A 42,696-nucleotide genomic window follows, 5' to 3' on the forward strand; every position below is an offset into this window, starting at 1 on the left:
TCGATGGAGCCGAGCGACATCGAAGCCTGGAAACGCCGGGTCAGGCTTGACGACATTCTGGTTGCCGAGGATGTCTCAGATCCTCGGCACCCATTCCTGGTCGGTACCTCTCTCTACTACAAGCTGCGGCTCACCGTGCCAGGCGGTGCCAGTCTCGATGCCGCGTGGTTGGCGATGATTGCCGTTGCGGCCACACATCAAGGAAGGAAAATTTGGCAGCGGATCAGTGTCGAGGGTTTCGGAATACTCCAGGACCGGGGCTATCCGATCCTTTGTGGTGTTCCGACCCAGCCGGCGGTCTATGAGATCTTGGGCGCAGGAGTGGCCAGCTATTCGCGGAAATACAATATCGAGCCGCGTTTTACGGACCTGCGGGTCAAACCGAGCCGGAATCGGGCGCGAGAGGTCGGTGCTTCCGAGGCAGCCCCCCACTTGCCGCCAATTTATGATCGATGGTGTGCCAAAACGCATGGGGCGCTCAGCCGGGACAGCGCGTGGTGGGCCGACTACTTGGAAGACAGGCCGACGCAACGGGATAACGGCTCGGCGCTCAATTTCATAATTCATCCAGATGGGTTTCTGGCATACCGAGTAATCGGGGCATCACCACACGCCTTTCGGCGGCCGTTTGGCACCGTGGTCGTCGAAGACTTCTGCCCCGTCACAGACGAAGCGCACACTGAACTGCTTGCGACGCTCATCGGTATGAAGATGTTCGACAACATAGTGATCGAGGTCCCGGTCGACGACCCGCTTCTGCTCAAACTCAGGGATCAGCTTGCCGCCCCAACGACGGGCGTGTGCGATTTTCTCTGGATGCGAATCATGGATGTACCGGAAGTGCTTGGCGCGCGGGAGTACTCCGCCGATGCCGATGTCGTTCTGGAAGTCAGTGATCCGCTCAGCGTCGCGGGAGGACGATTCTTGCTCCAGATTCGTGATGGCGTCGGGAAGTGCACGCCGCATGACGGGCCCCCGGACATCAAAATCGGCCTAAATGAGCTGGGAACGATCTACATGGGTGCGCATCGAGCGTCGGAGCTTCACCGAGCCAACCGCATCACCGAACTGCATGACGGTGCGCTACGCAATCTGGATGCCGCCTTCAGCACCGCGCGGGCGCCCTACTGCGGCACGCTATTTTGATGTGACCCGAGTCGGATCCTTATAGATCACACCGTCTTTCATGACGAAGTTCACGCGGCCGGTGACCTCGATGTCAGTGAACGGATCGCCGGGCATCGCGACCAGATCCGCGATCTTGCCCTCGGCGATCACCCCCAGATCGTCAAGCCGCAGCAGCTCGGCGGCAATGCTGGTGGCGGCCTGCAGTGCCCGCAGCGGGGTGATGCCGGTGGACACCATCGTCGGAAATTCCTGCCAGTTCTCGTGATGCGGGAACATCCCAGCGTCGGTTCCGAAGGCGATCCGCACATTACTGGCGGCCAGCCGCTCGGCGGCGTCCAGTAACGGGCCGCGGTACTTCTGCGCTTTGCGACGCGCGTACTCCGGCATGACCGCCCACATCGGGTCGTCCTCGCCGCGCCGCGCGCCGGACACAATGGCGTACTGGGTGGGCACCATGAACACGCCGGCGTCCTCCATCATTCGCAGCGTTTCGGCCAAGGCGAGGTTGCCGTGCTCGATGCTGCGCACCCCGGCGCGAAGGGCGCGCTGGATGCCTTCGTCACCGTAACTGTGTGGAGTGACCGGGATATCGAGGTCCGCGGCCGTCGCGACCAGCACGTCCATCTCCTCTTGGCTATAGGTGGCCTGGCCCGGATCGTCCGACGGTGAGGCGAAGCCGCCGGTCGCGGCGAACTTGATCCAGTCGGCGCCGGCGCGGATCTCCTGCCTGACCCTGGTGCGGATCTCGTCGCGACCATCGGCGGCTGCCAGTTCCAGCGCCCGCGAACACCCTTGATATTCGTCGGCGACCATTCCGCTGAAGTCGCCGTGGCCCCCGCGCGCGGAGATCATGTGGGGCGCCACCACCATCCGCGGACCCTCGACGATGCCGGCTGCCACCGCGTTGCGCAGGTCGACCGTCGGGTAGTCGAGGTCCCCGCAGCCGAGGTCGCGGATGGTGGTAAAACCATTGTGCAGCAACGCCTTCAGCACCGGCAGCGCCTTGAGCGTCTTTGCGACGCTGGAGTCGAGGGCCACCGCCGGACCAAGCGGGGGCGCAATCGTGACATGGACATGGCAGTCCATGAAGCCGGGGGTCAGGGTGTGCCCGGACAGGTCCACCACCTGCGCGTCGGTCGGCGCCTCGATGCGTTCACCGAGCCGCTGGATGCGCCCGCCGACGACCAAGACCTGGCGCGGCGCCGCCCGATCCGAAATTCCGTCCCACACGTTGGCGCCGGTGATCAGGGTCGCTGCCATCCGTGACCTCTTTTGAACTCGTAGCGCAGGATGCGGGCTTTGCGGGCCGACGCCGCAAAGCGCCCGGAGATCTTGGTCGCCAGCCGAATCCAGCCAGGAAACAGCTCGACCTCGGGGGCATGCGCCAGGCTGGCCTCCTCCACCAGCCGCAGCCGCGGATTCCAGCTCTCGGGCTCGTGGGCGTCCTTGAAACCTCGGTATCCCCACTGGCTTCCGACTGCGCCGAACATTTTCTGCGGGGCCAGTTTCACGGCGAGGCTGCTGAACCAGCCGATGCGGCCGTAATCGTTGAAAGCCAGCTGGCCAGAACCGAACCGGTCGGTGATGCCGGCGAATACGCCGACAATCACCGGCTCTGACAGAAACGCGAACAGACCGTCGGCGATCACCATCGTGGGCCGGTCGCCGGGAATCGTGTCGGCCCAGTTCGGGTCTGCCACCGACGCGGCAACCGAGTGGGCCTGCTTGCGGGCGGGCATCACCTCGTCGCGCACCGCGATGACGTTCGGCAGATCGACGCTGTACCAGTCCACGCCGGCGGGCGGGTCGACGCGGATCGCCCCGGTGTCCAACCCGGCACCGAGGTCAACCACGACGGCATCGGGATGCTCGGAAACGAAAGCCCGCATTCGGTCGTCGAGCATCTTGGCCCGCAGCGCCGACTGGCACACCACACTGGTTGGCACGCCCAGTGCGGCGAAGTCGTAGTCGATCCTGGCGACGATCTCGTCGGCGAGCGTGTCGCCCAGGATCGGACGTGGCCACCGGCTGTCCAACGCCCTTGCGTACTGGGTCAAAAGCGCGGTTTGCTCCACCGCGCTGAAACTGCCGACGTCGATTCCCATCAATGACGAACCTACCGTCCGCACCCCGCGCTGCCTCGGTGCCACGAGAAACTGCAAAGGTTTGTGCACAATCCGGCCGGATCGGTGCGCAGCGTGGCTAGCTGGTCCGCGATCAGCGCCATACGGTCGCAGCAGGTTTCAGGTCACCGTGGCTACGACATAGGCTCGTGGGTGTTGGAGTGCTGCGCCCGCACGAACACCAGGAGGACCGAGATGATCACGTCCGAGCGGCCGACCACCCTGTGTGAGGCATTTCAGCGCACGGCAGCGATCCAGCCGGACTCTGTTGCGCTTCGCACCCCCGGCGACACACAGACACTCAGCTGGCGGGATTACGGCGCACAAGTGCGTCGAGTGGCGGCCGGCCTGGCCGGACTCGGGGTTCGCCGCGGCGACACGGTTTCGCTGATGATGGCCAACCGGATCGAGTTCTACCCGCTGGACACCGGCGCGCAACATGTCGGCGCCACGTCGTTCTCGCTATACAACACGCTGCCGGCCGAGGAAATCACGTATCTGCTCGGCAACGCAGGCACCAAGGTCGTGATCTGCGAGGAACAATACGTCGACCGGATCCGCGCCAGCGGCGCGGCCATCGAGCACCTTGTCTGCGTCGACGGATCACCCGACGGCACGCTCACGCTCGACGAACTCTATGCCGCCGGTAGTGATGACTTCGATTTCGAATCGACCTGGCGGGCAGTGCAACCCGACGACGTCGCGACCCTCATCTACACCTCCGGCACCACCGGCAAGCCCAAGGGTGTGGAGACGACGCACAAGAATCTGTTGTTCGAAGCGTTCACCGTCGAGGCGGTGCTGGGAATCGAGTTCGGCGACCGGATCACGTCGTTCCTGCCTTCGGCGCACATCGCCGACCGGATGACCGGTCTCTACACCCAGGAAGTGTTCGGAACCCAGGTTACGGTGGTTTCCGACGGGCGCAACATCGCGGCGGCGCTGCCCGATACACGGCCCACCATTTGGGGCGCGGTGCCCCGGGTATGGGAAAAGCTCAAGGCTGCAATCGAATTCGCTGTCACGCATGAACGCGACGAGACCAAGCGCCAAGCATTGCAGTGGGGCATGTCGGTCGCCGCCAAGCGCGCCGCCGCGCTGGTCGCCGGTGAACCGGAGTCGGATGAGGTAGCGGCCGAGTGGGCCAAAGCCGATGAGCTGGTGTTGTCGAAGCTGCGAGAGCGGCTCGGCTTCGGTGAGCTGCGGTGGGCGGTCTCGGGTGCGGCCCCGATCCCGAAGGAGACACTGGCATTCTTCCTAGGAATCGGCATCCCGATCGCCGAACTTTGGGGTATGTCCGAACTGAGTTGCATCGCCACGCTGAGCCATCCCCGCGATGCGCGGCTCGGGACCGTCGGCAAGTTGTTGCCGGGGCTGGAATGCAAGATCGCGGACGACGGCGAGTTTTTGGTGCGCGGGCCGCTGGTGATGAAGGGCTACCGCAAGGAGCCGGAGAAGACCGCCGAGGCGATCGACGCCGACGGGTGGCTGCACACCGGCGACATCCTCGAGATCGACTCAGACGGCTATTTGCGGGTGGTCGACCGGAAGAAGGAGTTGATCATCAACGCGGCCGGCAAGAACATGTCGCCGGCCAACATCGAGAACGCAATCCTGGCCGCCTGTCCCATGGTGGGCGCGATGGTCACGATCGGCGACGGGCGACCCTACAACACCGCGCTGATGGTCTTCGACGCCGACTCGGTCGGGCCCTATGCGGCCAGGCACGGACTGGCCGACGCCTCTCCCGCGGCGCTGGCCGCCGATCCGGAGGTGATCGCGCGCATCGCCGCCGGCGTGGCCGAGGGCAACAAGAAACTGTCCCGGGTGGAGCAGATCAAGCGCTTCCGGGTGCTGCCCACGCTGTGGGAGCCCGGCGGTGACGAGGTGACGTTGACGATGAAGCTCAAGCGCCGACCGATCGCCGAGAAGTACGCCGCCGAGATCGAAGAGCTCTACGCGAGCGAGCCGGGCCCGGACGTCCACGAGCCGATGAGCACACCGACCGCGCAGCCGGCGTGACCGGGTCATAAGGTGGGCGCATGCCACTTTCAGGGGAATACGCGCCTGGCGCGCTGGACTGGTCTCGTGAGCAGGCGGAGAAGTACATGGCCTCCGGTGGAAACGAGGGCACCGAATTACAGGGAAAGCCGGTCATCCTGCTGACCACCGTCGGCGCCAAGACCGGAAAGCTTCGCAAGACCCCGCTGATGCGGGTCGAGCACGACGGCGAGTACGCGATCGTGGCGTCGCTGGGCGGCGCACCGAAGCACCCGGTCTGGTACCACAACATCAAGAAGAACCCGCGCGTCGAGCTGCAGGACGGGACTGTCACCGGTGACTACGAGGCCCGCGAGGTCTTCGGCGACGAGAAGGCGATCTGGTGGGAACGTGCCGTCGAGGTCTGGCCGGACTACGCCGAGTACCAGACCAAGACCGACCGGCAGATTCCGGTGTTTGTGCTGACCCCTGTGCGCTGAACTCGCTGCTAATGGCACCATTGACCGGTGTCCGCTGAACTGAGCCAAAGCGAAGGTTTCGGGCCGCAGTGCGCGGCCGACATCGACGCGGCGGCGAAGCGAATCGCCGGGGTGGTCGCCCCGACACCGCTGCAGCCGTGTGACCGGTTGTCCGCGGCGACCGGTGCCACGGTCTATCTCAAGCGCGAAGATCTACAGACGGTGCGCTCCTACAAGCTGCGCGGCGCCTACAACCTGCTGGTGCAGCTCTCCGATGAGGAGATCGCCGCCGGCGTGGTGTGCTCGTCTGCCGGCAACCACGCGCAGGGCTTCGCCTACGCCTGCCGGGTGCTGGGGATTCGCGGGCGCGTCTACGTGCCGGCCAAGACGCCCAAGCAGAAGCGTGACCGCATCCGCTACCACGGCGGTGAATTCATCGACCTGATAGTGGGCGGGTCGACCTACGATCTGGCGGCTCAAGCCGCCCTCGATGACGTGGCGCGTACCGGCGCCACGCTGGTGCCGCCGTTCGACGATCCGCGGACCATCGCCGGACAGGGCACCATCGCTGTCGAACTGCTCGACCAGCTCGACGACGAGCCGGATCTGGTGGTGGTCCCCGTCGGTGGCGGCGGGTGCATCGCCGGAATCACCACCTACCTGGCCGAGCGGACCGTCAACACCTCCGTGCTGGGCGTCGAACCGGCCGGGGCGGCGGCGATGATGGCTGCGCTGTCGGCCGGCGGGCCGGTGACCCTGGAACATGTCGACCAATTCGTCGACGGTGCGGCGGTGAACCGGGCGGGAACGCTGACCTACGCTGCGCTGGCCGCAGCCGGCGACATGGTCTCGATCACCACGGTCGACGAAGGCGCGGTGTGCACCGCGATGCTCGACCTGTATCAACACGAGGGGATCATCGCCGAGCCGGCCGGAGCCTTGGCGGTCGCGGGCGTGCTGGAGGCCGACGTCGAGCCGGGGTCCACCGTGGTCTGCCTGGTGTCCGGCGGCAACAACGACGTCTCGCGCTATGGCGAAGTGCTGGAGCGCTCGCTGGTGCACCTCGGGCTCAAGCACTATTTCCTGGTCGACTTCCCGCAGGAGCCCGGTGCGTTGCGGCGGTTCCTCGACTCGGTCCTCGGGTCCCAGGACGACATCACCCTGTTCGAATACGTCAAACGCAACAACCGGGAAACCGGTGAGGCCCTGGTCGGCATCGAGCTGGGCTCGGCCGCCAATCTGGACGGTCTGTTGGACCGGATGCGAGCCACCGGGATTCACTTCGAAGCCCTCGAGCCGGGCTCGCCGGCCTACCGCTATTTGCTGTAGCCGTTGGATTTTCGATCATGACAGAGTACGGATCCGGCACGCCGGGATTCGGCCTGGTCAGCGTCGGCCTGGTGATGTTTCTGGTGCTGCTGGCCGTGGTGGCAGTCTGGCTCGCTTGGCAAGGGTATGTGGCATTCCGGCTCTGGGCGCGGGTGCGCGAGGTTGCCGTGGTCCGCTGGGTAGAGACATGGGCGCGTGAGCAGATCGAAACCAGGGAATGGCCACTGGTTGGCCGGTTGTCGCCGTCCAAAGTTGCGGGTCTCGCCCTGCTCGTCGGCTTGTCTGTGGTCGTCGCGCTGGCGGTCGGCTTTACCGAGGTGCTCGAGGACGTGCTCGAAGGTGACGGCGTCGCCGGAATCGACCAGCCGGCCACCCGGTGGCTGGCAACTCACCGTGACTTGTGGTTGACCACGACAATTCGAGTGGTCTGTGGGCCACCAGGTGTCACCGTGCTGGCTGCAGTGGCCGTCCTGACCATCGCCGCCGCCGCGCGGCGGTCTCGATCGTGGGCACCCGTGGTGTTCGGCTTGGTCGGTGGCTTCGGGATGACGCTGGTTCTCTTCACGGCCAAGGCCCTGGTGGTCCGCGACCGTCCACCCATACCTTTCGCGGTGATCAATGCGAAGGGATTTTCCTTCCCCTCCGGCCACGCCGCCGGCATCGCCGTGGGGGTGTGCCTGACGGCGTGGATGCTGACCCGTTGGCTGATCCGTTGGTGGACCGGGCGGGTGGTGGTGTGGACCGTGGCGATCGGCGTGGCCGCGGTAATGGGGTTCTCGCGCGTCTATCTGGGGGTGCATTACGTCAGCGACGTGCTCGCCGGCTGGTTGCTGGGCGCGACCTGGGCCGGCGCTGTCATGGTGGTCGGATCGTGGTGGCTTCAGGTGACCCGGCGGCGTGATCGGGTGCGCACCACGGCAAACGAATAACCTTCCAGCACAATGCTGTCGGCGGCGAGCATCGGCTCACCCCAGGCGAGCACCACCTCGCCGTGCACTGGCAGGGTCACCGGCTCGGTGCCCAGATTGCAGGCGACGGTAAGCCGGCCGCGGCGCATCACGATCCAGCCCCGGTCTTCGTCATAGTCGATCGCCAGATGGTCCAGCCACGGATCGGCAAGATCAGGTTCGTTGCGCCGCAATGCGATCAGGTCCTGGTAGGCGCGGCGCAGCCGCGCGTGCTCGCCGGCGTCGGCCTCGTCCCAATCCAGCTTGGAGCGGTAAAAGGTCTGCGGGTCCTGCGGGTCGGGAATGTCGTCGGCGTCCCATCCGTGCTCGGCGAACTCCTGCTTGCGGCCCTCGGCGGTGGCCCGGGCAAGCTCCGGCTCGGGATGCGAGCTGAAAAACTGAAACGGCCTGGACGCACCCCACTCTTCGCCCATGAAAAGCATTGCCGTGTAAGGGGACCCGAATACCAGGGCGGCCTTGACCGCGAGCTGGCCATAGCTCAGGTTCTGCGACGGGCGGTCTCCGACCGCGCGGTTGCCGACCTGGTCATGCGTGCAGGTGTAGGCCAGCAGCCGGGTCGCCGGAATCCTCGAGGCGTCCAGCGGGCGGCCATGGCGCCGACGCCGAAACGACGAATAGGTTCCCGCGTGAAAGAAGCCGTTGCGCAACGTCGTTGCCAATGTCGCGAGCGACCCAAAGTCGGCATAGTAGCCCTGGCGCTCGCCGGACACCGCGGCGTGGATGGCGTGATGGATGTCGTCATCCCACTGGGCGGTCAGCCCGTATCCGCAGTCGCTGCGCGGGGTGATCAGCCGCGGGTCGTTGAGGTCGCTTTCGGCAACCAGCGACAGGCGCCGGCCGAGTTGCTCTGCCAGCGCGTCCGTTTCGGCAGCCAACTCTTCCAGGATGTGAATCGCCGTGGTGTCGACCAGCGCGTGCACGGCGTCGAGCCGCAGCCCATCGGCATGAAAGTCGCGCATCCAGCGCAGCGCACAGTCGATGATGTAGCGGCGCACCTCGTCGGACTCGGCGTCGGCGATGTTGATGCCCTCGCCCCAGGGATTGCTCGCCGACGACAGGTACGGGCCAAACCGTGGCAGGTAGTTGCCCGACGGCCCGAGGTGGTTGAACACCGCGTCGATCAACACCCCGAGACCCCGGCGATGGCAGGCGTCGACGAAGCTCACCAGCCCGTCGGGGCCGCCGTAGGGCTCGTGCACCGCGTACCACAGCACGCCGTCGTATCCCCAGCCGTGCGTGCCCGAAAACGCGTTGACCGGCATCAGCTCCACGAAGTCGACCCCGAGATCCACCAGGTTGTCGAGCTTTTCGATGGCCGAGTCGAAAGTGCCGCCCGGCGTGAACGTTCCGAGATGCAGCTCGTAGATCACCGCGCCTTCGACCGACCGGCCGGTCCAGTCCGCGTCGGTCCAAACCGCCGCCCCTGAAGCGTCTGGCGGGTCCCACAGTTGGGAGCGCTCGTGCACGCCGTCGGGCTGACGTGCCGAGCGCGGGTCCGGCAGCACGGTGGGATCGTCGTCGAGCAGGTAGCCGTAGCGGGCGTCGGGCGCGGTGTCGACGGTAAGACGCCACCACCCGTCGCTGTAGGGCGTCATCGGGTACACCGCGCCGTCGACGTCGAGGCGCACCAGTTTTGGCTTCGGCGCCCACACCGCGAATTCAGGCATCGGCACGTTCCAGCAACACGACGGGCAGCTGGGCGAACAAGTCTGCGGCGGCGGTCTTTCCGCTGTGCACCGTCCCGGTCAACGCGTCGGTCCACGCGCCGGCGGGCAGCGGCAACGTGGTGTCGCTCCAGCCGCTGTCGGTCAGGTGCACCGTCCAGCGGGTGACCGCGACCACGATGTCGTCGCCGCGCAGGAACGCCACCACATGGTCGGCAGCGTCCCCGGCGGCGAGTACCGGACGGTAACCGCCGTGCAGAAAGGTGTCCGGGTGCGCACGTCGGAGCCGCAGCGCCGCCGCGACTACCCGGATCTTGGGGTGGCGCAACGACTTCAAGTGCTGCTTAAGCGCGGTGTAGTCGACCGGCCGTCGGTTGTCCGGGTCGACCAGGCTGTCGTTCCACAGCTCGGTGCCCTGATAGATGTCCGGGATGCCGGGGACGGTCAATGCGAGCAGCTTCTGGCCCAGTGCGTCGTTCTCGGCGTGCGAATTGAGCTGGGCCACCAGGCTGGTCAGCTCGCGGGCCGCCGGCCCGTCCAGCACACCGTCGAGCCAGGCATGCACCGCCTCCTCGAAGTCGGTGTCGGGGTCATGCCAGGAGGTGTGCGAGGCCGCTTCCCGGATCGCCTTCTCAGCGTAGGCATGCAGGCGGGCGCGCAGCTCATCGGTCACTTCGCCGTCGGTCGGCCATATCCCGAAGATGTTCTGCCACAGAAACAATCCGGTCGCCGGGTCGGGGGAGGGGGCGGTGGTTTCCCAACGGGCGACGAACTCGGTCCACAGCGACGGCACCTGTGAGAGCACGCCGATGCGCGCGCGGACGTCCTCGCCGCGTTTGGTGTCATGGGTGGAGAGCGTCGCCATGCTCTGCGGCCAGCGCCGGGACCGGGCCGCCGCGCTGTGGTGGAACTCCGCGGCGCCCACGCCGAATCGCTGCGGGTCGCCGCCGACCTCGTTCAGCGACACCAGTCGGGCGTCGCGGTAGAACAGGCAGTCCTCGATGGCCTTGGCGGTCACCGCACCGGATAGCTGCTGCAACCGCACCGCGGCTTCGGTCGCGTCACCGATGGCGGCGGCGATCAGCTGCAGCGGCGGACCTAATTCCGGTGCGGCGGATTCGGTTTCAGCCAGCGCGGTGGACAGCGCCGCGGCCAGGCCGGGGTAATCGCTGCGATACACGTCGACGTGGCCGAGCAGTGCCGCCACCGCCCGGGGTAGCAGCGGGTGGTCCGCACCGGTCGCCGCCACGATGCACCGGCGCAGCCTGGCCAGCTCGCTGGCCAAGGTGTCGGTGGCCGCGACAGCTTTCAGTTCACGCACCAGCTCCGGCATGGCCCGGTAGTCGACGCCGGCGGACTCGACCAACGCGGTCAAGGCCTGCGCACCGGCCGGGTCGACGAAAACACCGCCGATCTCCCGCAATACGTCATACCCGGTGGTGCCGGCTACCGGCAGCGTCGGCTCCAACGCCTCGTCGGCGGCCAGGATCTTCTCGACCACGATCCAGGCGTCCGGCCCGAGCAGCTCCCGCAGCCAGGTCAGATAACCACTCGGGTTGGACAACCCGTCGGGGTGGTCGATGCGCACCCCGTCGACCACTCCCTCGCGGAACCAACGGGCCACCTCGGCGTGCCACGCCTCGAACACCGCGCGGTCTTCCTGGCGCAGTGCGGCCAGAGACGTGATCGAGAAGAACCGGCGATAGCCGCAGATCCCGCTGCGCCAGCCCACCAACCGGTAGTGCTGGCGGTCATGCACCTGCTGACCGCTGCCCCCGCCGGTACCCGGGGCGATCGGAAACTGCAGGTCGCCGAGCCGCAGCCGGTCGCCGTCCACAGTCAGGTCGGCGGCGTCGTCGTCAGAACCCAACATCGGCAAGATGATTCGGCCGTCGCCGAGCTCCCAGTCGATATCGAAGTACGAGGCGTATCTCGATGATCGACCGTGCCGCAGCACATCCCACCACCACGGGTTCTGCTCCGGCTTGTCGATGCCCATGTGGTTGGGGACGATGTCCACGATCAAACTCATGCCGCGTGCGTGCGCCGCTGCCGACAGCCGCGCCAAACCGTCGGCCCCACCCAGCTCGGCGGAAACCGTGGTCGGGTCGGTGACGTCATAGCCGTGTGCCGACCCGACCACGGCTGTCATGATCGGCGACAGGTACAGATGCGATACCCCGAGCTCGTCGAGATAGTCCAGCAGGTTCTCAGCGTCGGCGAAGGTGAACGCGAAGCCGCTCGATGCGCCCCGCAGCTGCAACCGGTAGGTCGACAGTACCGGAAAAGCCATGCGTCACAGGGTCTTACGGAAGACCAGCAGCGCGCGTCCGGGTAACGAGATCTCGTCGCCGTCGGTCACCACCAGCTTGACCGCGCCGGTGGGATCGGTGGTGTCCAGCTCTGCGGTCCACTCCTGCGCGTAGTCGTCGTGGGGGATGACGAAGTCCACCACATGGTCGTGGGCGTTGAAGCACAGCAGAAACGAATCGTCGACCACCCGCTCGCCGCGGCGGTCGGGTTCGGGCAGTGCGTCGCCGTTGAGGAACACCGCGATGCTTTTGCCGAAGTCGCTGTCCCAGTCTTCGGGTGTCATTTCCTGGCCGGCCGGCGTGAGCCAGGCGATGTCACGGACCTCATCGCCGCGGCGGATTGGCTGACCCGCGAAGAACCGACGGCGCCGAAACACCGCGTGCTCGGTGCGCAGGCCGGTGACCTTGCGGGTGAAGGCCAGTAGATCGGCATTCTTGTCGGCCAGTGACCAATCCATCCAGGACAATTCGGAGTCCTGGCAGTAGACGTTGTTGTTGCCCTGTTGGGTGCGGCCCATCTCGTCGCCGTGCGCGATCATCGGTGTGCCCTGCGAGAGCATCAACGTGGCCATGATGTTGCGCATCTGGCGCGCGCGCAGTGCCAGGACGTCGGGGTCGTCGGTGGGGCCTTCGACGCCGCAGTTCCACGACCTGTTGTAGCTTTCCCCGTCGCGGTTGTCTTCCCCGTTGGCCTCGTTGTGTTTTTCGTTGTAGGACACCAGATCATGCAGCGTGAAGCCGTCGTGGGCGACGACGAAGTTGATGCTTGCGCTGGGCCGCCGACCGGTCGCCTCGTAGAGGTCCGACGATCCGGTCAGCCGGGAGGCGAACTCGCCCAGGGTTGCGGGCTCGCCCCGCCAATAGTCACGCACGGTGTCGCGATACTTCCCGTTCCACTCGGTCCACAAACCTGGGAAGTTGCCGACCTGGTAGCCGCCTTCGCCGACGTCCCACGGCTCGGCGATCAGCTTGACCTGACTGACCACCGGATCCTGCTGCACCAGATCGAAGAACGCCGAGAGCCGGTCGACGTCGTAGAACTCGCGGGCCAGCGTCGAGGCGAGGTCGAAGCGAAACCCGTCGACGTGCATTTCGGTCACCCAATACCGCAGCGAATCCATGATCAGCTGCAGCGTGTGCGGGTGGCGGGCGTTGAGGCTGTTGCCGGTGCCGGTGAAATCCTTGTAGAACCTCAGGTCGTCGTCTTCGAGCCGGTAGTAGGCGGTGTTGTCGATGCCGCGGAAGTTGATCGTCGGACCGAGATGGTTTCCTTCGGCGGTGTGGTTGTAGACGACGTCCAAGATCACCTCGATGTCCGCTTCGTGGAAGGTACGGACCATCGTCTTGAATTCGGCCACCGCGGCGCCGGCCTGCCGGTTGGCCGCGTACTCGTTGTGCGGGGCGAAGAACCCGAAGGTGTTGTAACCCCAGTAGTTTCGTAAGCCCATCTCAAGCAGCCGGTTGTCGTGCATGAACTGGTGTACCGGCATCAGTTCGATCGCGGTGACGTTCAGCGACTTGAGGTGGTCGATGATCGCCGGGTGAGCCAGCCCGGCGTAGGTGCCGCGCAGCTCTTCGGGGATGCCGGGATGGGTCTGCGTCATGCCCTTGACGTGGGCCTCGTAGATGATCGTCTCGTGGTAGGGCGTGCGAGGCGACCGGTCGGTCGCCCAGTCGAAGTACGGGTTGATCACCACGCTGGTCATGGTGTGCCCGAGCGAGTCGACCATCGGCGGCGTGCCGGTCTCGGCGGCATCCTTGGCCGCGGCGGCCATGTCATAGGAGAAGAGCGCCTGGCCGAACTTGAACTCGCCGTCAAACGCCTTGCCGTACGGGTCGAGGAGCAGCTTGCTCGGGTCGCATCGATGCCCGGCCGCAGGGTCGAAGGGCCCGTGCACCCGAAAGCCGTAGCGCTGCCCGGGGCTGACGGTCGGCAGGTAGGCATGCCACACGTAGCCGTCGACCTCGTCGAGGGCCACCCGGGTCTCCTCGCCGTTGTCGTCGATCAGGCACAGTTCCACCTTCTCGGCGATCTCGGAGAACAGCGCGAAGTTCGTCCCGCCGCCGTCGTAGGTGGCGCCCAGCGGATAGCTGCTGCCCGGCCACACGGTGCTCAGCGCGGGCGACGTCTCGGTCGGTTGTATCGGCGGCATAGCTTCGACCTTATCGGCGTCCGGCGGGTGCCGCTTCGAGGATCACCACCAGCCGGTGGCCGCAGCCATCTGTCGACCTAGCTCATTGGTCAGGGTTCGCACGTAGGTGGCGGACAGGTGATGAGCATCGTGATATACCAACACGTTTCCCTCGACCGCGCGGCAGACGTCCGGGCGGCACACCGCGTCGCTCATGTCCAGCGGTTTCAGCAGCGGGAACTGCCCGACGAAATCGAGAGTGGGGTTGTGCTCGGCCAGCACGTCGGCGCGATTGATGCCGCACGACACCGCGGTGCCGCCCTTGGCCAGGCAGTCGGACGGATTGAAGGGTTGGCCGTTTTTGACCAGCCACGGGGTGTCTCGCATGGCGAGGATCGGAATGTTGTTGTCGGAGAACGTCTGCCAGATTCCGATATAGGTTCCCGGCATCACGTCGCCGGGTTTGATGTTCCATGGCCGCGTCGACGTGGTGAACACGTAGTCGGGATGATCGGCCACCACCTTGGCCATCGCTTTTTGCACCCACTCGTGGCATTGCGGGTAGGGCGCATTGTTGCCCATCACCAGCGGGATTTCCTCGGTGGACAGCGCGCAGCCCATCTTGAGGTAGGTCACCACCCTGAAGTGGTGCGTCCGGCCGAGCAGGTCCAGCGCGGTCAGCCAGTGTTCGGCGTGCGAACCGCCCGCCAGGGCGATGGTGCGGGTGGCGGTCTTGTCGCCGTAGACACACGTGATCAGCGCGGTGTTGGAAAAGTCGCTGATGCAGCCGTCGCGGGTGGACGGCGGGTAATCCTGTTGAGCTTCCAGCACCGTCGGCCGGGTCCGCAGCTTGGGCACCCGCACGCGTTTGACCAGGGCCCGGGCGCCGGGATAGTCGTGGGAGTTGAGCGCGCTCAGCTCCTTGCCGCTGGCCCGCTGCACGGTGACATGCTCGCGCCAGGTGAACGCCGTCGCGGTCAGCGTCACGCCCAGCAGCGCCACCACCGATCCCAGCGCGATCGTCGGGCGGCGCAGCCGCACCCGCCAGGGCACGGCCGGGACCGAGGTGCGGACCGCGTCGGCCGGCGCCCGGTAGCGCAGCGGATCCTCGATGTACCGCATCGTCAGATAGGCCAGCACACCGGATATCAACAGCACCGCCGTGCCCTCGACGAAGTTGGCCCGCCGGTGGCCGGTATAGGCGAGCCAGAAGATCAGCAGCGGCCAGTGCCACAGATAGAGCGAATACGCCATCGCCCCCAGCGTCACCAGCGGTCCGGCCGCCAGCATCCGGTTCGGCCACGGCAGCCGGCCGCTGGTGCTGGGATGTGCGTGCCGGTTAGCCCCGGCCAGGATGAACAGCACGGTTGCCCCCACCGGGACCAGCGTCCACGGGCCCGGGAATTGCTTGACGCCGTCGATCAGCGCCCCGCAGGACAGCACCGCGGCCAGCGCGGCGGTGGCGATCACCGTGCGCACCCACATCGGCCAGCGGATGTAGGGCACCAACGCTCCGACGAGCGCACCTAGCAGCAACTCCCAGCCTCGCGCAAAGCTGTTGTAGTAGGCGGTGGCCTGGTTGGCCGCATGCGCAAAGATCGCGTACCCGAACGACGCCGCGGTCAGTGCGCCGAGCAGCACCACGAACGCGGTGCGCAGTCGCGGGCCCAGCCGGTCGCGCAACAAATACGCCATCCCGAAAACCATTGCCAGGAAGGCGATGTAGAACTGGCCCTGCACCGACATCGACCAGATGTGCTGTAGCGGGCTGACCGCTTCACCTGCCCGCAGATAGTCCGCTACTGTGCCGGCCAGCTCCCAGTTCTGGTAGTAGCCCAGGCTGGCCAGGCTCTGGTCGGCGAATGTCTCCCACCGGGTCTCGGGCTGGATCAGGATCGTCAGCACCGCGCATCCGGCCAGCACCACCACCAGAGCCGGCAGCAGCCTCCGGACCAGTCGGATCACTTCGGGCAGCGGCGACAGCGACGACCCTGGGTTGAGCGCGGCGCGGAGCAGCTTGCCGCCGAAGAAGAAGCCGGACAGCGCCAAGAACACGTCGACGCCGCCGGAGACCCGGCCGAACCAGACATGGAAGATCGCCACCAACGCGATGGCGATGCCGCGCAGGCCGTCGAGATCGTGACGGTAGAAACCTGTCTTCCGGTTTCCCATGCCGGCCGCTGTTGGAGGAGTGGGGGAAAGGGTCTTCATGATCGACAGACAATTTACCTAACCCGCCGTCCGCGGCCGGGGCGCGCGTGTCCCGTCTTTAACAGCGCTCACCCTCGCCCAGCGACCCACACCCAACGCCTGGATGGCCCGCTTTCGCCGGCCTACCGATCTCAGAACGCCACGTGGCTGGCCGCTGAGTCGGTGGTGCAGGAGACGGACGGGACTCAGCCCGCCTCGTAGTTGTCCGTCAGGACTCGATTATTCGGGTCAGATAAGGCGTCATGCCGTTGGTGCGGGCCGGCGAGACCGTGACCGCGGGCTCAGTGGCCTCGATCATCTGGCCGTTTCCGAGGTACATCGCGACGCTTTGGCTGCCACCAGGGCCGTAGCAGATCAGGTCGCCCGGGCGCGCCTGTGCCGGCGGGACCTTGCGGCCGACGTTGCATTGTTGGCCCGACGTCCGCGGCATCTTGATCCCGGCGCCGGCATACGCGTACTGGATCAGCCCGGAGGCGTCGAATCCGACGGTGGTGCCCGGGAGGGTGCTAGCGCCGGGGGTGGTGGCGCCCGGAATGGTGCCGGTGCCCGGGGCGGTGGCGGTGAGGCCCGGGAGGATGCCGGTGCCGGGGGCGGTGGCGGTGAGGCCCGGGGCGGTGGCGGTGAGGCCCGGGGCGGTGGTGCCGCTTTGCCTGACGCCATTGGTCGGGCCGGACGCGTTTCCGCCGCCATAGACAAAGGGCACGCCGCGCTGCGAAAGGGCACGTTGGATCACGATTTGGATGTTCTGCCCGCTGCCCGACGGGGTCGGGACAGCGGCCGCGAGGCCCGCGTCGGCAACCAGTGGCGCCATCACTGGCGTTATGGCCAAGGCCAGTCCTACCGCGATGGCGTGGGTGCGTCTCATTGGATTCTCCTGATCGTGGGCTTTGGAGCGAGTTGCGCGGCCGGCCCTCCCCGTTGCGGGCCGGCACCTTTAATTCACAACAGTCACTACAGACACTTTGGCAACAAAGGAGCGCCGTGACCACACGCGGAGGGCCTGCCCGAGAGATTTTTGCCGTACTGTGACCGAACGGTGATCGGTCAGCAGGTCGGCGCCCAAATCAGTGCCAATAGTGTTCGCTGAAGGCGGTCATCGTGGCGCCGGCCGCCGCGCACAGGATGACGATGGCCACCGCCAAAATCGGCCAGAAAAACAGGTACCACCCCTTGACGATGGAAACGCATGGGCCGATGACCGCCGCCGCGACCGCCGCACCGAGACCGCCCCACACCACGGGGTAGATCCAGAGGTCGATCCCGAAGGGCACCGGGGCGCAATTCTCCTCAGCCGAGCACACGTTCGCGACGAACCCGAACAGCTGGGACGGCCAGCTTGTGGTCGTGGCAACGATGAACACCGCCACCCAAACCGCGACGGTGCAGATCACGTCCCATAGCGCCAGCCGCACCCGGAGTGGGGGTGGGGAGCCGGTGCCCTCGTCCGGGTGGGGGTCGTGGGTCTGATGCGGCGCAGCCATGCCGGTTAATGCTTCCCCATGCTCGGCGTTTGCGCGACCGGTGGCGGGGTGGCATTACCCTCGATCCTCATGCCCGCGTTGACGCCCTCCCAGATCAGCGCGATCGACGCCGCCCATTTGTGGCACCCGTACAGCACGATCGGTGCCGAGACGGTGCCGCCGGTGGTGGCGGTTGGTGCCCGCGGGCCATGGCTGACGCTGATCCGCGACGACAGGCCAATCAGGGCGCTCGACGCGATGAGCTCCTGGTGGACCGCGATCCATGGGCACGGTCACCCGGTGCTGGATGCGGCGTTGACGACGCAGTTGGACACCATGAACCACGTCATGTTCGGCGGGCTGACGCACGAGCCCGCCGCGCGGCTGGCGCAGCTGCTGGTCGACATCGCCCCGTCCGGGCTGGAGACGGTGTTTTTCTGCGACTCGGGATCGGTGTCGGTGGAGGTCGCGGTCAAGATGGCGCTGCAGTACTGGCGCAGCCTGGGCCGGCCAGCCAAGCGGCGGCTGATGACCTGGCGTGGCGGCTACCACGGCGACACGTTCACGCCGATGAGCATCTGCGACCCGGACGGCGGCATGCACTCGCTGTGGACCGACGTCTTGGCCCCGCAGGTGTTCGCCGCACAGGTGCCCCGCGACTACCAGCCGGACTACAGCAAAGCGTTCGAAGCACAGCTGGCCGAGCACGCCGCCGAATTGGCCGCCGTCGTCGTCGAACCCGTGGTGCAGGGCGCGGGCGGGATGCGCTTCCACGACCCGCGCTACCTGTCCGACCTGCGCGACATCTGCGACCGGCACGACGTTTTGCTGGTCTTCGATGAGATCGCCACCGGTTTCGGGCGCACCGGCGAACTGTTCGCCGCCGACCACGCCGGGGTCAGCCCCGACATTATGTGTGTCGGCAAGGCGCTCACCGGCGGGTATCTGAGCATGGCAGCCACGCTGTGCAGCACCGACATCGCGCACACCATCAGCTCGGGGGAGGCCGGCGCGCTGATGCACGGGCCCACCTTCATGGCCAACCCGCTGGCCTGCGCGGTGTCGGTGGCCAGCGTGGAGCTGCTGCTCGGCCAGGACTGGCGGGCCCGGATCGCCGAGATCAGCGCCGGGCTGACCGACGGTCTGGAAGCCGCGCGTGAGGTGCCCGCGGTCACCGACGTGCGCGTGTGCGGGGCCATCGGCGTCATCGAATGCGACCGCCCGGTCGACCTCGCGAGCGCCATACCGGCGGCGCTGGACCGCGGCGTCTGGCTGCGCCCGTTTCGCGACCTGGTCTACGCCATGCCGCCGTTCATCTGTGGGGCTGCCGAGATCGCCCAGGTCACCTCGGCAATGGTCGACGTCGCGCGACTCGTAGGCTGAACGCCGATGACCCACACGCCTATCGACGTTTCCCCGCTGGCCTGGCTGGCGGAGGTGGAGGAGCAGCGCCGGCGGGCCGGTCTGCGCCGCGCATTGCGGCCGCGGCCTGCAGTGGCCACCGAGCTGGACCTGGCGTCCAACGATTACCTGGGCCTGTCACAGCATCCCGACGTCATCGACGGCGGGGTCGCGGCCCTGCGCACCTGGGGCACCGGAGCGACGGGCTCGCGGTTGGTCACCGGCGACACCGAGCTGCACCAGGAGTTCGAAGCGGCGCTCGCCGAATTCGTCGGTTTCCCAACGGCATTGGTGTTCTCGTCCGGTTACACCGCGAACCTGGGCGCGGTCGCCGGGTTGTCCGGGGCGGGCTCGCTGCTGGTTTCGGACGCCTACTCGCATGCCTCGTTGGTGGATGCGTGCCGGCTGTCGAGGGCGCGGGTGGTGGTGACCCCGCACCGCGACGTCGACGCCGTGGACGCGGCTCTGGCGTCACGGGCGGAGGAGCGCGCCGTCGTCGTCACCGACTCGGTGTTCTCCGCCGACGGGGCGCTGGCCCCGGTGCGCCGGCTGCATGAGGTGTGCCGGCGGCACCGCGCGCTGCTGATCGTCGACGAGGCGCACGGGCTCGGGGTGCGCGGGGCCGGCGGGCGGGGCCTGCTGCACGAGCTCGGGCTGGCCGGTGCAGCCGACGTGGTCATGACCACCACGCTGTCGAAGGCGCTGGGCAGCCAGGGCGGTGCGGTACTCGGATCGGCCGCCGTGCGTGATCACCTCATCGACGCCGCGCGGCCATTCATCTTCGACACCGCCTTGGCGCCGGCATCGGTGGGTGCGGCGCTGGCGGCGCTTCGCGTGCTGGGCGCCGAACCGTGGCGGCCCATCGCGGTGCTGCAGCACGCCCGCACGTTGGCCGAGATCTGCGGCGTTCCCGAATGTCCGGAGTCTGCGGTGGTGTCGGTGATCCTCGGCGACCCGGAGGCGGCGCTGGCGGCCGCCACGGCCTGCCTGGATGCGGGTGTGCGGGTGGGCTGTTTCCGGCCGCCGACGGTGCCCGCCGGAACGTCGCGGCTGCGGCTGACCGCGCGGGCATCGCTGGACGCCGACGAACTCGACCTGGCTCGCCGGGTGTTGACCGACGTACTTTCTCTGGCACGGCGTTGACGGTCCTGATCGTCACCGGGACCGGAACCGGTGTCGGCAAGACCGTCGCCACCGCGGCGCTGGCCTGCCACGCCCGCCAGAATGGCGTCGAGGTGGCGGTCTGCAAGCCGGTGCAGACCGGCACCGATGTCGGTGACGACGACCTCGCCGAGGTGAGCCGGTTATCCGGGGTGAGGTTGGTGGCCGGGTTGGCCCGCTATCCGCAGCCGTTGGCGCCGGCGGCGGCCGCCGAGCAGGCCGGGATGTCATTGCCCAGCCGAGGGAACGTGCTGAAACTCATCCGCGTGCTGGACCGCCCGGGACAGTTGACCCTCGTGGAGGGCGCAGGCGGCTTGCTGGTCGAGCTCGCCGACGAGGGCGTGACGCTGCGGGATCTCGCCGCCGATCTAGGAGCGGCGGTGCTAATCGTTGCCGCCGCCGGACTCGGTACCCTCAACCACACCGCGCTGACGGTGGAAACCCTTGCCACACATGGCCTTTCCTGCGCCGGGTTGGTGATCGGCGACTGGCCGGCGGTGCCCGGGGTGGTGGAGACCTCCAACCGATGTGCGCTGGCCCGGTTGGCGCCGCTGCGCGCCGCGCTGCCCGCCGGGGCGGGGTCGATGGGGCCCGCCGAATTCGCGGCGATGAGCGCGCAAGTGTTCGACCGTAGCTGGGTTCGCGCGCTGGTCGGCTGATGGTTCACTCGATCGAGCTGGTCTTCGACCGCGACAGCGAGGCGGCGATCCGGCGCATCTGGGAAAGCCTGGCCGCGGCGGGCATACCCAGCCAGGCGCCGGCCTCCCGCCCGCACGTGACGCTTGCAGTGGCCGAGGGGATCGCGCCCGACGTCGACGCGCCCCTGCAACCCCTTGCTCGCCGGCTGCCGATGCAGTGCACGGTCGGGGCGGCGCTGTTGTTCGGCCGGGCCAACGTCGTGCTGGCGCGGCTCGTCGTTCCGACCGCCGAGCTGCTCGCCGTCCACTCTGAGGCATACCGGCTGTGCCATCCGCATATGGTGCCCGAGCCGATGCCCAATTGCCTGCCGGCGCAATGGACCCCGCATGTCACGATGGCCCGCCGGGTCGGTGGCGGCCAGCTGGGCCGGGCATTGCGCATCGTAGGCCGGCCCGCGCAGATCGAGGGCAGCTTCACCGCGTTACGCCGCTGGGACGGCAACAAGCGCGTCGAGCATCTGTTATCCGCCGAAGAGTAGATAGAGCCCGGTGAAGGTGTAGCCGACCATCACCAGCATCATGGTGAGCTGCCCGGTGAGCTGGTGGCCGGCCGGCAGCAGCCGAAGAGCCTTGTCGTGCGCGGCGATCACCGCGACGATGTGCCCGGTGACCACGCATGTCACCTTGATCGCCGCGAGCACCGGAGGATGCTGCGACAGCACATAGGCGACATGTAAGTGCGCCAGCCCCAACAGATTCCAGCCCCGGCCGAGCGGATCGGCCAGCGCGAAGACGGCGTGCTGGCCGCGCTCGACCAGATACGTCAGATAGTGGGCGAAGATGTAGCCCACCACGATCGGGATCAGCGAATGCGCCATTTGCCCGGGCAACGCGATACGCTGCTCCCGGTCAACCCCACCGGTTGCCCGTGCGGCAACCGAAAATGTCAGGGCCACAACGGAAATGAAGACCAGCAGTCCGATCGTCTTCAGCGCTGACGACGACACCGTCACCGGCACACCGTGGGCGTCATGCGTGAGCCGGTCGGCGAAATTGCGCCAGGTCGGCGACGACGAGTAGCTGTCGAACGCCGTCGACCCGAGCAGTACCGCCACCATGGCGACCATGCCGGGCCGGACCGGCAGCGAGGGCAGATGGTCGAACGGGTTGCCGATGACGATCTGCCCGGAAACCGGGTTTCGGCGAAACGGCGAAAGCCGCGACACCGCCATGCTGTACACGCCGAACGGGTCGACCCTGGCCAGCCAGCGCTGCCCGCATACCCAGGCCCCGCCCAGCAACACGACGGCGTAGATCAGCAACCATGTTTTGACCCACGGCAGCGACGCCGGGTTAGGGCTGGCCAACTCCATCCACACGAAAGCAAACAGGCCCATCGCGGCGGGGCGGTATCCCCAGCTTTCCGGATAGGACAACCGCGGGCGGCTCAGCCGCGCCGGCAAGGCACGCCGCAGCAGCACATACACGGTCCGCATTGGTGAGATCACCCGCCACACCGGTCCGAACACCAGCGAGAGTGCCACCACCCCGACCCACAGCAGCACGTAGAACACCCCAAGCAGGGCGTTGGCCTGGGTTTGCGGGCCCCACAGCCCGGCCATCACCACCCACGCGGTGAACAGCAGCGTCACCCCTGCGGCCGTTGCGCGAGTCACCCGCGCATCCACCAGCGCGGTGACGACCTCCGGCAGCGGGCGGCCGGGTTTGTCCGGGTCGAATCGTGGCTGCCGCCAGGCGAAGAAGACCAACGCGAAGGTGAACGTCAGCGCCCACGCCGCCCCGACCATCGCATACGCGTACGGCACCGGAAGATCGCTCGACCCGCCCAGCCCGTGCGCCAGGAGCGCCGTCACGGGCGCACTTGGATCGTGGCGATCGTGCGGTCCAGGTGGTGCAATTCGACGTCGACGTTGCCGGGAACGTCGACGCTGAACTGAAATGTTTGGTTGGGCGCTGCCGCGACGTGGAATTTGTGGTCGGGATCGGAGTGCACGTGCAGCTCGTCGGCAGCGTCGCTGGTGACGTGGACCGTAATCGGTTGCCCGACCTTGGCTTGCAGGGTGGCGTTGGTCGGAGTGACCTGCCCGTGGGCGATCGTGACGTCGAGCACGAGGGCAGGGCCGGACGGCTTCGACGAACTACCGCAGCCGACCAGGCCCCAAATCAGCACCGTCGCAGCCGTGATCAACCGGATCGTCATCGCAGCTTTCACGCCGCCTGCGGAGGGGAACGATCCGCCGTTGCCTCCTCCGGCTGCCTTGGTGCGGTCTCGGCGGCGTTGATGCGGCCGGCGCCCCAGGTCAGCGCACTGATCACCATCAGCGTGAAGATCAGCACCACGATTCCGCCGGCGGTGAACAACCAGGCCGGCACGTTCGGGTCGCGTTCGCGCTGCAAGATGCTGACCTCGAGCACGAACGGCCGGTTGCTGGACGCCATGGCGGGAATCTCCGGCGCGGGAATGGCGTCGTCAGCCGGCGCCCAGATCGGCACCGCGGTCATCGTCCTGCCGTCCTGCACGCGCAGCAACGTCTTCCACGAGCCCCATACCGGAACGGGCTCGGTGGAAACGTAGTGTCCCGGCCCGACTCGTTTGAGCCAGTCGATGTACAGCCCCCGGTGATGCTGCATCCGCCCCTGCCAGGACAGGATCGTCACCCAGTCCGGGTGGTCTCTGACCAGATTGGGCGGATTGATTTGCACGTCGGCCGACACCATCCGCTGCCCGGGCGGGCTCGGCACGTCGGTCAGCTTGATCGTGGCGGTGTCCTGTTTCGGCACATGTATATGTAGTCCGTTCGCCACGGCGCAGCCGGTCACCAGCACGGTCGCCGCCACAATCGCGATGCCGATCGGCCTGCCGGGCAGCCGCTGGGCGGTGAGCACCATCCCGAACATGGCCGCGCACAACCCGGCCAGCACCGCCACCGGCACCGCCATCGCCAGACCTTCGCCCCACATGCTGACCGGCCAGGGGTAGTGGTACACCGCTGAAATCCACAGCGACTCGAGCCACAACCCGACGGTGGACACACCCAGGCCGGCGACGGCGCCGAACAACAGCGGGCGCCGCAACAACGGTGTGAGGGCCAGCAGCTCGACGACTATCGCCGGACCCAGATACAGCGGGAACCAGTTGATGGGCGCGCTCAACACCGGCCCGACGATGAACGCGACGGCGCCGCGCAGCGCAATCGCAAAGAGGGCCGCGACGATCGCCGCTCCCCGCCCCAACGTCATGCGGGCGACGACGGTCCCGATCGTCGCCGCCGCCGCGATCAGCATGGGCTGGAAGACGAGCCGGAACTGCGGGACGCCGAAGTCGAACTCGATCTGGTAAACCGACATCCCGATCAGCAGCCCGCCGCATGACAGGTAGCGCAGGAATCTGATGAATCGACGCTCAGCTCGTGCAAACGTTCCCTCTTCGGGCGTGTCGGGCATGACCCGTCCGCCTTCGTATTCCAGCATCAACGCCGCGAACAGCGAGAATCCGGCGCCGCCGATCATCATCAGATGCGTTGGGCCCCAAAGGGTGACGTCTTGGCCGAAGATGCGATGCCAGATGTCGTCGAGCGGGAATCCGATCAGTGCGTACAGCCCGCAGCCGGCCATCAGCACACCGCCGACGGGCGCGTACCAGTCGCTGGTGATGCGCACCGCCGCCGGGCCTGGCTTGTCGAACGGCATCACGACTGCTATTGCGCCGGCCAGGAAGATCCCGAACAGGCCGATCACGATGAAGTAGTGGGCGGGGTTGGCCAGTGGACCCGGATCGCGGCCGTTGCCGATGTGCCAGCTGACGTCCCAGATGAAGCCGAACAGCGCGCAGATGATCGAGGTGGTGAACACCAGGACCGGAAGCGCCACCCAAGACGGGCGGTCGAATTTTTCGCCCAGCCGGTCCCCGATCCGACCCAGCCAGGTGATGCGGTGGGTGCGATGCGCGTAGCCGACCCACAGCATCGCCGCCGCTATCACCGCCGCGGCGATCGAGAGACCGATCACCTGGTTGAGTCCCGCGCCGCGGGCAGGAGCCTCGGCAAGAACCGCTAATCCCATAGTCATCCCCTCCCAACCACACCGGTGCCGCCCCGGGATCGCTGAGCGCAAACTTACTTCAGGGTAGGTTGCCGATCTACGGGGAAATCAAACTTTGATCGCCTTGTCGATCTGTCAATCCCGCTTGTCATCGGTCTGGGGCTGCTCGCCGGCGCTGCGCCTGTCCCGCAGCGCGACGTACAACACCACACCGGCGACGATCACCGCCGGTAAGAACGCCGGCAGTGCCAGCAATAAGTAGTGATGCGCCAGGTACTCGACGTGCGGATTGCCCATTGGTCTCCACGCTGCCACGTTTTGTGCAGCCGCGCACCGCTGCCCTAACCTGAACGGCGTGACTCAGGCGGCGACTCAGCCAACCCCCGGCACCGACAGCACCGACATCCTTGCCGTGGCGCGGCAACAGGTGCTCGACCGCGGGCAGGGACTGGACCAGGAGCAGGTGCTGGCCGTGCTGCGACTACCCGAAGACCGGCTCGAAGAACTCTTGGCGCTGGCGCACGAGGTGCGGATGGCCTGGTGCGGGCCCGAGGTCGAGGTCGAGGGCATCATCAGCCTGAAAACCGGTGGCTGCCCGGAGGATTGCCACTTCTGCTCGCAATCAGGGCTGTTCGCTTCGCCCGTGCGCAGTGCCTGGCTGGACGTTCCCAGCCTTGTCGAGGCAGCCAAGCAGACCGCGAAGACCGGCGCCACCGAGTTTTGCATCGTCGCCGCGGTGCGTGGACCCGACGAACGGTTGCTGGCTCAGGTGGCGGCCGGCATCGAGGCGATCCGCGACGAGGTCGACATCCAGATCGCCTGCTCGTTGGGGATGCTGACCGCCGAGCAGGTGGAGCGGCTGGCGGCGATGGGTGTGCACCGCTACAACCACAACCTGGAGACCGCCCGCTCGTTCTTTCCCAACGTCGTCACCACCCACACCTGGGAAGAGCGGTGGCAGACGCTGTCGATGGTGCGCGAGGCCGGCATGGAGGTGTGCTGCGGCGGCATTCTCGGCATGGGCGAGACGCTCGAGCAGCGCGCCGAATTCGCCGCCAATCTGGCCGAGCTGGATCCCGACGAAGTGCCGCTGAACTTCCTCAACCCGCGGCCCGGCACCCCGTTCGGCGACCTTGAGGTGCTGCCTGCCAGCGAAGCGCTGAAAGCGGTGGCCGCGTTTCGGCTGGCGCTGCCGCGCACGATGCTGCGCTTCGCCGGTGGCCGTGAGATCACGCTGGGCGACCTGGGCGCCAAACGAGGCATTCTGGGCGGCATCAACGCCGTGATCGTCGGCAACTACCTGACCACGCTGGGTCGCCCCGCCGAGGCCGACCTTGAGCTGCTGGACGATCTGCAGATGCCGCTCAAGGCGCTCAACGCCAGTCTGTAGAACTGGAAGCCCGATGGTGCGCGATCTGCCTGTACCGGTCGGTGCGGGCGTCTACAACGTCTATACCGGTGAGCGCGGGGGCTCCACCGCGCCGACGGCTGCGCAGCTCGGGCTGGAGCCGCCCCGGTTTTGCGCCGAGTGCGGCCGACGGATGGTGGTGCAGGTCCGGCCGGACGGCTGGTGGGCGCGGTGTTCTCGGCACGGGCTGGTGGATTCGGCCGACTTGGAGGCACAGCGGTGACCGGGCTCGCTGGGCATGAACCGGCCGCGGCCCCGCGCACGTCGCGTCGGCGGGCGGTCGTCACCGTCGTGGCGGGGTTGTTGGTGACCGGTGTGCTGATCGGCGGGCTGTGGGCGTGGATTGCGCCCCCCATTCACGGTGTGGTGGCCCTGACCCGCGACGGTGATCGGGTGCGCGACTACCTGGGCGACGAATCCGAGCACTTCTTCGTCGCGGCGTTTCTGATGCTCGGGCTGTTGCATGTGGTGGCCGCGGTGACGGCCGTGCTGGCATGGCAGTGGCGCCCTCACCGCGGGCCGGCAATGGTCGTCGGGCTCTGCACCGGTATGGTGCTCGCCGCCGCGGCCGCCGTCGGCCTCGGCGCGCTGCTGGTGCACTTGCGTTACGGCTCAGTGGATTTCGACACCGTGCCGGTGAGCCCGCACAACCGGGTGTACTACTTCACCGAGGCGCCGCCGGTGTTCTTCGGCCGCACCCCCTGGGTGATGGCCTGCACGCTGCTGCTGCCGGCGATGGCCGCCGCACTGGTTTACGCCGTGCCGGCCGCCGCGACCGCGCGCGACGACCTGGGCGGCTATCCGGCCGTCGACTCGCCTGAGACTGATGCCGTCACAGCGGGCGGCGATGCACCGTCCGTCCGGTGATCACCTTGGCCGCGATCACGGCCAGCCGCGCCATACCGACATAGGTCGCCGGGTTGAACATGGTCGGCCACGTGGTTCGGACCAGATGGTCGGTGAGCGGACGGCGCGCGAAGCGGTCCTGCAGCCAGCGCAGCGTCATCGGCGCCGACAGCGGATGCAACATGATGTGCTCGCAGAACGCGTCGCGATGATAGGTGACGTCAGCGCCGCCGCCCGAGTACGCGTCGGCCAGCGCGTCGATGTCGTGCACATCGATCAAGTAGTCGTGGACGGCCTGCACGATCAACACCGGCGGCGTCGGCACGGTGGTGCCGAGCTTGATGTTGTCGAAGACGTACTGGACCTCGGGCATCGCCAGGATCTCCTCGAGCGGGCGGTCGAGGAAGTCGCCCATGTCCTTGCGGGCCATCCGCAGCACGGCGGCGGCCGTCGTCATCTCCTCCAGCTCGCAGAGCAGCGCGCGACCCTCGTCGTTGGTGTGCTCCTTGATCACCCGGTCCAGGTCGGGGTAGAGGCGGGCCAGGGCGGCGACCACCAGCGCGGGCAACCCGGAGAACAGGCTGCTGTTCAGACGGCGGAAGGTGTGGCCGAGGTCGCCGACGGGTGAGCCCAAAACGGCGCCGACGATGTCGAGCTCGGGCGCGTAGTCGGCGCAGACCTCGGCGGCCCACGCGCTGGCCAGCCCGCCGCCGGAGTATCCCCACAGCGCTATGGGCGAAGTCGGGGAGAGCCCCAGGCGCTCCGAGCTGAGCGCCGCGCGCACTCCGTCGAGGATGCAGTAACCCGGCTCGTACGGCGCGCCCCACATGCCGTGCTGGCCCTCGTGGTCGGGCACTGAGACCGCCCAGCCCTCGGCGAGGGCGGCGTTGATCAGGAGAAACTCCAGCTGCGCCAGCGCGCCCACGGCTTTCGCGTGCCGTCGCAAGGCGTAGGAGGGGAAGCACCGGGACGCCACGGCGTCGATCGCGCACTGATACGACAGCACCGGGCGGGTCTCGCCCTGGACGTGGTCCGGCGGAACGATCACCGTGGTCACCGTCGCCTCGGGCTTGCCGTTCATGTCGGTCGTGCGGTACAGCAGCTGGGTCGCGGTGATGCGCTGCGGAATCAGCCCCAGGTAGGCCAGCTCGACGTCACGGGAGCGCAGTACGGTCCCCGGCACGGCATGCTCGAAGCCGGGTGGCGGCTGGTAAAACGGGTCCTTCTCGGGTAGGACCGGACGTGCCTTGGGCTGCAGCTCCTCATGTGGCGGGCGGGCAATCCACTCGGCGCCGGTCGAGGTGGTTGCGAGGCTGGCAATGTCCATCGGGGCATTGTTACTTAAGAAGGGGTTAAGAATCCAGTCGACTCGCTAAGAATTCACGCCGAGCCCGGCGGCCGCAGCGCGGCGAATTCGTCGGTGACCCGCAGCTGCGAATCGGTGAAGCGGTACAGCGCGGCGGGACGCCCGCCGCTGCGCCCGGACTGCGCGACGGTGCCGGTCTGGGTGATGACGCGGCGACGCGCCAGCACCCGCTGCAGGTTTGTCGCGTCGACCTGATAACCGAGCGCGGCGCTGTAGATGTCGCGAAGTGTAGACACCGCGAATTCCCTTGGTGCCAGCGCGAATCCGATGTTGGTGTAGGACATCTTGGCGACCAGCCGAGCCCGGGCGTGTGACACCATCGGGCCGTGGTCAAACGCCATCGTCGGTAGTGCCGTCACCGGATGCCAGCGCGTGTCCGCCGGCAGCTCCGGGGTGGCGGGGGAGGGCACCAAACCCAGGAAGGTCGACGCGATCGTCCGGGTGCCGGGCACTCGCGCTGGATCGGAGAACACCGCGAGCTGCTCCAAGTGAGCGACTTCACGCAGGTCCACCTTTTCGGCGAGCTGGCGTCGCACCGAGGTGGTGATGTCCTCGTCCTGGCGCAGCCGCCCGCCCGGCAGCGACCACGCGCCGCGCTGCGGGTCGCGCGCCCGCTCCCACAACAGCACGTTGAGCTGCGTCTTCCCGTTCTGAAGTCCGCGAACCTGGAACACGACGGCGAGCACCTCGTGAGCAGTGCTACCATGAACCACGTTTTCGATTGTAAGTCGAAAACCCCAGCGGCGCGAAAGGAACGGCTATGACCGAACTCCTGAATCGCACGGATGCGCTGGCCGACGACTTGACCACACGTATCACCGACACACCCACGGGTTACGCCGGCGTGGACGCCGACGAGCAGTGGGCGGCGGAGGTCCGGCGGCTGGCCGAGCTGCGCAATGCCACGATCCTCGCGCACAACTATCAGCTGCCCGCGATCCAGGACGTCGCCGACCACGTCGGCGACTCACTGGCGCTGTCGCGCGTCGCCGCCGAGGCGCCCGAGGAAACCATCGTTTTCTGCGGTGTGCACTTCATGGCCGAGACCGCGAAAATCCTCAGCCCCGGCAAGACCGTGCTGATCCCCGACCAGCGCGCCGGCTGCTCGCTGGCGGATTCGATCACCCCGGAGGAGCTGCAGGCCTGGAAGGACGAGCACCCCGGCGCTGTCGTCGTCTCCTACGTCAACACCACCGCCGCCGTCAAGGCGCTCACCGACATCTGCTGCACCTCGTCGAACGCCGTCGACGTCGTCGCATCGATCGACCCCGAGCGTGAGGTGCTGTTCTGTCCCGACCAGTTCCTCGGCGCGCATGTGCGCCGGGTCACCGGACGCCAGAACCTGCACGTGTGGGCCGGTGAATGTCATGTGCACGCGGGGATCAACGGTGACGAGCTGACCGAGCAGGCACGTCAACACCCCGACGCCGAACTGTTCGTGCACCCCGAATGTGGTTGCGCCACTTCAGCTTTGTACCTGGCGGGGGAGGGGGCCTTTCCCGAAGAGCGGGTGAAGATCCTGTCCACCGGCGGCATGCTCGACGCCGCGCGCACCACCCACGCCCGCCAGGTCCTGGTCGCGACCGAGGTCGGGATGCTGTACCAGCTGCGCAATGCGGCGCCGGACACCGACTTTCGCGCGGTCAACGATCGCGCGTCGTGCAAGTACATGAAGATGATCACGCCCGCGGCGCTGTTGCGCTGCCTGGTCGAGGGTGTCGACGAGGTCGACGTGGATGCGGAAACGGCTGCGGCGGCGCGTCGTAGCGTGCAGCGCATGATCGCGATCGGCCAGCCGGGCGGCGGCGAATGAGCATCCAACCGGTCTGGCAGCAGCGGGCCGATGTGGTGGTCATCGGCACCGGGGTTGCGGGCCTGGCCGCCGCACTGGCCGCCCATCGCGCCGGCCGCAGCGTCGTCGTCCTGTCCAAAGCCGACCGGCGGCCCGGTATGACGGCCACGCACTACGCCCAGGGCGGGATCGCGGTGGTGCTGCCGGAAACTGACGACTCCGTCGAGGCGCACGTCGCCGACACGCTGACCGCGGGCGCGGGGCTATGCGACGCCGACGCGGTGACGTCGATAGTCGCCGACGGCTACCGCGCGGTGGTCGAATTGGTCAGCGACGGAGCACAATTCGACCAGACCGCGGGCCGGTGGGCGCTGACCCGCGAAGGCGGGCACTCACGACGGCGCATCGTGCATGCCGGCGGCGACGCCACCGGCGCCGAGGTACAGCGCGTACTCGACCATGCCGCGGCCGCGCTGGACATCCGCACCGACCACGTCGCGCTGCGGGTGCTGCACGACGAGGTCGCGGTAACCGGTGTGCTGGCCGCCAATCCCGACGGCATCGGCGTCGTCCACGCGCCGTCGGTGATCTTGGCCACCGGCGGGCTGGGGCATCTCTATAGCGCGACAACCAACCCGGACGGCTCGACCGGCGACGGGGTCGCGCTGGCGCTGTGGGCCGGTGTCGCGGTGAGCGACATCGAGTTCATCCAGTTCCACCCGACCATGCTCTTCGACGGCCACACCGGCGGCCGACGGCCGCTGGTCACCGAAGCCATCCGCGGAGAAGGTGCGGTTTTGCTTGACCGCCAAGGCAATTCGATTACCGCAGGCGTGCATCCGATGGGTGACCTGGCGCCGCGCGACGTCGTCGCCGCCGCCATAGACGCCCGGCTACGCGCCACCGGCGACCCGTGTGTCTACCTCGACGCCCGCAACATCGTTGACTTCGAGAACCGGTTTCCGACCGTCACCGCCGCATGCCGGGCCGCCGGCATCGATCCGGTCCGCCAACCGATTGCGGTCGTCCCGGGCGCGCACTACAGCTGCGGGGGCGTCGTCACCGATGTATACGGACAAACGGAGCTGCCCGGGCTGTTCGCCGCGGGCGAGGTCGCGCGAACCGGGATGCACGGCGCCAACCGGCTGGCGTCCAACAGCCTGCTTGAGGGTCTGGTGGTCGGAGGGCGGGCCGGGCGCGCGGCGGCCGCGCACGCGGCGGTGGCTGGGCGCCCGCTCGCGGCGTTGCCGCCACCGGCGTGCCATCCCGCGCTGGCCCGCGCCGACCTGCAACTGGCGATGAGCCGCGATGCGTCGGTGGTCCGTGACGCCGTTGGTCTGGACCGGTTGGCAGGTGGGTTGTCGGCGGCGCCGGTTCGCAACGTGGTGCGCCGTGCCGACCTCGAAGACGCGGCGCTGACGCTGACCGCCCGCGCGGTGGCTGCCGCGGCGGTCGCCCGCGAGGAGAGCCGGGGCTGTCATCACCGCGCCGAATACCCCGATGCGGACCCGGCCCAGGCGCGCAGCATCGTCGTTCGGCTGGACGAAGACGACACCGTGCACGCCGAGGTGCCGGCGGCGGTGTGCTGATGTCCCTCTCGGAATGCGAGCTCGCCGAGGCTCGCGCCACGATTAACCGCGCGCTCGACGAGGATCTTCGCTACGGGCCGGATGTCACCACATTGGCGACGGTGCCGGATGGAGCGATGACCACCGCGGCGCTGGTGACCAGGGAGCCCGGGGTGATCGCGGGCGTGGACGTCGCGTTGCTGGTGCTCGAGGAAGTGCTCGGCCCCGATGGCTACCGGATAGTCGACCGCGTCGACGACGGCGCGCGGCTGCAGCCGGGCGCGCCGCTGTTGACGGTGGAGGCGCTGATGCTCGGCCTGTTGACCGCCGAGCGGACCATGCTGAACCTGCTGTGTCATCTCTCCGGGATCGCGACCGCGACCGCAGCGTGGGTCGACGCCGTGCACGGCAGCAAGGCTCAGATCCGCGACACCCGCAAGACGCTGCCAGGACTGCGCGCCCTGCAGAAATACGCGGTGCGCGTCGGCGGTGGCGTCAACCACCGGCTCGGCTTGGGCGATGCGGCGCTGATCAAGGACAACCACGTGGCCGCGGCAGGATCGGTGGTCGCGGCGCTGCGCGCGGTGCGGGCCGCCGCGCCGGAGCTGGCCTGCGAAGTGGAAGTCGACTCGCTCGAGCAGCTCGACGAGGTGTTGGAAGAGAAACCCGAACTCGTGCTGCTGGACAACTTTCCGGTCTGGCAGACGCAGATCGCCGTGCAACGACGCGATGCCCGGGCGCCGGAAACCAAGCTGGAGTCATCAGGCGGACTGTCGCTGGACACCGCCGCCGACTACGCCGGCACGGGAGTGAACTATCTCGCCGTCGGTGCGCTCACCCATTCAGTGCGGGCGCTCGACATCGGTCTGGATATCTAGCCGCGCAATAGCGAGCGCGCCGCGGGTTTCGCGGCGTTGAGCGCGGCGCCATCGCCGGCGATGCGCGAGAGGATCAGCGCTCCCTCGATCAACGAGATCACCGCCAATGCAACGGTTTGCGCTTCCTCGGCCTGCCATCCTTCGGAGCGCAGCCGATCCTCGATCGCCGCGCACCAGCCCTTAAATGCCCGCGCCGACGCCTCACGCACCGCCGGGCTGGCGTTGACCGATTCGGTGGCGATCGGCTCGACCGGGCAGCCGTCGCGGGGGTCCCCGGCCAGCCCGGCGATGAGCAGGTCGATCCACCGATCGACGATGTCGGCCACCGACCGCTTGCCGGCCAGGAACTGGCGCAGCAGTTGCTCGATACCGGCCCCGGCGGTGTCGACGACCGCGGCGGCCAGCTGCTGCTTGCCGTTCGGAAAGTGGTGATACAGCGAGCCCGGCTTGACCCCGGCCTCGTCGAGGATCTGGCTGAGGCCGGTCGCCGCATAGCCCTGGCGGCGGAACAGGGTGCCCGCGGCCTCGATCAACGCCACCCTGCTGCGATCTGGTCTCGGCATGCTATTGACAATACTTGAGTAATCACTCAAGAATGCTGAGATGAAGCAGTTGACGTTGGAAGAGGCCGGGCGATACGCATGGCGCGAGGTCCCCGACCCGCAAATCACGTCGCCGGAACAGGCGCTGGTTCGGCCGCTGATGGTGGCGTGTTGTGATCTCGATGTCGCGGTCGTCCAGGGTGGCCTGCCGATGCCGCCCGGACATGCGGTCGGCCATGAGGGCCTGGCCGAGGTCGTTGCCGTCGGCGACAATGTCACCGGCGTCCGGGTCGGTGACCGGGTGATCGTGCCATTTCAGATCAACTGCGGAACCTGCCGGGAATGCCGCCGGGGTGTGACGGGGTCGTGCGGGTCGCTGCCACTGATGGCGATGTACGGAATGGCCCCGATCGCCGGCCTCGACGGTGGTGGTTTCATGTCGGATTTGGTGCTCGTGCCCTATGCGGAGGCGATGCTGCTCGCGATCCCCGACGCCGTGGACCCCGTCGCCATCGCCTCACTGTCGGACAACATTCCCGACGCCTGGCGTACGGTCGGGCCGTTCAAGGCCGAACTGGACAGTCTCGATCGCGCCGATCAGCGCGTCCTCGTCGTCGGGCGGCTGTCAATCGGGCTGTATGCGACGGCGTTCGCGTCCGCGCTCGGTTTTCACGTCGACTATGTCGACACCGACCCCAACCGGCTTGCCGCCGCCGAAAAACTCGGTGCCGTGGTGCATGACCGCCAAAAGCCGGACAAGTCCTGGGACCCCTATCCGGTCACCGTGCACACGTCCCGCGATCCGGCGGTACTGGCGGCCACGCTCCGCGCGACCTGGCCCGACGGTGTGTGCACCGACACCGGGATCTATCCGCAATACAACGTCGAGATGCCGTTGCTGCCGATGTACACCCGCGGGGTGCGGTTCGTCACCGGCCGGGTCAGCGCGCGAGCCGTCATCCCACAAATCCTGGAGTTACTGGGCAACGGATACGACCTCTCGCCTGTCGTCGACCGGGTCGTCGCCTGGGAGGACGCTCCATCGGCCTGGCCGACGATGGTCGGCAAGACCGTCTTCACGCGGGCTTAGCAAGGTTCGTCGGTCGAGATTGCATAGAGGGTTGTGATCCCTGGAAATTCACGACCCTGCGCGCAATCTCAACGCAGGCTCGGTCGCCGAATCCCCTAGGCGATATCGGCGACGAACACGCCGGCCCGGCCCGCCTGCAGGCGAGCCATCCGGGGCAATCCGGCGCTGTCGCCCCCGGCGGGCACGATCCGCGGGTTGGTGATGTGGACGTGCTTGCGGATGAAGTGCACATCGGCCTCGCCCGCGGCCAGCACGTTTTTCACCCAGTCGGTTTTCCCGTGGCCCAGCACGATGGCCAGCACGTTGCCCTTGCGGTAGGCGGTCACGATGGTCTCGTACTCTTTGCCGGACTTGCGGCCCCGGTGCTTGATGACCGAGAAGCCGGGGAGGTAACGCGCGAATGGCCGCACCGCCGGGTTGAAGTACTTGACTTGGAAGCGCTCGAGCCAGGGCGGGAAAATCATCGGGACGCCCGGGGCGCTGTTGGGACGATCCGTTACTGACATGGCGGTCACTGTACCGCTCCTATATGCAGTTGCTCTGCTCTGGGACAATGGTCGACGTGAACGTGATGGCACGCATCGACCTGCGGGGCGCGGACCTTTCTGCTGCCCGGTTACGGTCGACGCTGCCCCGTGCCGGCACCGACGTCGACGCCGTGCTGTCGGCGGTGCGCCCGATCGTCGAGGCGGTCGCCGAGCGCGGCGCGCAGGCCGCGCTGGAGTTCGGTGAGTCGTTCGATCGCGTGCGGCCGACGGCGGTACGCGTGCCGGCAGCCCAACTCGACGCCGCACTGGCCGGCCTCGACGGCAATGTCCGGGCAGCACTGGAGGTGGCGATCGAGCGCACCCGCGCGGTGCACGCCGATCAACGCCGCAACGACGTGACCACCACGCTGGCATCCGGCGCGACGGTCACCGAGCGCTGGGTTCCGGTCGAGCGAGTCGGCCTCTACGTGCCCGGCGGCAACGCGGTGTACCCGTCGAGCGTGGTGATGAACGTGGTGCCTGCGCAGATTGCCGGGGTCGGCTCGCTGGTGGTGGCCAGCCCGCCGCAGGCTGCCCATAACGGCCTGCCGCACCCGACGATCCTGGCCGCCGCCCGGCTGCTAGACGTCGAGGAGGTGTGGGCCGTCGGCGGGGCGCAGGCGGTCGCGCTGCTGGCCTACGGCGGCACCGACACCGACGGCACCGAACTCGCACCGGTGGACATGATCACCGGGCCTGGCAACGTCTACGTCACCGCGGCCAAGCGGCTCTGCCGCTCGCGCGTCGGCATCGACGCCGAAGCCGGGCCCACCGAGATCGCCATCCTGGCCGATCACACCGCCGACCCGGCGCATGTGGCCGCCGATTTGATCAGCCAGGCCGAGCACGACGAGATGGCCGCCAGCGTTCTGGTGACACCGAGCGCCGACCTGGCCGATGCCACCGACGCCGAGTTGGCCGCCCAGCTGACCACCACCGTGCATCGAGAAAGGGTGACGGCGGCTTTGTCCGGGCGACAGTCGGCGATCATCCTGGTTGACGACCTCGATGCCGGTATCCGCGCGGTCAACGCTTATGCCGCAGAACATCTCGAGATCCAGACCGCCGACGCCGATCAGGTCGCGGCCCGGATCCACGCGGCGGGTGCCATCTTCGTCGGTCCGTATTCACCGGTCAGCCTCGGTGATTATTGCGCCGGCTCCAACCACGTGTTGCCGACGGCGGGCTGCGCCCGGCACTCCAGCGGGCTGTCCGTGCAGACTTTCCTGCGCGGCATCCACGTCGTCGACTACACCGAGGCGGCGCTGAAAGACGTTTCGGGCCACGTCGTCACGCTGGCCGAGGCCGAGGACCTGCCCGCGCACGGCGAGGCGATACGGCGGAGGTTCGAGCGATGACCCGACGCCCGGCGCTCGACGAGCTGCCGCTGCGCGATGACCTGCGCGGCAAATCACCTTATGGCGCGCCGCAGTTGGCGGTCCCGGTCCGGTTGAACACCAACGAGAACCCTCATCCGCCGACCAAGGCGCTGGTCGACGACGTTGTCGCATCGGTGCGCGCGGCGGCGGTGGATTTGCACCGCTATCCCGACCGCGACGCGGTGGCCCTGCGCGCCGACTTGGCCGCCTACCTCAGCTTGCAGACCGGTGTCCAGCTCGGCGTGGAAAACCTTTGGGCCGCAAACGGCTCCAACGAGATCCAGCAGCAACTGCTGCAGGCGTTCGGCGGGCCGGGACGCAGCGCGATCGGTTTCGTCCCGTCGTATTCGATGCACCCGATCATCTCCGACGGCACGCACACGGAGTGGATCCAGACTGTCCGTGCCGCGGACTTCAGCCTGGACGTCGACGCCGCGGTAGCCGCGATCACCGACCGCCAACCGGATGTGGTGTTCGTCGCCAGCCCCAACAATCCTTCCGGACAAAGTGTTTCGTTGCCCGATCTGCGCCGCCTGTTAGACGTCACCCCGGGGATCTTGATCGTGGACGAGGCATACGGCGAGTTCTCTTCGCAGCCCAGCGCGATACAGCTGGTGCAGGATTACCCGACCAAGCTGATCGTGACTCGGACGATGAGCAAGGCGTTCGCTTTCGCGGGTGGCAGGCTCGGCTACCTGATCGCCACGCCGGCGGTGATCGAGGCGATGCTGTTGGTTCGGCTGCCCTATCACCTGTCGTCGATCACACAGGCCGCCGCCCGAGCCGCGCTGCGGCACGCCGATGACACGCTGGGCAGCGTCGCGATGCTGATTGCCGAACGCGAGCGGGTGACGGCGGCGTTGAGCGGCATGGGATTCCGGGTCATCCCCAGCGACGCGAACTTCCTGCTGTTCGGCCGGTTCGCCGACGCGCCCGCCACCTGGCGGCGCTACCTGGATGCCGGCATTCTGATCCGAGACGTCGGCATTCCCGGATACCTGCGCGCCACAACAGGATTGACCGAGGAGAACGACGTGTTCCTCGAAGTCAGCTCCCGTATCGCCGCCACCGAATTGGCCCAGCCCCTAGGAGCCACATGAGCCAGCAGCGCCGCGCACGTGTCGAGCGCAACACCAAAGAAACCGACATCGTCGTCGAGCTGGACCTCGACGGCACCGGCCAGGTCGATGCCGACACAGGTGTCCCGTTCTACGACCACATGTTGACCGCGCTGGGCACCCACGCCAGCTTCGACTTGACCGTGCGCACCAAAGGGGATGTCGAGATCGAGGCGCATCACACCATCGAGGACACCGCGATTGCGCTCGGTCAGGCGCTGAAGGATGCCCTCGGTGACAAAAAAGGTATCCGCCGGTTCGGCGACGCCTTCGTCCCGATGGACGAGGCGCTGGCGCACGCCGCCGTCGACGTGTCCGGCCGGGCCTACTGCGTACACACCGGCGAGCCGGATCACCTGCGGCACTTCACCATTGCCGGTAACACGGTGCCGTACCACACCGTCGTCAACCGGCACGTGTTCGAGACGATCGCGAACAACGCGCGCATCGCCTTGCATGTTCGGGTGCTCTACGGCCGCGACCCGCATCACATCACCGAGGCCGAGTACAAGGCCGTGGCCCGCGCACTGCGTCAGGCTGTCGAGCTCGATTCTCGGGTATCCGGGGTGCCGTCCACCAAAGGCGCTCTGTGAAGTCGGTTGTCGTTCTCGACTACGGCTCGGGAAACCTGCGCTCGGCGCAGCGTGCCTTGCAGCGAGTCGGCGCATCAGTGGACGTGACGGCCGACCTGGGCGCGGCCGCGGCCGCTGACGGGCTGGTCGTGCCTGGCGTCGGCGCATTCGAGGCGTGCATGACCGGGCTGCGCGCGATCGGCGGGGAGCGGGTGATCGCCGAGCGGGTGGCCGCCGGACATCCGGTGCTGGGCGTATGCGTCGGCATGCAGATCCTGTTCGCCCGCGGTGTTGAGTTCGGGGTGGAGACCAAAGGTTGTGGGCAGTGGCCCGGCGCCGTCACCCGGATCGACGCCCCGGTGATCCCGCACATGGGCTGGAACGTGGTGACGGCTGCGCCGGGCAGCGCGTTGTTCAAGGGTCTGGACGCCGACGCCCGCTTCTACTTCGTGCACTCCTACGCCGCTCAGCGGTGGGAAGGTGGATCCGATGCGCTGCTGACATGGGCCACCCATCAGGTGCCGTTCTTGGCCGCCGTCGAGGATGGGGCGCTGGCCGCCACCCAGTTCCACCCGGAGAAGAGCGGGGATGCCGGGGCAGCCGTGCTGAGCAATTGGGTTGAGGGGCTATGAGATGGCGCTGATTTTGTTGCCCGCTGTCGATGTGGTCGAGGGCCAGGCCGTGCGCTTGGTGCAGGGCCGCGCCGGAAGCGAAACCGAATACGGCTCGGCGATCGACGCCGCGCTGGGCTGGCAACGCGACGGCGCCGAATGGGTGCACCTCGTCGACATCGACGCGGCGTTCGGACGTGGGTCCAACCGGGAACTGCTCGCCGAGGTGGTGGGCAAGCTCGACGTGCACGTCGAACTCTCCGGCGGTATCCGCGACGACGACTCGTTGCAGGCCGCACTGACGACCGGGTGTGCGCGGGTCAACCTCGGGACGGCTGCGCTGGAGAACCCGGCCTGGTGTGCCCGGGTGATCGCCGAGCACGGCGAACGGGTCGCCGTCGGCCTGGACGTCCAAATCGTCGACGGCGATCACCGGCTGCGCGGCCGCGGCTGGGAAACCGACGGCGGGGATCTGTGGGAAGTACTGGAACGCCTTGAGCGGGAAGGCTGTTCGCGGTTCGTCGTCACCGATGTGACCAAGGACGGCACCTTGACCGGCCCGAACCTCGGTCTGCTTCGCGCGGTCGCCGAGCGCACCGACGCCCCCGTGATCGCCTCCGGGGGTGTGTCCAGCCTCGACGACTTGCGCGCCATCGCGACGCTGACCGGCAGCGGCGTCGAGGGCGCGATCGTCGGAAAGGCGCTCTACGCCGGCCGATTCACCCTCCCGCAGGCGCTGGCGGCGGTAGCGGAGTAACGACGATGGATCTTGAAGCATTGGTTGCCGAAGCCTCGGCGATTCTCGATGCCGCCACCAAGCCATTTCTCGAGGGGCACCGCGCCGATTCGGCGGTCAGCAAAAAGGGCGACGACTTCGCCACCAAGGTCGACCTGGCCATCGAGCGACAGGTCGTTGACGCGCTGCCCAAGGCAACCGGAATCGAGGTGCACGGCGAGGAATTCGGTGGCGCGGATGTCGACTCGCCTTGGGTATGGGTGCTCGATCCGGTGGACGGAACGTTCAACTACGCGGCCGGATCCCCGTTAGCCGGAATTCTGCTGGGGCTGCTGCACGACGGCGATCCGGTTGCGGGACTGACCTGGCTGCCGTTCACCGGCCAGCGCTACACCGCGGTGGCGGGCGGTCCGCTGATCAAAAACGGTGTGCCGCAACCGCCGCTGGAGCCTGCCGAGCTGGCCGACTCGATGATCGGCGTCGGCACGTTCAACATCGACTCACGGGGACGGTTCCCCGGCCGCTATCGGCTGGCCGTGCTGGAGAACCTCAGCCGGGTGTCGTCGCGGCTGCGCATGCATGGCGCCACCGGCATCGACCTCGCCTACGTCGCAGACGGAATACTCGGTGCGGCAATAAGTTTCGGCGACCACGTGTGGGACCATGCCGCCGGGGTGGCGCTGGTGCGCGCCGCTGGTGGTGTCGTCACCAACTTGGCCGGCGACAAGTGGACCCCAGATTCGCGGTCCGTGTTGGCAGCAGCGCCCGGTGTGCACGCCGAGGTTCTCGAGATCCTGCGCAGGTTAGGCGAACCCGATGAGTATTGATGCTTACTGCGGCAGCAGCCTCGCAGTGCGTGTGATTCCCTGCCTGGACGTCGACGACGGTCGGGTGGTCAAAGGCGTCAACTTCGAAAACCTGCGCGACGCGGGCGATCCGGTGGAACTCGCCGCCGCCTACGACGCCGAGGGCGCCGACGAGCTGACTTTCCTCGACGTCACCGCGTCGTCGTCGGGCCGAGCGACCATGCTCGAGGTGGTGCGTCGCACCGCCGAGCAGGTGTTCATCCCGCTCACCGTGGGTGGCGGGGTGCGCACGGTCGCCGACGTCGACGTCTTATTACGCGCCGGCGCCGACAAGGTGTCGATCAACACAGCGGCCATCGCGCGGCCCGAGCTGCTGGCCGAGATGGCGGCACAGTTCGGATCCCAGTGCATCGTGTTGTCCGTCGATGCCCGCACGGTGCCCGCGGGTTCAGCGCCTACACCGTCGGGCTGGGAGGTCACCACGCACGGCGGGCGCCGCGGCACCGGCATCGATGCCGTCGAGTGGGCGGCTCGCGGCGCCGAGCTCGGGGTGGGGGAGATCCTGCTCAATTCGATGGACGCCGACGGCACCCAGGCCGGATTCGACTTGGCGATGCTGCGGGCGGTTCGTGCGGCGGTGACGGTGCCGGTGATCGCCAGCGGTGGGGCGGGTGCGGCCGAGCATTTCGCGCCGGCGGTGGCGGCCGGTGCCGATGCGGTATTGGCCGCCAGCGTCTTTCACTTCCGGCAGTTGACCATCGGGCAGGTCAAGGCCGCGATGGCCGCGGAAGGGATCACCGTGCGATGACGCTCGACCCCGACATCGCAGCCCGGTTGAAACGCAACGCCGACGGGCTGTTCACCGCGGTCGTCCAGGAACGCGGCAGCGGCGACGTGCTGATGGTCGCCTGGATGGACGACGACGCGCTGGCCCGCACGCTGGAAACCCGTGAGGCGACGTACTTTTCGCGCTCCCGCGGTGAACAGTGGATCAAGGGCGCCACCTCGGGCCACACCCAGCACGTGCACTCCGTGCGCCTGGACTGCGACGGTGACGCGGTGCTTCTGCAGGTCGACCAGGTGGGCGGCGCTTGCCACACCGGCGATCACAGCTGCTTCGATGCCGACGTGCTGCTGGAACCGGAGGCCTGACCAGCGGAAACGCTGTCTGACGAAACTTGTCGGCCGCTGCTGCTAGTGTTCGAAAGTATGTTCGATTGTGGGCTGCCGGACCTGGATTCCCTGCCGGGTGTCGATGACTCGACGGTGGTCACGGCGATCACCGGCTGGGATCGGGTGGAGGCGGCCGCGGCCGCGCGCCGGCTGGCGGCCGTTGCGGAGCTGGTGGCCCGCCGGGTGGAGGGCGGATCCCCGGAGCGTGGGCGGTGGTCGTGTGACAACTGGGATGCGATGGCCGCCGAGGTGGCCGCCGCGTTGGGGATCAGCCACGGCAAGGCGTCGGGTCAGATGTATGTGGCGGTGGCGCTGCGCGAGCGGCTGCCCCAGGTCGCCGCAGTGTTCGCCGACGGGATGATCAGCGCCCGGCTGGCCGCGGCGATCGTATGGCACACCGATCTGATCGAGGACGCCGAGGCTTTGCGGTTGGTGGATAAGACCCTGGCGCAGGAGGCGTGGCGGTTCGGGCCGTTGTCGGCGGCCAAGACCGCTGCGGCCGTTGAGGCGGTGGTCGACCAGTATGACCCGGGGGCGCTGCGACGCACCCGGCGCCGAGCGCGCAGCCGCGAGGTGGTGATCGATTGCGCGGATCAGGAGTCGGGCACCGCGCCGATGTGGGGGCGGTTGTATGCCAGCGATGCCGCGGTGTTGGATCGGCGGCTGATGCAGATGGCCCACGAGGTGTGTGAGGACGATCCGCGCACCATCGCCCAGCGCCGCGCCGACGCGTTGGGGGCGTTGGCCGCCGGTGGCCAGCGACTGGCCTGCGGGTGCGGGAACCCGCATTGCCCGGCCGGCGCCGAGGGCACCGAGCGCTCGGGGGTGGTGGTCAACGTGATCGCCGAGGCCTCGGCGCTGGACGCCGAGCCCGATCCGCACCTATCCGGTGAACCCGCACCGCGCGCACCCGAGCCACCGGTGGCGTTGACGCGCCAACCGCTGCCCGCGCTGATCAGCACCGGCGGTGTGGTGCCCGCGCCGCTGCTGGCCGAGCTGATCCGCGGGGGTGCGACGATCCGGCCGGTGGATCATCCCGGCGCGTGCGCGCCGGCTGAGCCGGGTTATCGGCCTTCGGCGGGGTTGGAGCGCTTTGTGCGCCGTCGGGATTTGACGTGTCGATTCCCCAATTGCGATCGACCGGCCGAGTATTGCGATCTCGACAGAGAGGATCAGATGTCGCTCGCGGTGGCGGTCTGACTCTGACTTCGATTGACGCCGACGGTTGTCCTTGTG

Annotated in this window: 41 protein-coding genes (1 of these 41 running past the window's edge); 25 read left to right on the forward strand and 16 right to left on the reverse strand. The window is 67.7% G+C overall.

Going from position 1 to position 42,696, the window contains the following annotated elements:
• On the forward strand, positions 1-1,146 hold the 3' portion of the coding sequence (locus AWC06_RS22635) for a GNAT family N-acetyltransferase (RefSeq protein WP_085200252.1). The gene continues 93 nt to the left of window position 1, outside the view; only the last 1,146 of its 1,239 coding nucleotides appear in the window; its start codon lies off the left edge, out of view; it ends in the stop codon at positions 1,144-1,146.
• On the opposite strand, the gene AWC06_RS22640 is transcribed toward AWC06_RS22635, so the two are convergent.
• Both AWC06_RS22640 and AWC06_RS22645 read right to left on the reverse strand, forming a co-directional pair.
• A complete protein-coding gene (locus AWC06_RS22640; RefSeq protein ID WP_085200253.1) occupies positions 1,138-2,388 on the reverse strand; it encodes a metal-dependent hydrolase family protein in 1,251 nt (416 codons plus the stop codon). The two genes, AWC06_RS22635 and AWC06_RS22640, sit on opposite strands and share 9 nt — an antisense overlap.
• Complete coding sequence (locus AWC06_RS22645; RefSeq protein ID WP_085200254.1) at positions 2,373-3,233, reverse strand: class I SAM-dependent methyltransferase; 861 nt, start codon at positions 3,231-3,233, stop codon at positions 2,373-2,375. The genes AWC06_RS22640 and AWC06_RS22645 overlap by 16 nt, the downstream gene beginning before the upstream one ends.
• Before the next feature lie 213 nt (positions 3,234-3,446).
• Between AWC06_RS22645 and fadD11 the strand changes: the two genes are divergently transcribed.
• Genes fadD11 through AWC06_RS22665 form a run of 4 tightly spaced genes read left to right on the forward strand, consistent with a single transcriptional unit; the run spans position 3,447 to position 7,968 of the window.
• Positions 3,447-5,273, forward strand: a complete 1,827-nt coding sequence (gene fadD11 / locus AWC06_RS22650) for a fatty acid--CoA ligase FadD11 (protein WP_085200255.1) — start codon at positions 3,447-3,449, stop codon at positions 5,271-5,273.
• Positions 5,274-5,293: 20 nt separating this feature from the next.
• Positions 5,294-5,731 (forward strand): nitroreductase family deazaflavin-dependent oxidoreductase, encoded by a 438-nt coding sequence (locus AWC06_RS22655; RefSeq protein ID WP_085200256.1) that lies wholly within the window; start codon positions 5,294-5,296, stop codon positions 5,729-5,731.
• A gap of 27 nt (positions 5,732-5,758) precedes the next feature.
• Positions 5,759-7,039, forward strand: coding sequence for a threonine ammonia-lyase (gene ilvA / locus AWC06_RS22660; protein WP_085200257.1), 1,281 nt, complete (start codon positions 5,759-5,761; stop codon positions 7,037-7,039).
• 14 nt (positions 7,040-7,053) lie between these two features.
• Positions 7,054-7,968, forward strand: coding sequence for a phosphatase PAP2 family protein (locus AWC06_RS22665; RefSeq protein WP_211282018.1), 915 nt, complete (start codon positions 7,054-7,056; stop codon positions 7,966-7,968).
• Here AWC06_RS22665 and treZ read toward each other — a convergent pair.
• The 6 genes from treZ to AWC06_RS22695 all read right to left on the reverse strand — a co-directional run bounded on the left by treZ (position 7,920) and on the right by AWC06_RS22695 (position 17,807).
• The gene (treZ, locus tag AWC06_RS22670; RefSeq protein ID WP_085200297.1) at positions 7,920-9,674 is read right to left on the reverse strand and encodes a malto-oligosyltrehalose trehalohydrolase; all 1,755 of its coding nucleotides are present in this window, start codon (positions 9,672-9,674) and stop codon (positions 7,920-7,922) included. The genes AWC06_RS22665 and treZ overlap by 49 nt on opposite strands.
• Positions 9,667-11,964 carry a malto-oligosyltrehalose synthase gene (treY, locus tag AWC06_RS22675; protein ID WP_085200258.1) on the reverse strand — a complete coding sequence of 766 codons (2,298 nt, stop codon included), beginning with the start codon at positions 11,962-11,964 and terminating at the stop codon, positions 9,667-9,669. Before treY ends, treZ begins: the two co-directional genes overlap by 8 nt.
• A gap of 3 nt (positions 11,965-11,967) precedes the next feature.
• Positions 11,968-14,136 (reverse strand): glycogen debranching protein GlgX, encoded by a 2,169-nt coding sequence (gene glgX, locus AWC06_RS22680; protein WP_085200259.1) that lies wholly within the window; start codon positions 14,134-14,136, stop codon positions 11,968-11,970.
• Between the two features lie 42 nt (positions 14,137-14,178).
• Positions 14,179-16,326 carry an acyltransferase family protein gene (locus tag AWC06_RS22685; RefSeq protein ID WP_085200260.1) on the reverse strand — a complete coding sequence of 716 codons (2,148 nt, stop codon included), beginning with the start codon at positions 16,324-16,326 and terminating at the stop codon, positions 14,179-14,181.
• 208 nt (positions 16,327-16,534) lie between these two features.
• A complete protein-coding gene (gene ripD, locus AWC06_RS22690) occupies positions 16,535-17,191 on the reverse strand; it encodes an NlpC/P60 family peptidoglycan-binding protein RipD (protein ID WP_085200261.1) in 657 nt (218 codons plus the stop codon).
• A gap of 199 nt (positions 17,192-17,390) precedes the next feature.
• Positions 17,391-17,807, reverse strand: coding sequence for a hypothetical protein (locus AWC06_RS22695; protein WP_085200262.1), 417 nt, complete (start codon positions 17,805-17,807; stop codon positions 17,391-17,393).
• A 69-nt stretch (positions 17,808-17,876) separates the two neighbouring features.
• On the opposite strand from AWC06_RS22695, the gene AWC06_RS22700 reads away from it, so the two are divergent.
• The 4 genes from AWC06_RS22700 to AWC06_RS22715 are packed head-to-tail and all read left to right on the forward strand — an operon-like array spanning position 17,877 to position 21,525.
• Positions 17,877-19,169, forward strand: a complete 1,293-nt coding sequence (locus tag AWC06_RS22700; RefSeq protein WP_085200299.1) for an adenosylmethionine--8-amino-7-oxononanoate transaminase — start codon at positions 17,877-17,879, stop codon at positions 19,167-19,169.
• A gap of 6 nt (positions 19,170-19,175) precedes the next feature.
• Positions 19,176-20,330 (forward strand): 8-amino-7-oxononanoate synthase, encoded by a 1,155-nt coding sequence (locus AWC06_RS22705; RefSeq protein ID WP_085200263.1) that lies wholly within the window; start codon positions 19,176-19,178, stop codon positions 20,328-20,330.
• Complete coding sequence (bioD, locus tag AWC06_RS22710; protein WP_085200264.1) at positions 20,327-21,007, forward strand: dethiobiotin synthase; 681 nt, start codon at positions 20,327-20,329, stop codon at positions 21,005-21,007. Before AWC06_RS22705 ends, bioD begins: the two co-directional genes overlap by 4 nt.
• A complete protein-coding gene (locus tag AWC06_RS22715) occupies positions 21,007-21,525 on the forward strand; it encodes a 2'-5' RNA ligase family protein (RefSeq protein WP_085200265.1) in 519 nt (172 codons plus the stop codon). Before bioD ends, AWC06_RS22715 begins: the two co-directional genes overlap by 1 nt.
• On the opposite strand, the gene AWC06_RS22720 is transcribed toward AWC06_RS22715, so the two are convergent.
• From AWC06_RS22720 to AWC06_RS23370, 4 genes are all read right to left on the reverse strand, one after another.
• Positions 21,508-22,860, reverse strand: a complete 1,353-nt coding sequence (locus AWC06_RS22720; protein WP_085200266.1) for a hypothetical protein — start codon at positions 22,858-22,860, stop codon at positions 21,508-21,510. The two genes, AWC06_RS22715 and AWC06_RS22720, sit on opposite strands and share 18 nt — an antisense overlap.
• Positions 22,857-23,207, reverse strand: a complete 351-nt coding sequence (locus AWC06_RS22725; RefSeq protein WP_085200300.1) for a hypothetical protein — start codon at positions 23,205-23,207, stop codon at positions 22,857-22,859. Before AWC06_RS22725 ends, AWC06_RS22720 begins: the two co-directional genes overlap by 4 nt.
• 8 nt (positions 23,208-23,215) lie before the next feature.
• Positions 23,216-25,075: a hypothetical protein gene (locus AWC06_RS22730; protein ID WP_085200267.1), complete on the reverse strand. Its 1,860-nt coding sequence runs from the start codon at positions 25,073-25,075 to the stop codon at positions 23,216-23,218.
• Between the two features lie 108 nt (positions 25,076-25,183).
• Positions 25,184-25,345 carry a hypothetical protein gene (locus AWC06_RS23370; protein ID WP_169715403.1) on the reverse strand — a complete coding sequence of 54 codons (162 nt, stop codon included), beginning with the start codon at positions 25,343-25,345 and terminating at the stop codon, positions 25,184-25,186.
• A gap of 58 nt (positions 25,346-25,403) precedes the next feature.
• On the opposite strand from AWC06_RS23370, the gene bioB reads away from it, so the two are divergent.
• Genes bioB through AWC06_RS22745 form a run of 3 tightly spaced genes read left to right on the forward strand, consistent with a single transcriptional unit; the run spans position 25,404 to position 27,323 of the window.
• Positions 25,404-26,438 carry a biotin synthase BioB gene (bioB, locus tag AWC06_RS22735; RefSeq protein ID WP_085200268.1) on the forward strand — a complete coding sequence of 345 codons (1,035 nt, stop codon included), beginning with the start codon at positions 25,404-25,406 and terminating at the stop codon, positions 26,436-26,438.
• Positions 26,439-26,451: 13 nt separating this feature from the next.
• Positions 26,452-26,679, forward strand: coding sequence for a biotin synthase auxiliary protein BsaP (gene bsaP, locus AWC06_RS22740; protein WP_085200269.1), 228 nt, complete (start codon positions 26,452-26,454; stop codon positions 26,677-26,679).
• Positions 26,676-27,323 (forward strand): DUF2567 domain-containing protein, encoded by a 648-nt coding sequence (locus AWC06_RS22745; protein WP_211282016.1) that lies wholly within the window; start codon positions 26,676-26,678, stop codon positions 27,321-27,323. The genes bsaP and AWC06_RS22745 overlap by 4 nt, the downstream gene beginning before the upstream one ends.
• Here the strand turns inward: AWC06_RS22745 and AWC06_RS22750 are convergent.
• Together AWC06_RS22750 and AWC06_RS22755 are read right to left on the reverse strand one after the other, a co-directional pair.
• Positions 27,289-28,629 carry a lipase family protein gene (locus tag AWC06_RS22750; protein WP_085200271.1) on the reverse strand — a complete coding sequence of 447 codons (1,341 nt, stop codon included), beginning with the start codon at positions 28,627-28,629 and terminating at the stop codon, positions 27,289-27,291. The genes AWC06_RS22745 and AWC06_RS22750 overlap by 35 nt on opposite strands.
• Positions 28,630-28,682: 53 nt before the next feature.
• A complete protein-coding gene (locus AWC06_RS22755) occupies positions 28,683-29,381 on the reverse strand; it encodes an NUDIX hydrolase (RefSeq protein WP_085200272.1) in 699 nt (232 codons plus the stop codon).
• A gap of 47 nt (positions 29,382-29,428) precedes the next feature.
• On the opposite strand from AWC06_RS22755, the gene nadA reads away from it, so the two are divergent.
• The 3 genes from nadA to nadC are packed head-to-tail and all read left to right on the forward strand — an operon-like array spanning position 29,429 to position 32,906.
• Positions 29,429-30,481, forward strand: a complete 1,053-nt coding sequence (gene nadA / locus AWC06_RS22760) for a quinolinate synthase NadA (protein WP_085200273.1) — start codon at positions 29,429-29,431, stop codon at positions 30,479-30,481.
• Entirely contained in the window at positions 30,478-32,049 is a 1,572-nt protein-coding gene (locus tag AWC06_RS22765) for an L-aspartate oxidase (RefSeq protein ID WP_085200274.1), read from the forward strand. Before nadA ends, AWC06_RS22765 begins: the two co-directional genes overlap by 4 nt.
• Positions 32,049-32,906 (forward strand): carboxylating nicotinate-nucleotide diphosphorylase, encoded by an 858-nt coding sequence (gene nadC / locus AWC06_RS22770; protein ID WP_085200301.1) that lies wholly within the window; start codon positions 32,049-32,051, stop codon positions 32,904-32,906. The genes AWC06_RS22765 and nadC overlap by 1 nt, the downstream gene beginning before the upstream one ends.
• Here nadC and AWC06_RS22775 read toward each other — a convergent pair.
• Positions 32,903-33,469, reverse strand: a complete 567-nt coding sequence (locus AWC06_RS22775; protein ID WP_085200275.1) for a TetR/AcrR family transcriptional regulator — start codon at positions 33,467-33,469, stop codon at positions 32,903-32,905. The genes nadC and AWC06_RS22775 overlap by 4 nt on opposite strands.
• 40 nt (positions 33,470-33,509) lie before the next feature.
• Between AWC06_RS22775 and AWC06_RS22780 the strand changes: the two genes are divergently transcribed.
• Complete coding sequence (locus AWC06_RS22780) at positions 33,510-34,538, forward strand: zinc-dependent alcohol dehydrogenase (RefSeq protein ID WP_085200276.1); 1,029 nt, start codon at positions 33,510-33,512, stop codon at positions 34,536-34,538.
• A 95-nt stretch (positions 34,539-34,633) separates the two neighbouring features.
• Here AWC06_RS22780 and AWC06_RS22785 read toward each other — a convergent pair whose 3' ends face one another.
• Positions 34,634-35,044, reverse strand: coding sequence for a nitroreductase family deazaflavin-dependent oxidoreductase (locus AWC06_RS22785; RefSeq protein WP_085200302.1), 411 nt, complete (start codon positions 35,042-35,044; stop codon positions 34,634-34,636).
• A 62-nt stretch (positions 35,045-35,106) separates the two neighbouring features.
• Between AWC06_RS22785 and hisD the strand changes: the two genes are divergently transcribed.
• From hisD to AWC06_RS22830, 9 genes are read left to right on the forward strand one after another with little or no spacing between them, the layout of a single operon-like run.
• Entirely contained in the window at positions 35,107-36,423 is a 1,317-nt protein-coding gene (gene hisD, locus AWC06_RS22790; protein WP_139820211.1) for a histidinol dehydrogenase, read from the forward strand.
• Complete coding sequence (locus AWC06_RS22795; RefSeq protein WP_085200278.1) at positions 36,420-37,544, forward strand: histidinol-phosphate transaminase; 1,125 nt, start codon at positions 36,420-36,422, stop codon at positions 37,542-37,544. Before hisD ends, AWC06_RS22795 begins: the two co-directional genes overlap by 4 nt.
• The gene (hisB, locus tag AWC06_RS22800; RefSeq protein WP_085200279.1) at positions 37,541-38,155 is read left to right on the forward strand and encodes an imidazoleglycerol-phosphate dehydratase HisB; all 615 of its coding nucleotides are present in this window, start codon (positions 37,541-37,543) and stop codon (positions 38,153-38,155) included. Before AWC06_RS22795 ends, hisB begins: the two co-directional genes overlap by 4 nt.
• Positions 38,122-38,766, forward strand: coding sequence for an imidazole glycerol phosphate synthase subunit HisH (gene hisH / locus AWC06_RS22805; RefSeq protein WP_372458132.1), 645 nt, complete (start codon positions 38,122-38,124; stop codon positions 38,764-38,766). Before hisB ends, hisH begins: the two co-directional genes overlap by 34 nt.
• Position 38,767: 1 nt before the next feature.
• Positions 38,768-39,502 carry a bifunctional 1-(5-phosphoribosyl)-5-((5-phosphoribosylamino)methylideneamino)imidazole-4-carboxamide isomerase/phosphoribosylanthranilate isomerase PriA gene (priA, locus tag AWC06_RS22810; RefSeq protein ID WP_085200281.1) on the forward strand — a complete coding sequence of 245 codons (735 nt, stop codon included), beginning with the start codon at positions 38,768-38,770 and terminating at the stop codon, positions 39,500-39,502.
• Positions 39,503-39,507: 5 nt separating this feature from the next.
• Positions 39,508-40,308, forward strand: coding sequence for an inositol monophosphatase family protein (locus tag AWC06_RS22815; RefSeq protein WP_085200282.1), 801 nt, complete (start codon positions 39,508-39,510; stop codon positions 40,306-40,308).
• The gene (hisF, locus tag AWC06_RS22820) at positions 40,298-41,095 is read left to right on the forward strand and encodes an imidazole glycerol phosphate synthase subunit HisF (protein WP_085200283.1); all 798 of its coding nucleotides are present in this window, start codon (positions 40,298-40,300) and stop codon (positions 41,093-41,095) included. The genes AWC06_RS22815 and hisF overlap by 11 nt, the downstream gene beginning before the upstream one ends.
• Complete coding sequence (gene hisI / locus AWC06_RS22825; protein ID WP_085200284.1) at positions 41,092-41,439, forward strand: phosphoribosyl-AMP cyclohydrolase; 348 nt, start codon at positions 41,092-41,094, stop codon at positions 41,437-41,439. Before hisF ends, hisI begins: the two co-directional genes overlap by 4 nt.
• 57 nt (positions 41,440-41,496) lie before the next feature.
• Positions 41,497-42,660, forward strand: a complete 1,164-nt coding sequence (locus AWC06_RS22830; RefSeq protein ID WP_085200285.1) for a DUF222 domain-containing protein — start codon at positions 41,497-41,499, stop codon at positions 42,658-42,660.
• Positions 42,661-42,696 lie beyond the last annotated feature (36 nt).

Origin of the sequence: Mycobacterium fragae (genome assembly GCF_002102185.1) — a bacterium.
Taxonomy (GTDB): Bacteria; Actinomycetota; Actinomycetes; order Mycobacteriales; family Mycobacteriaceae; genus Mycobacterium; species Mycobacterium fragae.

What these genes read in the sequence shown, in the direction of transcription:
- AWC06_RS22815 (WP_085200282.1), top strand. Translation starts at nt 39,508, where the DNA reads ATGGATCTTGAAGCATTGGTTGCCGAAGCCTCGGCGATTCTCGATGCC.
- treZ (WP_085200297.1), bottom strand. Translation starts at nt 9,674, where the DNA reads ATGCCTGAATTCGCGGTGTGGGCGCCGAAGCCAAAACTGGTGCGCCTC.
- AWC06_RS22795 (WP_085200278.1), top strand. Translation starts at nt 36,420, where the DNA reads ATGACCCGACGCCCGGCGCTCGACGAGCTGCCGCTGCGCGATGACCTG.
- AWC06_RS22780 (WP_085200276.1), top strand. Translation starts at nt 33,510, where the DNA reads ATGAAGCAGTTGACGTTGGAAGAGGCCGGGCGATACGCATGGCGCGAG.
- hisI (WP_085200284.1), top strand. Translation starts at nt 41,092, where the DNA reads ATGACGCTCGACCCCGACATCGCAGCCCGGTTGAAACGCAACGCCGAC.
- AWC06_RS22685 (WP_085200260.1), bottom strand. Translation starts at nt 16,326, where the DNA reads ATGAAGACCCTTTCCCCCACTCCTCCAACAGCGGCCGGCATGGGAAAC.
- treY (WP_085200258.1), bottom strand. Translation starts at nt 11,964, where the DNA reads ATGGCTTTTCCGGTACTGTCGACCTACCGGTTGCAGCTGCGGGGCGCA.
- glgX (WP_085200259.1), bottom strand. Translation starts at nt 14,136, where the DNA reads ATGCCGCCGATACAACCGACCGAGACGTCGCCCGCGCTGAGCACCGTG.
- AWC06_RS22725 (WP_085200300.1), bottom strand. Translation starts at nt 23,207, where the DNA reads ATGACGATCCGGTTGATCACGGCTGCGACGGTGCTGATTTGGGGCCTG.
- AWC06_RS22730 (WP_085200267.1), bottom strand. Translation starts at nt 25,075, where the DNA reads ATGACTATGGGATTAGCGGTTCTTGCCGAGGCTCCTGCCCGCGGCGCG.
- AWC06_RS22715 (WP_085200265.1), top strand. Translation starts at nt 21,007, where the DNA reads ATGGTTCACTCGATCGAGCTGGTCTTCGACCGCGACAGCGAGGCGGCG.
- AWC06_RS22775 (WP_085200275.1), bottom strand. Translation starts at nt 33,469, where the DNA reads ATGCCGAGACCAGATCGCAGCAGGGTGGCGTTGATCGAGGCCGCGGGC.
- AWC06_RS23370 (WP_169715403.1), bottom strand. Translation starts at nt 25,345, where the DNA reads ATGGGCAATCCGCACGTCGAGTACCTGGCGCATCACTACTTATTGCTG.
- AWC06_RS22765 (WP_085200274.1), top strand. Translation starts at nt 30,478, where the DNA reads ATGAGCATCCAACCGGTCTGGCAGCAGCGGGCCGATGTGGTGGTCATC.
- ripD (WP_085200261.1), bottom strand. Translation starts at nt 17,191, where the DNA reads ATGAGACGCACCCACGCCATCGCGGTAGGACTGGCCTTGGCCATAACG.
- AWC06_RS22645 (WP_085200254.1), bottom strand. Translation starts at nt 3,233, where the DNA reads ATGGGAATCGACGTCGGCAGTTTCAGCGCGGTGGAGCAAACCGCGCTT.
- fadD11 (WP_085200255.1), top strand. Translation starts at nt 3,447, where the DNA reads ATGATCACGTCCGAGCGGCCGACCACCCTGTGTGAGGCATTTCAGCGC.
- hisF (WP_085200283.1), top strand. Translation starts at nt 40,298, where the DNA reads ATGAGTATTGATGCTTACTGCGGCAGCAGCCTCGCAGTGCGTGTGATT.
- hisB (WP_085200279.1), top strand. Translation starts at nt 37,541, where the DNA reads ATGAGCCAGCAGCGCCGCGCACGTGTCGAGCGCAACACCAAAGAAACC.
- AWC06_RS22830 (WP_085200285.1), top strand. Translation starts at nt 41,497, where the DNA reads ATGTTCGATTGTGGGCTGCCGGACCTGGATTCCCTGCCGGGTGTCGAT.
- nadA (WP_085200273.1), top strand. Translation starts at nt 29,429, where the DNA reads ATGACCGAACTCCTGAATCGCACGGATGCGCTGGCCGACGACTTGACC.
- bsaP (WP_085200269.1), top strand. Translation starts at nt 26,452, where the DNA reads ATGGTGCGCGATCTGCCTGTACCGGTCGGTGCGGGCGTCTACAACGTC.
- AWC06_RS22695 (WP_085200262.1), bottom strand. Translation starts at nt 17,807, where the DNA reads ATGGCTGCGCCGCATCAGACCCACGACCCCCACCCGGACGAGGGCACC.
- AWC06_RS22750 (WP_085200271.1), bottom strand. Translation starts at nt 28,629, where the DNA reads ATGGACATTGCCAGCCTCGCAACCACCTCGACCGGCGCCGAGTGGATT.
- priA (WP_085200281.1), top strand. Translation starts at nt 38,768, where the DNA reads ATGGCGCTGATTTTGTTGCCCGCTGTCGATGTGGTCGAGGGCCAGGCC.
- AWC06_RS22640 (WP_085200253.1), bottom strand. Translation starts at nt 2,388, where the DNA reads ATGGCAGCGACCCTGATCACCGGCGCCAACGTGTGGGACGGAATTTCG.
- nadC (WP_085200301.1), top strand. Translation starts at nt 32,049, where the DNA reads ATGTCCCTCTCGGAATGCGAGCTCGCCGAGGCTCGCGCCACGATTAAC.
- AWC06_RS22700 (WP_085200299.1), top strand. Translation starts at nt 17,877, where the DNA reads ATGCCCGCGTTGACGCCCTCCCAGATCAGCGCGATCGACGCCGCCCAT.
- AWC06_RS22705 (WP_085200263.1), top strand. Translation starts at nt 19,176, where the DNA reads ATGACCCACACGCCTATCGACGTTTCCCCGCTGGCCTGGCTGGCGGAG.
- AWC06_RS22785 (WP_085200302.1), bottom strand. Translation starts at nt 35,044, where the DNA reads ATGTCAGTAACGGATCGTCCCAACAGCGCCCCGGGCGTCCCGATGATT.
- AWC06_RS22655 (WP_085200256.1), top strand. Translation starts at nt 5,294, where the DNA reads ATGCCACTTTCAGGGGAATACGCGCCTGGCGCGCTGGACTGGTCTCGT.